Source organism: Ruminococcus sp. MSJ-25, from assembly GCF_018917825.1.
In the GTDB taxonomy this organism is placed as follows: Bacteria; Bacillota; Clostridia; order Oscillospirales; family Ruminococcaceae; genus Hominimerdicola; species Hominimerdicola aceti.
In genome coordinates, this window is sequence record NZ_JAHLPI010000005.1 from 1 (window position 1) to 57,671 (window position 57,671).

Genomic DNA, 57,671 nt, shown 5'->3' on the forward strand with positions numbered 1-57,671 from the left:
ATGAGAGATAGGCTTCCTTTCTGATTTGAATTTGGTGTGGTAACTTTATTTTATCAGATTTTTGTCTATCTCTCTTTTCTTTTTTCTTAATTTTGTCCAATATCTATTGTAGCACTACACTAAAATTTCACACTTTTTCTTGATGCTACTTGAAAAAAGGCTGTTTATGTGGTATAATGAATGATGAATGTAAATTTGCGTAAAGGACTATTTCTATATGAAAAAATGGAGAATAAACAGACCTGACCCTGTGAAAACTGCAGAGTTTATGAACAAGTGTGACTTGAAAAGCCTTACCCTAGACGTTATGACTTCAAGGGGGTTCACTGACTTTGACAGCCTTGCTGATTTTTTTAAAGGAGAAGAACTTAGTGATCCTTTTCTTATAAAGGATATGGCTATAGCCGCCGAGGTGATAAACAAGGCGGTTGATCAGTATGACCTTATTTGTATTTACGGTGACTATGACTGCGATGGAGTTACGTCCACCACTATACTTTACAACTATCTTGAAAGCATGGGCGCAAACATTATGTACTATATTCCTGAGCGTGAGGCTGGATATGGCATGAACATGGAAGCTATTGAAATGCTTGCAGAAAAGGGTGTTAAGCTTATCGTCACTGTGGATAACGGCATTTCCGCGGTTGAGGAAGCTGAGCGTATTGCTGAGCTTGATATGGAACTTGTTATCACAGATCACCACCAACCGCCTGAGAAGCTTCCGAGGGCAAGGGCTATCGTTAATCCGCATCGTGCAGATTGTCCTTCGTCATACAAAGACCTTGCAGGCGTTGGTGTAGCTTTCAAGCTTTGTGCTGCACTTGACGGCGGCAGTTATGACACTGTTATGGAACAGTATGCTGACATTTGTGCTATCGGTACAGTTGCGGACGTTGTGCCGCTCACAGGGGAAAACAGAACTATTGTCAAGCGTGGTCTTGAATATCTTGCAAACACCGAAATATTGGGATTAAACTATCTTATAGATAAAGCAAAGCTTGATAGAAATGCTCTTGACTCAACAGGCATTGCTTTTAGGATTGCCCCTGTTATAAACGCTTCGGGCAGATTTGGCTCACCACTTACAGCGGTAAAAACACTTCTCAGCGAAGACCCGGAGGACGCTGAAAATTATGTTGACACTCTTTTAAATCTTAACGCCCAGCGCAAGCAGACGGAAACAGAGATAATGACAGAAATAGTAAATCATATAAACGCTCACCCTGAAACTCTTGACCATAGAGTGCTTGTGCTTTCAGGCAAGGGCTGGCACCACGGAGTTATTGGCATTGTTTCTTCACGCATTTTGGAATTTTACGGAAAGCCGAATGTTATAATCTCCATTGATGACGATGGAAACGCACGAGGCTCTGCGAGAAGCGTAAAGGGCTTCAATATATTCAAGTGTTTTCAGCATTGCGGAGAGCTGCTTGATAAATTTGGTGGACATGAGTGTGCAGGAGGTCTGTCGCTGAAGGCTGAGAACATTGAAAAGTTCACTCAAATGGTGTATGAATACAGCGATCCTATGGAGAAATTCCCTAGCGTTGAGCTTATAGCGGATAAGCTTCTTATGCCGCAGGATATCAACCTTGATAATGTAAAGGGTCTTGCAGCAATGGAGCCTTTTGGTGCAGAGAATCCTGCTCCAGTTTTTGCAATGCTTGGAGTAAGAGTAGATAAGATAATACCGCTGTCGCAGGGCAAGCATACAAAGATCGAGTTTTCATACGGAAGCTATAGAGGACAGGCTCTTATTTTCTCCCTTGCACCTGAAAAAGCTTGTTTCGCAGTTGGCGATAAGCTTGATATGCTCGTGGAGCTTGGAATAAATGTGTTCAATAACCGTGAGTCCATATCCATAAGAGTTATCGACCATAGATTGAGTGGAGTAAAGCAGGAAAGATATTTTGCGGCAAAGGATTGTTATGAAAAGCTCATGCGCGGGGAACAGCTTCCTGCAAGTTTTATAAGAAAAATAATCCCGACAAGGCAGGAGCTTATCGGTGTATATAAATACATAAGTGCAGTTAAGAATATTACGTTGGATAATCTTTTCATGAAAATATCAGGCGACAGCATGAATTATTGCAAACTGCATATTTGTGTTGATATTTTCCGTGATAAGGGTCTTATCGAGTTCAGACCCGCAACTATGAAAATAAGCTATGTTGTGCCGAAACAGAAGGTAAATCTTGAGGACTCTGAAACTCTTGTTAAGCTGAATGAAATGCTTGGAAAGGCAGGTAACTAAAATGTCAGATAAAGAGAATATTTTGCTTGATCCTGCTGAAATGGATAAGATGGAAAATATACCAGAAATAAAAACTGTCAGTGAAGACAATCTTCCTGCCGAAGCCGAGGTTAAAGAGCAGTTTGAAGAAATGCCTGCTCCTACGGCTTCTCCTGACTATACCGACGCTGTGCCTGAAGCTTCAAAGCCTGAGCATATAGGTGAGAGGTCGGTGTGTTCCATTGATGCACTTATTCAGAAAATACTTGATGGCGAGAGGCAGTACGATCTGTCAAAAATCGTTTCCGCCTATGAACTTGCTGAAAAGTATCATCACAATCAGAAAAGAGAGTCTGGCGAGCCGTATATAACCCACCCGCTGTCTGTTGCATATATTCTTTTGGAGCTTGGCATGGATACTGATACTATTTGTGCAGCACTTCTTCATGATGTTGTTGAGGACACTCCATGCACTCTTGAAGAATTACAGAAGAATTTTGGCTCAGACGTTGCAATGCTTGTAAATGGCGTTACAAAGCTGAAAAAGGTGGAAACTTTCACCAAGGATGAGCAGAAAGCCGAGAATATCAGAAAAATACTTCTTGCAATGAGCGAGGATATTCGTGTTATTATCATAAAGCTTGCAGATAGACTTCACAATATGCGTACTCTTAATTATTGCAAAGATTCAAAACGCAGAACTATCGCCCATGAAACAATGAACATCTATGCACCGATAGCTCACCGCCTTGGAATACGCTCAATTAAAGATGAGTTTGAAGATCTTGCTTTTTACTATCTTGATCCATATGCTTATGCTGAGATAGACGAGCAAATGCAGCTCAGAAAGGGCAGCCGTGAACAGCTTGTTGAAAACATCAAGCACAAGATACATGACAGGCTTGAAAAGGATTTTGACCCTGTTCCCCTTATCGAGGGACGCGTTAAGAGCAATTACGGTATCTACAAAAAGGTATATCGTGACGGCAAGGAGATAGACCAGATATATGATCGCTATGCCGTAAGAATTATCGTCAATACAGTTACCGAGTGCTATAACGTACTTGGCATAATCCACGATATGTTCAGACCTATCCCAAACAGATTTAAGGACTATATTTCCACGCCTAAGGCTAATATGTATCAATCTCTTCACACAACTGTTATCGGCAGAGAGGGGATACCTTTCGAGGTTCAGATAAGAACATGGGAAATGCACAGAACGGCTGAATATGGTATCGCCGCCCACTGGAAATATAAAGAGGGCGTAAGGGGTAGTTCAAAGGACGATCAGCGCCTTGCATGGATAAGACAGATAATCGAGTCACAGCAGGAGTCAAACGACGTTGAGGAAATAGTAAGGGCTATAAAAAATGACCTTGCCCCTGAGGACGTCTTTGCTTTCACTCCAAAGGGCGATATGATAACACTGCCTGTCGGATCAACTGTTATCGACTTTGCTTACGCTATCCACACACAGGTGGGTCATAAGATGTGCGGCGCAAAGGTAGACAAGAAAATGGTGTCTTATGATTATCAGATAAAAACTGGCGAGATAATCGAGATACTTACTACCAACGTTGAAGGTCATGGTCCAAGCCGTTCATGGCTTAATATCTGCAAGACCAATGAAGCCAAATCCAAGATACGTTCATGGTTCAAAAAGGAAAGACGAGAGGAAAATATCTTTGAGGGAAGAAATGCTCTTGAAAGGGAGTTTCGCAGAAATAATATAAGAGTGCCTGAGGAAGAACTTGAGGACTTTCTCAAAATGGATATGCACAGACACAGTTGTGAAACTCTTGATGATTTCTTTGCAGCCATAGGTTACGGTGGTGTTCAGCTTTCAAAGGTGATGCAAAGGCTGAAATCTGAGTATAATAAGAAATATGGTGAAAAGGCTCAGCCTGATACTTCTGACCTTGAAAATAAGATAAAGACTTCCAAAAATTCCACTGGTGTTATCGTTGACGGCATCGACAACTGCGCTATCAAGTTTGCACAGTGCTGTAATCCGCTTCCAGGTGACGAAATAGTCGGCTTTATCACGAGAGGTCATGGCATATCCGTGCATAAAAAGGATTGCGTGAACTATCTTTCGCAGAAAGATGATCCTGAAAATGCCGCACGTTGGATAAATGTTAAGTGGGAAAGTTCTGAAAAGCATACTGGCTATTTCAAGTGTACTTTGGATATTGTAGCAGTTGACAGAATAGGTCTGCTGGCAGACGTTTCGTCAGCGCTTGCAATGATCAATATTTTTATCTATGAGTCAACCTCAAGGGAACTGAAAAACGGCAATGCAATGCTTTCCGTAACTGTCAGCATAGCAGGAATGGAACAGCTCAACAATGTTATAAACAAGCTTCAGAAAATAAAGAACGTTATTTCTGTTGAAAGAAGCGGTAAATAAGAAAGGACAGATAATGAAAATATATAGGCTCAAACCATTGAGTGTTTGTGAAACGAACAGCTATATTGTTGCAAGCGAAGAAAATAACTGCGTTCTTATCGATGCACCTGCCGACCCTGATTATATTCTCGGTGAGATAGAGAGTCACGGTCTTACGCTTAAAAAGATCTTTCTTACACACGGTCATTTTGACCATATCGGTGCTGTGGCTGACCTTGTAGACAGGACAGGCTGCGAGGTGTATATCCACATTATGGATAAGCCTAAGCTTACAGATGACGCAGGAATGCTTGCTAATCTTTTCAGAATAAGAGGACACAGAAATTACACAGGCAAGGTCAATGTGTTTACAGAGGACGATATACTAAAGCTTGACGAGCTTGAATTTGACGTGTTGGAAACGCCGGGACATACAAGCGGTTCTGTCTGTTTCATATGCGGCATGAATATGTTTTCGGGAGATACTCTATTTTCAAGAAGTGTTGGCAGAACTGATATGCCTGATGGAAGCAGCACAGCCCTTATGAAGTCGCTTATGAAAATAGCTGACCTTGGTGGAAATCTCACTGTTTACCCAGGGCACATGAATGTCACGACACTTGACGCTGAGAGAAAGTATAACCCATATCTCAGGCAGGCTGCGGAGGCTTTGAAATGACTCTGATATTCAGCGGCAACGATTATAAATATGAGCTTGAGGGAGTAATGAAGCTTTTTATCCCTGCAACGCTCTTTACCCACGTTTTTTCTGACAGCATAGATACAGAGGACGATTATGTGTTCGCTCAGAAAAAGGATAACGCTGACAATGTTTGTTTGAGCGTTAAGGTGAGATATGACGGCAAGACTTGCGAAAAAGAGGAGTTTGTGCATTTTGAAAGCGACATGGAACTTTCACTTTCAAGACTTCTTTTTAAGGCAATGAGCGAGATAACAGGCATTGTGCCGAAATGGGGCGTTATAACGGGAATAAGACCTGTGAAGCGTGTGAATGATATGCTCAGTGAGGGCATGAACAAGGCGGAGATATTTAAAGCCATGGAGAGCAGATATCTTTGCAGCGAAGAAAAGTGCGATATTGCATACAAAACTGCTATAACCCAGAAGCCTGTCCTCGATGAGCTTGAAAAGGACAGCTTTAGTCTTTATGTGTCAGTGCCGTTTTGTCCCACAAGATGCTCCTACTGTTCTTTCGTTTCGCAATCTATCGAGGGCTGTATGAAGCTTATCCCTGAGTATGTGAACAAGCTGTGTGAGGAGATAGTTTATACTGCGAAGATAACGGAAAAGCTTGGTTTGAAGCTTGACACCGTATATTTTGGCGGCGGCACTCCTACCACGCTCACTGCTGCTCAGCTTGACAGAGTTATGAAAGTCATTGCAAACAGCTTTGATATGTCAACTGTCCGTGAATACACTGTTGAAGCGGGAAGACCTGACACCATAACTGAAGAAAAGCTGAAGGTGCTTAAAGCAAACGGCTGTGGCAGAGTATCTATAAATCCACAGACTTTGAATGACAGCGTTCTTGAGGCTATTGGCAGAAAGCACACAACTGCACAGTTTTTTGACAGCTTTGACCTTGCAAGAAAAGTTGGTTTTGACTCTATAAATACTGATATAATTGCAGGTCTGCCAACAGACACAGTGGAGAGCTTTGAGAATACCATTGATAAGCTTATCGAGCTTGCTCCTGAGAATATCACTGTACACACACTTTCCATAAAGCGTGCGGCTAGGCTAAATCACAGCGGTGACAGGGAAGTGCTGAAAAATCCAGCCGATAAAATGGTAGAGTATGCCACAAAAAGACTTCTTGAAAGCGGCTATCTGCCTTATTATCTCTACAGACAGAAGAATATGCTTGAAAATCTTGAAAATATAGGCTGGACAAAGCGGGGTCACGAGAGTTTGTATAATATCTATATAATGGAAGAGGTTCAGACCATACTTGCAATGGGTGCAGGTGGCTCCACAAAGCTTGTTGACAAAGAGGGCGGACGTTTGGAGCGTGTGTTCAATTACAAATTTCCGCTGGAATACAATAAGCATTTTGAACTTATGCTTAAGCGAAAAAATGAGATAGAGGAATTTTATGCTAAAGAAAAATGAGATTATCAGGCTTGAAATAAGCGGTATGACAAATGAGGGCAACGGAGTAGGAAAGCACGAGGGCATTGCTGTTTTCGTGCCTTTTACTGTTATTGGCGACGTTATCGAATGCAGGATAGTCAAGGTCTGCAAAACGTATTGCTATGGCATTATCGAAAATATTGTAAGTGATTCGGTTGAAAGAACGAAGAACGATTGTCCTGTTTATTCAAGGTGTGGTGGTTGTTGTTTTCGTCACATGAGCTATGAGGAAGAATGCCGTGTAAAAGAGCAGTTCATAAAGGATTCATTTGAGCGTATTGGTAAGCTTTATCCTGAATATGACAGCTTTGAGGGTTGTAAACAGCTTGTTGGCTATCGCAACAAGGCGCAGTACCCTGTAGCAGAGCAGGACGGCAGGGCAGTTTGCGGATTCTATTCAAGGCGTTCTCATCGCGTATGCGATCACACCGATTGTGCATTACAGCCTGCCGTATTCAAGGCAATAGCCGATGAAATAATGGCATATGTGAATGAGCTTAAGATAAAGGCATACAACGAGGAAACGGGAAGCGGTCTGCTCAGGCATATTTATCTCAGGCGTGGCGAACACTCAGGTGAGATAATGGTCTGTCTTGTTATTACCGACCTTAAAAAGCGTGGCGTATTTGATGTGCTTGTGGGTGAGCTTTGCAAAAAATATGCTGATATAAAGAGTATAGTTTTCAATGAGAATAGCCGAAAGACTAACTGTATACTTGGACAGAAGCTTGTTACTGCGTATGGAAGCGACACGATACACGATACCATGTGTGGAAATGATATAGAGATATCACCGCTGTCATTTTATCAGGTAAATACAATTCAGGCGGAGCGGCTTTATGAAATTGCCGCAGATTATGCTCAGCTGACAGGAAAGGAAACTCTTCTTGATCTTTACTGCGGTGCAGGAACGATTGGTTTGTCAATGAGCCTAAAGGTGAAAAAGCTCATAGGTGTTGAGATAATAGAGTCTGCAATAGACAATGCAAAACGAAATGCCGCAACAAACAATGTCACAAATGCGGAATTTATATGTGGCGACGCAGGTAAGATAGCAGAGATACTTTACAGCCGTGGCGAACGACCAGATGTGATAATAGCTGACCCTGCAAGAAAGGGCTGCACTAGGGACGCACTGGAGTACATGGCAAAAATGTCCCCTGACAGGATAGTTATGATATCCTGCAATCACGCTACTGCTGCTAGGGACTGTGCTGTGCTGGAAGAGTTGGGGTATAAGACGGTCAAGGTCAAGGGCGTGGATCTGTTTGGGAGGACGGGGCATGTTGAGAGCGTAGTATTGCTGTCAAGAAAAGATAAATAAATGCCGAAAAGCGGCGTATTTCCGGCTTTTCGGTAGTTAGGAGGTAATGCCTGACTTCTGAAAAAGCTCGGTTTTCTTATATGGAAACATATCCACTGCAAAATATGTGTCAGCTTGTGACCTCGGATTAGATATCACAATTTGAGACAGTGGATTAGATGTCAGGCATTTTGGGATGATTTTTGGAAAATGAAAAAGGGTGACAACCAATCCTGCAGGATTGACTCCTATTGAAATCGGTCAGGGAGTAACCTATAAAGAGGCAAAATTAACATCTCTTTACAAAAAGTTGTATCAACATCAATTTTCCAAAGAGGATATTACAACTGAAGTTCAGGAGTATTATGCTTCCATGCCAAAAGTATATCCCGATTTCAATGGAGGCTGGCAACCACATATTGTTTTTGTAGATGAAATTATAGAGGTTAGGGATGAACGATAAACTGGGATTTAGAGGATGTGAATGAGCAGCATGAAGAAAATAAAAGAAGGAATTAATTTGAAAAAACTCCTTAGGCTGAAGAATACAGGCAGTATCTTTGTGATTGCGGGGCTTTTGACGATTTTTGTAATAGCGTTGTACACATTTATTCTGCAAAGTTCTTACACTAAGACCGCCCTTGAAACATAAATCACACGTGACACAGCAAGTGCAGATGCAGTACACAAACTAGTGGATGGAAGAATCGGCAAAGAAGATTTTGATCAAATCAAAGATCAATCTGATGAAAAGAAGCAATTATATAAGGATATTTCTTCATATTTCAATGAAATCAGAACACTGAATTCTACTCGATATATTTACACCGCTACAAAAAATGAAGAAGGAAAACTCGTTTATGTGGTAGACGGTTTGGATTCGGATGCGGATGATGTAAGACACCCTGGAGATTATATTGAGGAAGAAATGGTTCCGTATATTGATAGGGCTATTTCTGGGGAGAATGTGTACTCTCAGGATATCATTGATACAACATGGGGTCCGATTTTTACGGCTTGCTATCCTGTAAGAGCAAATCATGATGGGACAGGAGAAATCATTGGCGCATTTTGCATTGAAATGGATATGCAATCAGCTTATGGAATGGTTGAAGAGACGAATCATATTTCCATCATCTGTGGTTTAGTCGCAGGAGCTGTATTGCTTTTGATTTGTCTATATACCTATTATGTTTACCAGAAAAGCAAGGCAGAAGAGCAAAAACAAAAACAATTATTAATGACCGCCGCTGAGGAAGCAGATGCTGCCAACAAAGCAAAATCTGCGTTTTTGCTTAGTATTAGCCATGACATCAGGACGCCGATGAATGCCATTATTGGATTTACAAACATTGCGCTTCACCAGAACACGGTTTCAGATATTCATGATAGCTTGGAGAAAGTTCAAAAAAGTTCGAATCATCTTCTCTCTTTGTTGAATGACGTTCTGGATTTTACTCGCATTGAAAGTGGAAAAGTTACTATTTCGCCCGAACCGGTGGACATTACTCAATTGACTGATAACGTCCAGGCGATTATGAATGGACTTCTTTATAATCGAGATCTTAAGTTTGAAGTACATCGAGAAATCCCAAAGAACCCATATGTCCTTGCAGATGTTGCGCGTATCCGAGAAGTTTTGGTGAATCTTCTTGGCAATGCTGTGAAATTCACAAAGGACGGCGGAAAGATTACTTTGGATATCAGCAGTTACCCAGGAGCGGATGAGAAACATATCATAACTCGTTATGTTGTTCGAGATAACGGTATTGGCATGAGCGAAGAGTTCCAGAAAAAATTATTCGATCCGTTTTCACAAGAAGATGATGCTAATGCCAGAACTCAATATAAGGGAACCGGTCTTGGTATGGCCATCACAAAAAAATATGTGGATATGATGGGCGGTTCGATCGCTGTTGAGAGCAAAAAAGGTGTAGGTTCTACATTCACAGTGGAGATCCCACTGGAGTTGTCAGAACAGGTTATTCAATCAGAACAAAAACAACATCTACATAGAGATTTGACGGGTATTCATGTTCTTATGGCTGAGGATAATGATCTAAATGCTGAACTTGCTACGATGATGCTGGAAGATGCTGGTGTGACCGTAACACGCGCATCAGACGGAAAAGAAGTTGTGGATTTGTTTAAAAATCATCCACGAGGCACATACGATCTTATTTTAATGGATATTATGATGCCAAACATGGATGGACACCAAGCAGCAAAAGCCATTCGAGCCTTGGATATAGAGCGGTCCGATGCAGTTACGATTCCAATTATAGCTTTGTCTGCAAATGCTTTTATAGATGATATTCAGGAATCCCTGGATTCAGGCATGAATGACCATATTTCCAAGCCGATTAACATGGAGGAATTAATCGATACTATCACTAAATACATTAAACACTATTAGGAAAACAAAGAAGTTAATTCTGATTTTCCTGTACCTTTTCAAAATCTTCTCTGCTGATTATGGAAGATCTGGAACAAAATGCGTGCTACTGATCTTGAATATGCACTTGCGATGAAAAATGCCGACACGGCTAAGGTTTGGCAGTTTGAAAATCTCTTCGAGCTGCAGGCTGAGGAGATTGCAATTCAGACGTGTTTGGTAATGTAGCCATTCCTTATTTCTTATCAAAAATCAACAAAACTCGTTTGGTTTAGTTTTAGCCAAACGAGTTTTGTTTTTTACTCCCTGAGATTTTCTTTGAGTTTTACTTTTCGATATTCTTTTGGTGACATACCAATGTATTTATGAAACAGTCTGCTGAAATAAAGCGAATTGGTGTATCCAACCATATTTGCAATTTCAGTAATGGTATATTCCGTATTTTCTAACAAACTTTGTGCGTTGGAGATTCGCAGCTTTAAGATATATTGCTGCGGACTGGAACCTGTGATTTCTTTAAAGCACTGAATAAACCAACAGTTGCTAAGCTCTCTGGATTCGGAGTACTCCTCAATGCTGATTTCTGTGTTGTAATTCTTACGAAAATAGTGCATCGCAAAAGCAACTTCTTTTTCACTGGTGCTGCTGAATTTCTTTGCACTCATGATTGCACGGCTTATCAAAACAAAAATATTTCGCAGCTGCAAAGAAATCAATTCATCATACCGTGGTCTGCAAAGCTGCAATTCCTGGATCATCTGACCAAATAACCACTGATAATCGGGAGATGTTCCAATATAGAGAATATTATTTTTCAGGTTGATATTGTAATACTTTAAAATTTCTTCTACTTCATTTCCAGTAAAATGCACCCAATAAACATCGGTTTGATCTGCACGATAATAAACATATTCCTGTGGTTGATCCGGCAAATATATAATAATATTTCCGGCTGAAACCGTTTTTTCTTCTCCGTGAATGAAAAAATGTCCTTTTCCGGAGGCAATATATAAAAGCTGATAATCTTTTCTTCCCTTCGGACGATGTGTTACTACTTCAGAACGATTTTTCACACGATAATTTCCAATTCTGTATAATAAAACTTGACACATACAAAACAATCAAAGTATAATAAAAACAAAGGAGTGTGTCATCAATGGGAACAGGAAAACAATATGATGAAGAGTTTAAAAAGCAGGCAATAAAGCTCGCAAAGGAGATTGGCACCAAGGCAGCAGCAGATGAGCTGTGCATCCCCAAAGGGACGCTTGGGACGTGGGTGCAAAAGGCGCGGATCGGGGAAATAGACACAGGTGCAGGCTCACGTACACCGGGAGAGTCACTTACTATCGCACAGCAGCTCCAGGCAGCGAACAAACGGATAAAAGAACTTGAAAAGAAAAACCGAGAGCTTGAAGAGCTTAATGAATTTCTGGAGGAAGCATCTGCTTTTTTCGCCGCGAACCGTCGGAAGTCAGGAAAGAAGAACGGTTAAAGTTCATTTCCAAAAAGACTGATGACGGTAGGATCACAGGAAGGATCAGTTTTTACTGCAAGGCTTTGGAGGTTACAAGACAAGCATTTTACGATCATCTCAGCCATAAAAACGCCCCCTGGAAGTATCAGGCACTTGCGGATGAAATGATGAAGATCCACGAAGAAGACCAATATAATGACTGCTACGGCAGGGAGCGTATGTATCTTGCATTGCAGCAGAGAAAGACTGCCGGGAAAACTGACATTGACATTCCCTGTGAAGCTACTGTACGCAAGGTCATGGCGCAGATAGGATTGATACACAAGCCTCGCAGAAAGCCAAACGGGATAACCAAAGCGGATCGGCTTGCTCGAAAATCGGATGATCTTCTCAGACGTGATTTTTACGCAGACAGGCCTTTGAAAAAAGCTGTGACCGACATAAGCGAGGTGAAGGCAAAGGATGGAAAGCTCTATGTTTCAGTGATATTTGACTGCTTTGATCTGATGCCGCTGGGGATAGCTATTGAAGATAATATGAGAGCTTCGCTCTGCTGCCATACTCTTGAAAACGCAAACAAGTCATATCCTGATATAAAGGGCTGTATCATACATTCGGACAGAGGCAGTCAGTATACAAGCGAAGAGTACCGAGCTGCTGTAAAGAAATATGGGATCATTCAAAGCATGAACAGTGCCGGTGGAAGATGTCATGATAATGCACGCTGTGAAAGTATGTGGGCAAGAATGAAAGAAGAGCTATTCTACAGCCGTGGGGACAAATCGGAGAAATACACTATGAGAGAGTTGAAGACTATGATCTGGAGATATTATATGAGTTACTGGGCTAACAGAAGAATCTGCACCGCCAACGGTGGGCTGCCTTCGGCAGTTCGAAGAAAGCTCTACTATGATCATATCTTTCTCGCTGCATAATTCTTGTTCGAATAAAATGTGTCAAGTGATATTGACAAAACCAAAGCGTGCAGAGCTTATAACTCAGATAATACCTTTTGAAATAAATCAGCGTGACCTTGTAAATAAGCTGTATGCTTAGATAAAAAATGTATCGATAAATGAACGTTTCTATCAGCATACTCAAAAACTTTGATAATAGACAAGGATATGTTCGTTATCTGAATTTTGTTGACTTTTTATATTTGTATGCTATAATATAATTACTGCCTAATATAAAATGCACTGATGAGTAGTGTCATTATCTTAAATTTGAGGTTTGAGAGTAGTGTAATTTTTAGGGTAGTAAAACTTTCAGGACAGGATATTGTTCTTACACCAAAAACTGAAAATAGATTATTTTTTTGTGGATGAAAGATATGAGCAGTGATTTCCGTTGGATGAGAATGAATCGTTCTACATTGGAAAGTCGATAGCCGGATTAAAGTTGAATCAGTCGGCACAGAATCCGATTACATCACGATACAAGATACCATGGAGGAATATGATAATGTCGAAAGATGAGTATTTGATAACCGATACGCCCTTCAAAGCGTTGACGGTTTTTGCAATGCCAATGATTATTGGAAGTTTCTTTCAGCAAATATACAATATGGCCGACTCTGTTATTGTCGGTCAGTTTGTTGGTTCTTCCGCACTTGCAGCTGTCGGTGCATGTGCAGCATTGACCAATGTGTTCATTTGTGTGGCACTGGGAGCCGGTGTCGGAGCCGGTGTGCTTGTGAGCCGTTATTTCGGAGCCAGGGAGTATGGCAAAATGAAAACAATCGTGTCAATCTCCTTGATTAGCTTTTTGCTTCTAAGTATAGTCCTTGGTGTTTTTGGCTTTTTCTTCGCCAACTCGTTGATGAGTGGACTGCAAACCCCTGCCGACATACTGGATGATGCAGTACTGTATCTGCGGGTCTATTTTGTGGGCTTTCCGTTTCTGTTTATGTATAACATTCTTTCTACCATGTTCACCTCAATCGGCGAATCCAAAATTCCGCTAGGACTGCTGATTTTTTCGTCCATACTGAATATTTTAATGGATCTTTGGATGGTAGCCGGGCTAGGTCTCGGTGTGTTCGGTGCGGCTATTGCAACCCTGATTGCACAGGGAATTTCTGCCGTGTTTTCGTTTTTGATCTTTCTGTCTCGGATGCGGCAATACAAGAGCTCCTTTAGCAGGTTCGACCGGCAGGAGCTTTATTCTATGCTTCGCATTGCGGTACCATCGGTTTTGCAGCAGTCCACAGTGTCTATCGGTATGATGATCGTGCAGGCAGTGGTAAATCCTTTCGGCACACAGGCACTCGCCGGGTATGCAGCAACGATGAGGGTGGAAAATGTTTTTTCATTGATCTTTGTATCCATCGGCAATGCGGTTTCGCCGTATGTTTCCCAGAATCTTGGTGCAAAGAAAATTGATCGTATCAAAAAAGGCTACCATGTTGCACTGGTGCTGGATCTGTGCTTTGCGGTCATTGCGTTAGTGACCATTGAAGCGCTGCATACGCAGATCTCCTCACTGTTCTTAGGAAAAGACGGAACGGCATTTGCCTATCAGGTGTCTGGTGATTATATGAGGTGGCTTGGTTACTTTTTCATCTTCATGGGTATCAAGATGGCAACCGATGGAGTTCTTCGCGGTCTCGGAATTATGCGTCCGTTCCTCGTTGCAAACATAGTGAATCTTGTGATTCGTCTGTCCGTTGCCCTGATCTGTGCACCACGTTTCGGCATTGCCTTTGTCTGGCTTGCGATACCAGTTGGCTGGCTTGCAAACTTTTTAATCTCCTATGTGGCTCTTAGGAGATCATGGCCGACTAATAAAATGGCATCTATTAGTTAAATTCCAGTTTGTAGGGATGACATTAGAAATGAAGTTTAAGGAACAGAGCTTTACCCTGTTTGCCTATAACAAATTATAGAACAATTCAAGGTTATCACAGGCTCAAACCACTAGATTTTAAGGGAAAAGGTGCGTTCAACCATTTCCTCGTACAATAAGGGTTGAGTATGTTTTCGGTGTTTACAACTCTTTGATTGTTGCCGTATATAAGCCATCAGAGTGGTTTGTATGTAAAGAGGAAAAGGACAGACTTCCAAGACAGGATATTGTTCTTACACCGAAAACTGAAAATAGATTATTTTTTTTGTGGATGAAAGATATGAGCAGTGATTTCCGTTGGATGAGAATGAATCGTTCTACATTGGAAAGTCGATAGCCAGATTGAAGTTGAATCAGTCGGCACAGAATCCGATTACATATCTGTATCCACTGGAGAAAGATAAAATTCATATTTAATGAAATTGACAAATCGGAATTTACGGAGGAAAATAGTAATGGCACTGTTCCTACTGATTACATATATAGTAATTTTTATATTTCAAATAATATTATTTGTGATAACCATTCGCAAGAAAACAAAAAAACTTTGGCGGATATTGTTTTCGGCAGAACTAATTCCGCTGCTTATATCCATAGGACTGATGATTTACTATAATAATCTTCCTGGATATGGATTTATGCCAGGACTAACTTATTTAGGAGAAGTATTGTTTAGTTTTGGAGCGGTTGTTTTGTACTGTATAAGTTTCCTGATTTCTATATGCAGTTATATTGCAATTTCAAATAAACAAAGGAAACGCTGAATAAATCGTTTCTGCCGTTTTTTCACAGTCCTCTCAGTGACGTATTTTCGAGCGTTGCTCAAAACGGCGAAACGAATGCCTCGCATTAATCAGCTTTTTCTAAACTTAATTTGAGGTGTTCCACTTGTGTGTTTATTTGAGTTCCTTGAATGAGTTTAAATATTATGTTAATATTTTAAAGAAGTTGGCGTGTAGTTGATTAGAAAGATAAATCGGAATTTGAGGAGGTAGGATTAGTTGAAAGTTATAAAGCGAAAATCAATAGGAACACACTTTTCAATGTGTGTTCAGCCTGCTTTTATTATTGGTACAAACAATGAAGATGGAACGCATAACTTTGCTCCAATTACATGGGTTAGCATAACCAATGAGAAAGAGAATGACTATTTATTAATTATCAGTATGTTTGGTACTAAAAGGACCAAACAGAATGTAATTAGAACTGGTGTTTTAAGCGTTAATCTTGTTAGCACAGACATGATCGAACTTATGGATTATTTTGGCACACATCATGCGAAGGATGGGAAGAAGGATGAAATTTCATATGATGTTGGTAGGGGAGAGATTGTGGATGTTCCTGTTTTGGAGGCGAGTAGGTGGATATATGAATGTGAAGTAGTTCAATCAATTGAAATTGGAGAATCAACAACCTTTTTCTGCAGAATAAGGAATATTCAAATAGAAGAACAGATGGAATGTAGAGATACACTTGATGTGGATCTTACGAAATTAGAACCTGTAATTTATTCGGGAATGTATCATAGTATTGGAAAATTACTTGGCAAAATAGGTGATTTTTCAAAATAGACAAATTCCAGTTTGTAGGGATGACATTAAAAATGAAGTTTAAGGAACAGAGCTTTACCCTGTTTGCCTATACAAATTATAGGACAAATCAAGGTTATCACAGACTCGAACCACTAGATTTTAATGGAAAAGGTGCGTTCCACCATTCCCTTGTACAATAGGGGTTGAGTATGTTTTTCGTTGAACAACCGAGCCATATGGAGACTGTCTGCTTACTGTCGAAAAAAGTTTGGTTTTATGATAAAAATTAAACTTTCGCGGAAATATGTATCTCTGCTTTTGTTTAATTGAGAGGATGATTAGTTTGAATATTATATATAAAAAAGCAACGATAGACGATATAGTTCTGCTAACCAAAACAAGAATAGAAGTTTTGCGGGCAGCTAATAATCTAACGTCAGATATTGATATGGATGAAGTAGAAAGAAAAACTTACGAGTATTATAAAGAAGCCTTTCAGAATGATACTCACACAGCATATATGGTTTTTGAGGACAATAAATTTGTTGGTGCAGGTGGAGTTAGTTATTACCAGGTGATGCCTACCTATCACAATCCAAGTGGTAAGAAAGCATATATTATGAATATGTATACGAAGCCTTTATATCGCAGAAATGGTATCGCCAAAAGGACGCTGGCATTACTGGTAGAAGATGCAAAGAAAAGAGGTATTACTTCTATTTCTCTGGAAGCGACAGAAATGGGCAGACCTTTATATGAAAAGTTTGGATTTGTGCAAATGAAGAATGAAATGGAGTACATTTAAATTTAGCAAATAGGAAGAAAATATGAAAAAAACAGTAATAGGCATAATCGCCCACGTCGACTCAGGCAAGACAACGCTTTCGGAAGCAATGCTTTATTTGTCGGGCAAAATAAGAAAGGTCGGACGTGTAGACCACGGCGACGCTTTTCTTGACACGGATATGATTGAAAAAAACAGAGGTATAACTGTTTTCTCAAAACCCGCAGAATTTGAATATAAAAACACATCTTTCACCTTGCTTGACACACCAGGTCATGTCGATTTCTCAGCAGAAACTGAGCGTGCATTACAGGTGCTTGATCTTGCTGTGCTTGTTATAAGCGGAACTGACGGTGTGCAAAGCCATACCCAAACTCTTTGGAGGCTGTTAAAGCGTTATAACGTCCCAACCTTTGTTTTTGTGAACAAAATGGACTTGGACGGTGCTGATAAGACTTTTGTTATGAACAGCCTAGAGGGTCGCCTTGGCAGTGGATTTGTGGATTTCTGCCGTATGAAGTCCGAAGTCGCAGAGGATTGCGCCCTTTTTGATGAAAATATTATGAATGAGTTTCTTGAAACGGGATCAATGTCTGACAAGATACTGTCAGATTCCGTGGCTCATAGAAAAGTATTTCCATGCTTTTTCGGCTCAGCTTTAAAATCACAGGGCATAGAAAAATTTATGAACGCCCTTGCAGAGCTTGCACCGTGTGTATATGACAGCGGTACTTTTGGTGCAAAAGTGTATAAAATTTCAGAGGACGGTGGCTCACGTCTGACTTTTATGAAGATAACAGGGGGCTGTCTTAAGGTTAGAGATCTAGTAGATTACACATCGGCTGACGGTGAAAGCTTCTCAGAAAAGGTCAGCAGGATAAGAATATATTCAGGGGCAAAATATCGTAATGCGGATAACGCTGAAACTGGCGTTGTTTGCGCTGTTGAAGGGTTGACTAAAACTTATGCAGGGCAGGGATTTGGTTTTGAGCAGGATTCTGCAAAACCACTGCTGGAGCCTGTTCTTACCTATCGTGTCGAGCCTGTGTGTGATTTGGATATGCACACTCTGCTGTCGTATTTCCGTGTGCTTGAAAATGAAGATCCACAGCTTCACGTCGATTGGAATGAACAGCTTGGCGAGATTCATGTCAGTATAATGGGCGAGGTGCAGCTTGAAATACTGAAAAGCCTCTTCAAGCGGCGCTTTGATATCGACATTGATTTTGGCGAGGGAAGCATTGCATACAAAGAAACTATTGAGAAAACGGTTTACGGCTATGGTCACTATGAGCCGCTCAGGCATTATGCTGAGGTGCATTTGAAGCTTGAGCCGCTGGAGCGTGGCAAGGGTCTGCGTTTTGCAACCGAATGCAGTGAAGATACGCTGGACAAAAATTGGCAAAGACTTATTCTTACCCATTTGCAGGAGAAAAAGTATCTTGGCGTTCTCACAGGCTCTCCTATTACAGATATGAAAATAACGCTCGTTTCGGGAAGAGCGCACCTTAAACACACTGAGGGCGGCGACTTCCGTCAAGCAACATATCGTGCCGTCAGACAGGGACTTAGAAACGCAAAGTCCGTTCTTCTTGAGCCTTATTACAGCTTCACACTTGAAGTGCCACAGCAGAACGTGGGACGTGCTATAACAGATATACAGAACATGGGCGGAGTTTTCTCACAGCCGGAGGTATCGGGCGAATTTTCCGTTATAAAGGGAAGTGCACCGGTGGCGGAAATGCGTGGATATCAGTCGCAGGTCATAAGCTATACCAAGGGCGTTGGAAAGCTGATATGCACTTCTGACGGTTACCGTGAATGTCATAATACAGAAGTTGTGCTTGAAGAATATGGCTATGATCCTGACAGAGATCTTGAAAATACGGCAGATTCTGTATTTTGCTCTCATGGCGCAGGTTACAATGTCAAATGGAACGAAGTTCCTGATAAGCTTCACATACCTCCAGAGGACAAACGCAGGCAGGTTTCTCAGTCACAGACATACGCTCGTGCCGAAGATTTTGTAAGACGTGCAGCAAGTGATAAGGAGCTTATGGAGATATTTGAGCGCACTTACGGAAAGATAGAACGTGATAAGCACTATGCGATGCGCAGACCTGAAAAATCTGTAAAGTCAGCGTCAAAGCCGAAGCAGATATACTCAGGCGTGGAATATTTGCTGGTTGACGGCTATAACATAATTTTCTCTTGGGACGAGCTGAAAAAGGCTGCCAACGAGAGCCTTGACCTTGCACGAAGTATGCTTGTGAACAGGCTTTGCAACTATCAGGGATACAAGCAATGTGAGCTGATACTCGTCTTTGACGCATACAAGGTCAAAGAGCAGGAGCGTGTAGTGGAAAATTACCACAATATCAGTATAGTTTACACCAAAGAAGCCGAAACGGCTGACACTTATATCGAACGCACTGCCCACAAGCTCAGCCGAGAGCATAAGGTAAGGGTCGCCACATCTGACGGCATGGAGCAGGTCATAATCATGGGCAGCGGTGCTTTCAGAATGTCAGCTCAGGAGCTTCACGAGGACGTTATGCGTGTGGAAAAAGAGATAAGAGAATATATCGCCAATATGAAATAAAAAAACGATTTTCTGAAAATAATCAGAAAATCGTTTTTTGTTATTTCTTCCTTTTCTTGGACTTTATTTTTATCTCAGGTATTGCTAAGTTGTCGAATATTACGCCTGATTCACTATTATTTTCGTTTTCATCATTCTCAGTTTTTACATCTTCAACGTGAACTTCTGGAAAAGCAAGGTTATCTGTATAACAGTCAAGATGTTTGTTCTTTTTGTTCATATTCTTTTCCTCCGTTAATTAATAAAGTTGATAAATCCTGTTATAACAAGGCTGTTTATAAAATCGGCAAACATACTTCCAACAATAGGAACAAGCATATAAGCCTTTATTGAAGGGGCAAATTTTGCTGTTAAAGCCTGCATATTAGCCATAGCGTTTGGCGTTGCACCCATTCCGAAGCCGCAAGTTCCTGCCGCAAGCACTGCTGCATCATAGTTTCTGCCCATGACATTGTATACGATAAAGTAAGAGAACATCGCCATAAGAAGCACCTGTGCAACAAGCATGATTATCATAGGCAATGCAAGCTCGGCAAGCTGCCAGAGTTTCAATGTTATCATGGCTATTCCGAGAAAAAGAGAAAGACAAATACCACCGATATCATTTATTTCACCCATGTGTATGTGTATTTTACCGCTGTATTCACCGATGTTTCTCATAAATGCTGCAACGATCATTGATCCGATATACACAGGAAAAGTCATGCCTGAATATGAAAGCACCCATGATACAAACGTGCCTATTCCCATTGCTATCGCAAGCTGATAAGCTGCAGGTGCATACATGCTTACAGAACGGTGATGTTTTTGTTCGTCCTCGACAAGTATAGAGTCGTCCTCAGGAATAACAGTTTTCAGCAGATCGTGTTTGAGTATAAGCTTTCTGCCGATAGGTCCGCCCATTACAGAGCCTATAATCAATCCAAAAGTAGCCGCTGCTGTGCAGAGACTTGTTGCTCCTTGCTGACCAAGGTCCTCAAGCACTGTGCCAAAAGCACCTGACGTTCCGTGACCGCCTACCATTGGAATAGATCCTGTACACATACCTACCAGCGAGCTTACTCCCAATAGCTTTGAAAGTCCTACTGCAACCGCATTCTGCGCAAATATCAGCACTATCAGGCATAATAAAAATACAATTAGACTTTTACCTCCTGCTTTCAAAACTTTAATGTTTGCCTGAAAGCCAACAGAAGTGAAGAACATGACCATGCAAACTGTTTTTAGCGTTTCATCAAACTGAAATTCGACTATTCCTGCGACGTGAAGAATACATGATATGATAGCAAAAATAACTCCGCCGATGACAGGAGAGGGAATACAGAAGGTTTCAAGAAATCTGACTTTCTTTTTGAGAAATCCCCCTAAATACAAGACTCCTACTGCCACCGCAAGAGTTTGATACATATCCACATTTATTGTTTTCAAATTTTATCCTCCTCTGTTATAGCAGTTCCAATGCTGTTATAATATTCCACTGCCCCTTTATGAAAAGCACACGGTATATTATCTGTCGCAAATTTTGTGTCATTATTCGCAAATGAGATCCTTTTCTTTATCTGGTCATTTTCCTCAAAAAGCATTTTCGTGATATCCGCTACAGTGTCGCTGTCCATCTTTTGGCTTGCCACAAGAACAGCCTTTACGCCAACAGTTTTGACGTCCTCGTCAATGCCTTTATAAGTTCCTGCTTTTATTACAGTTTCATAGTATCCGTCATAAAGATTCGTCATATATGATATCGTTCTGTCATCAAGAGGCAATATTCTTATATCCATTTCCTCAGAAAGCTGTGTTATAACATCACATGGAGCACCAAGTACCACGAAAAATGCGTCGATAGAGCCGTTTTTAAGCGCCTCTGCTGACTTCTGATAGTCCATGTTACACACATCTATCATGGTATAGTCAAGACTTACAGAGTTTAAAATGTACTCGGCATTTTTTGCTACGCCGGAATCTTCTTCGCCCACAGAGACCTTTTTGCCTTTAAGATCAGCAGGAGTTTGAATGTCTGAGTCAGCCGGAACGATTATCTGAAAAGACTCCATGTAAAGAGCCGCAACTGCACGGACGTTGTTTATTTTGTTACCATTAAAATCTCCTGTGCCATTCACTGCTTCAGACAGAACATCGCTTTGGACTATTCCCATGTTGATAAAGCCGTCCTTTAAAAGCCTCATGTTAGCCTGAGAACCAGCCGTTCTTATATTTGTGATGTTTTCATCAATATCACCGAGAGTGTCAGCAAATTTATAATATATACCACCTTCGTTGCCGGATCCCAGTTTTATCTCAGAGCGTTTACAGCAAGAGCAGAACATTGTAAGTATAGCAACTGTAACAATAAATATTATTGTATTTTTTATTTTTCGCAATCCGATCATTCCTTTCTAAAATATTCAAAAAGTTATCCTACTGATAATATCATATCCATATTTGCATTAAACATATATTTCATATAAAAAAATCACCGATCAGCTTTTTGGTAATATCATTGAGGTTAAAAAAGCCACACTGAGCGTGGCTTTTTCTCTCTAATATAGACAGTAAACAAATTTTGCATTAAGAAGCTTAGCACCCGAAAGCTTTGGCAGGACGATCTTGTCCTTTATGATTTCAAAATAAGAAAGTGCAGTTTCAAGTTCCCCATCAGATATTACTGAGTTGCTCATTTCCGCTTTGACTGCAAGTTCTCCGATATATTTTATCATATGAGAGAAATCATTGATTTGCATTTCCTGGCATTTTTCTGTTAACCTGTCACAAAGCTGTAAGTCTGTAATATTTCTGCTGTCGGCGATGCCTATAAGCTTTAAATATTTGAGCATATAGCGATATACCGCCACAGTGCGTGATCTATTGTCCCCATTACTTAGTTCCAAACGCATTTTCTTTACCTTAACATCTCTATGGACTACAACACCGAAGGCTATAAGCAGAAGTCCGCCCAGAGTGATGAAAATTCCTACAAATGAGCCATGGCCGCTGTTGTTTTCTGTTATTCTTGATGAAACAGAAGTTTTCCCAGCGCCTGACATCACTCCGGCACCATGTCCGTTGCTTGCAGAATTTGTTTTCTTTGTTGTTGAAGCTTTTGAATTGTTTGCAGGCTTTTTAGTAACCACTGAAGTTGTGCCACCCTGGCCGCCATTTTGTGTGGTAGTCGTAGGCTTGCTTTCTGTGCTTTTAGTTGTTGTAACTTCCTTAGGGTCTTTCTCTTGTTGTGTAAGATTAGGATTATCATTATCATAACCTGGTGTGAATTCTGCAGGATACCAACCTGCATTGTCTATAAATACCTCAGCCCATGCGTGCGCACATTTGTCTTTTACACTTACCTCGTATGTTGAATCATCTTCAGGTTCACCGAGCTGTGAATTAAGCACCACATATCCCTCTACATATCTTGACGGATAGCCAAACATTCTTAAAAGCTCTGCACCCGCTGTTGCAAAATATGAACAATAGCCCTCCTTTTGTGTACCTAAAAAATAATCTATGAAATCTTCACCTTTTGGAGTAACACCCGGTTCAAGGGTATAAGTGAAGTTATCAGAGAAATAGTTTTTTATTGCAGTGCTTATTTCTTCATAAGTCCAATCACCTTTGTGGTAAATATCCACGCCAAGATATTCACTAAGTATCTCTTTATATGCCTTATCAAGCTCATCAGACTTTGAAACGTCCATATATTTCTGGTGAACAAACTCTGAGTAAGCGTCAACACCTCTGTCCTTATTAACAGACAATGCAGGCACTTCTGTGGCTATAGCCTCAGGGAGGGCTTCAAGCCTTTCTTCTATAAGAGAGGGGTCAAAATAGTAAAGAGAATACTTTGTTGAACTTAATTTGACATATGACTCAGTGGTAGGACGCATTTTTTTATCGTCTGTGTTTCCATCACTTGAATATAAAGAAGCGTATGGCGCATACACAAATTTCTTGCTTGCGCCGAGAACAGATACAGAAATTTGAGCAGGGGTCAGATCCGCATATTTTCGTTGGATAAGGTCATAATCCAGATCCTGCACCCATATCTTGCCTTGCTCAAAATCATCAGAGAAGGTGTCTTCATTGCCATTCACGTCAACAGGAGTCCAGCTATTGTCGTTATAAACGCCTGCTACATATCCACGGAGATATAGTGTATTAGAGAATTTTGGAGTGACCACTTTTAGTGCTGTTGAGCCGTTGAAGCTAATGCCTGCTGTCTTGCCAAGAACGCCTCCGTTTGTGCCACCAACTGTTTTTATACCAAACAGATCAAATCCGCCGTCATAATCTGAAAAAGCATTCCTCAGGTCAGTGAGAGAGAAATTTGACACTGCTGTAGAAATATCATGTCTGTATTTTGCAAATGACTCAGGACGTGTAAAGCCTGTTATTGATGAGAAAAGCATTATAACTACAAGTACAAACGAGCTTAAAATAGCCGTGAATTTCATGAATACGTTATAAAAACAAGCTTTTTGCTTTTCAGATGTAAAATAAAACGTGCGTTTTCGCTCATGCACCGCAAAGGTGTTTTTTCTTCCTGCCTTGTTAGTTGTGTGGTTTATTATGTGCAGTGCAAGCACTGTCACCCAGCATACAAACAGACCAATAACAGTCCACATTGACGGCTCCCAGCCCCAATACATTCCAAGCTCGAAAACAGGAAATGTAATGATAAACAGCAGTGGAAAATCTATCCTATAAAGGCAGGCTGCTGCCGTTCCAAGGCAAACAAGAGTTATAAAAAATACGAAAAAATTTGATGCAAGATATGGGTAGTCGATAGTAGAAATTCCACTAAGCTGAACGCCAAGAGTTGAGTTAGGTTGATTTGCCCTTGAAAGATATCTGTCTATAACAACGAACAAGCCGTATTTTATTGTAGATATCCTGCTCACAAGGTAAATTACATGAAGTATCAGCACACCAAGTGCAGAAAACTTAATTATCTTGTGTGACGATTTCATCAGACCAAACACAAGTGAAAGCATGGCGGAGTAATATATGATTGTGGTCTTGTATATTTCCATATCAAGGAATGATACTGCCATAAACGCTGTGCATATGGTCGCCACAAAGGTCAGAAGTATCTGAAACCATAGAAATGAGCCTGAATTATGCTCATGCTCGCAATTCATAAGGATATCTCCGTCAATGCAGATACCATTGCTGCTGATAAATCCTATATCTTTGTTTTTGCTTTTTATTCTTTTCTTTTTCATGTTGTCACCTTTATAGACATATTTCCTGTATGCTTTCGGCAACGTGTTTTGCAGTAATGTTCACGACCTCTGCAAACTCATCGTTTATAACGTCGTCTTTCTTTTTGTTTGTGATAAGCATATAGGAATAGCGGAACGCCAGATCGTTATCATTCATAACGCCGCTGAGATTGCTGTTATATGCGGGAGAAAAATACATCAAGTGACCGCATTTATATCTCTCAGGCTCATTGATGTAATTTATCATAGACAGGTCAGGCTCATCATAAACAGAAGCCTGCAACAGCAGACTAATAAGCAGCCTTGCACTTTCTTCGTCTGTAACATTTACTACTTCACTCAAATCTTTCTTTTTATCATACCACACTACCTTATGAGGTGTGTCATTTTCTATAAGATAATATGATATAGACGCTATAGCCTCTACAAGAGTATCATATACGAGCATATAATCGTCTGTATTTGTATCAAGGTGGAGATCCGCCATAAGCACGATAGAATTTGATATTGGCAGAGAGTAATCCTTGACCATGGTCTTATCCTGCTTTGCAGTAAGCTTCCAGTGTATCCTGTTTATTTTGTCGCCATCATGATATTCGTGTATATCAAAAATCTCAGAGGGATCATCGCCCTTTGATGTCTTGGAATAATCATCGGTTTCAAGACCCATTTCAGCATAATTCGCAATGTTGTTTTCGATAGGTAGATAGTCAGGAACTATAGTGAACGTACTTTCGCTAAAAAGTCTGGAAGCAGCATCGGTGCTTACTCTTATCTTGAAAAGCTTCAGCATATCCACAATGCGGCAGCGTTTTATGTTCATTCTGACAGTGCCATAATGTTTTGCGGAAACGTGCAAAGTAAGATACTGAACATCATCAGGATAAAGGGGAGTGTTTATCTTCATTGTATTTTTGTCGCCGTCAAGAGTGTTGTAATATTCTATCTCTATAATCATATTGGCAACAGGCAACTTTGAGCGGTTTTGCAATCTCAGCACAACAGGTATCTTTGACGATCTGCCTGCGGTTTTCTGAGTGTTCACAAAACCAACGCTTATTTTCTTTGACATTTTTTTGAGCATAACGAATAAGATTATAGGCATAACAAGTAAAAATGCAAAGAGATAAAAAGAGAAGCTACCCACATATAATATATAGAAGAAAATAGAGGCGATAAATAATATTATATATAAAACCAGCATTTGCTCCTCCGTTACTTGCTAACTCTAGGAACCTGAACTGAGGAAATAACTCCTTTGAGTATCTGTTCTCCTGTGAAGCCGTTTATCTTTGCCTTTGAGTTGAACACAAGTCTGTGAAGAACAACGTCCTTGAAGCTGTATATAACGTCATCGGGGATAACATAATCTCTGCCCTTAAGAAGCGCTGTCGCCTTTGTCATTCTGAGTAGTGCGATAGTTCCTCTAGGTGAAAGACCCAGCTTTATATATTCATTGTTTCTGGTTGCATTTGCAAGCATAACAATATACTGGAAAACCTGATCTGAAACATAAATATTTTCCACAACTTTCCTTGCCTGAAGGATATCCTCCGCAGAAACCACAGACCTTACATTATCCACAGGGACGAGATTTTGCTTGGATTTTAGCATTGCGACTTCGCTTTCAAGATTAGGATAACCCATTGTGAGCCTTACGATAAACCTGTCCATTTGCGACTCAGGGAGCATTTGCGTGCCTATAGAGCCAACCGGGTTTTGCGTTGCGATAACGATATAAGGGTCAGGCATTTTATGTGTGATACCGTCTACAGTTACCTTGCCCTCCTCCATTACTTCAAGAAGCGCAGACTGCGTCTTACTTGAGGTTCTGTTTATCTCGTCTGCAAGAAAAAGATTTGTGAGTGCCGCACCCTGCTTATATTCAAACTTGTGTGTTTCTTTATTTAGTATGGTAAAACCTGTCACGTCTGTTGGCAAAACATCAGGGGTGAATTGTAGTCTTTTATAGTCAAGTGAAAGCGCCTTTGATAGAGCCACGGCAAGAGTGGTTTTTCCCACTCCTGGAATATCCTCAATAAGGATATGACCGCCTGCAAGTATGGACAGCAGGACTTTTATGATTATCTCGTCCTTGCCGATAATGACCTTTCTTACCTCATTTATCACGCTTTGTGACATATTCAGTACTTTTACCTGTTCTTCAGTTAAGCTGTTGTTCATAATTTTCTCCTTTGTTTTGTATGTTTCTTTTATCTTCACAATATTTGTGCATATTGCATTAACATTATATCACAAATACAACAGTATTTCAAGCATTTTGCGTGATAATTAAATACAATAATGGATATCTGCGTATGTAGGAGAATACAAATATCTTGTACTAAAATGCAGGCTCACAGCATAGTTATTTCATAGGACAAGTTAAAAGGAGCGTGAAAAAATGATAAGAGAAGTCAGCAAGATAAAATACGTTTATGAACTGCTCACCCCTCGCATAAGAGGAGCAATTATGTCAGTGCCAGAAATAGAGCGTGACAGGATACAGGAAATAAGGCTTCGCAGAGGTAGACGGCTGTCTGTTACCATATTCTCGAAAGAGTATTTCGTTAATGATAACGGCAGGCTCATGAACAATATCGGAGATAGCGTTCAAGTTACCTCAGAGGATATTGAAACTATCTATCAGCGAGCATTTCAGAATTCTCTTCACAGCTTTCACCGTGAGATAGCAAGGGGTTACATAACAGTTGCAGGAGGGTGCAGAGTAGGCTTCTGCGGAACTGCCGTTCTTGATCCTGCGAGGAGTTATGCCGTGGAGTCTGTAAAAAATATATCTTCTCTTAATATAAGGATAGCTCGTGAAATGATAGGTAGTTCAGACGAGATATATGCAAAATGCTTTTCTGACAAACCAATGAGCCTGCTTATTGCTTCACCGCCCTCGGGAGGAAAAACTACAGTGCTTCGTGATCTTGCAAGAAAGCTTGGCGAACGCTGGCGTGTTGCGCTTATAGACGAGCGAAACGAGTTTGCCGCAACAGTGGCAGGTGAGCCGCAAAATCTTATAGGTGCAATGACGGACGTGTTCAATTCCTACAACAAATATGAGGGCATAATGACGGCTGTCAAGGTCATGTCACCGCAAATACTCATATGCGACGAGATAGGTTCTTCTGAGGACAACGAAGCTTTGCAGTATGCGCTCAACTCAGGAGTGAAGCTTATTGCTTCATGCCATGCTTCAAGCCTTGATGAGCTTAAAAAGCGGCGTTATATCTCAAAACTCATAAAAGACAAGGCTTTCGACGCACTTGCGGTACTAGGCACAGGAACAATGTGTGGCAGACTGGTATCATTTACAAAAACAGGAGCATGAAATGATAAAGCTAATAGGCTGTGTGCTGATCATATCTGCCTGCACACAAATGGGCTGTGCAATGGCGACGGACAAGATACGGCAAATGAAATATCTCAAGCTACTCAGACGGTTGATATTTGAAACAAGGGCAATGGTTGAGGGTGGAATGACTTTCGGGGAAATTATCTTAAAGCTTAGCTTGCAGAATGATTATTCTGACTTTACATTTTTGTCGCAAGATACCTCTTCGCCTGATGTCCGCAGAAGAATAACCGAGGATATATATAAGTCAAAGCTTTTTGACAATGAAATCAGGCAGACCGCCATAGATTTTTTTGAAAAACTCGGTACAACAGACACAAATGGACAGCTTGCATACATTTCCATGAGCCTTGCCGCACTTGACGAGCAGATAAGCAGACTTTCAGAGAATTTCACCTCACAGGTGCGGCTATGCAGGGCTTTGGGCGTTCTCAGCGGGGCTTTTATCGCTATTCTGCTAATATAGCCATAGCAAAGGATAACCATAATGAAGGGAACAAAATTATATGGACATAGATCTTATTTTCAAAATCGCTGCCATAGGAATTATCGTTGCCGTGTTAAATCTCTTGCTGAAACGAGCGGAGCGTGACGAGCAGGCAATGATGACAACTCTTGCAGGGCTTATTGTCGTTCTGCTTATGATAGTAAGGCAGATCGGAAATCTATTTGAAACGATAAAAGAAGTGTTTGGATTGTATTAATGAAAATATTTACAATAGCGTGCTTTTGTATTTTCTCAACCATAGTGTGCAAAGCCATTGAGAAAGACAGCCGTGAAATAAAATATGCGGCTGTGCTTGCGGCGGCGGCACTGGTGCTTTTTCATTCGGTGGCATTTGTGAAAGACCTTATCTCTGTATTTGAGGACCTTTTCACTCTGTCAGGAATCGACAATATGTATCTTATCATACTGTTTAAGTCACTTGGTATATGCTATATTGTACAGCTTGCTTCCGATTACTGCAAGGATTGCGGAGAAAACGCACTTGCGTCACAGGTCACTTTGGCAGGAAAGCTTGCAATGCTTTCGGTATCGCTGCCGCTTTTCAAAGCATTTGTAGAAATAGTAAAAGCATTGCTTATATAGGATTAACATATGAAAAAAATAATTGCCACTGTCATCATAGTCCTTGCGGTCATGTTTACACCACAGGGAGTATATGCAGACAGTGAGGAACAGAACAATGAATATTATGACAGGCTCATAAGCGAAATAAACGAGGGACTTTCTTTTGAGGGTGATGAAGATGTAAAAACTGTACTTGAAGATAATAACATAACTTTGAAAGATCCGTCCTCTGCCGCAAATATAAGTGCTTCTGATGTGATAAAGCATATATTTGAAAGCTTTACCGCTGCTTTGCGAAGCCCTCTTATAATGCTCGGGAAAATAACAGCCGCCACTATGCTCTGCGTATTGGTAAGGTCAATGTCAGCTGAGGGTACAGTGGACAAGGTATTCACGCTCATATGTGTTCTTACCACAGTGCTTGTTATAAGCGATACTGTCACCGACAGTCTTTATTCTGTAAAGACTTCCATGGAACAAATGAACAGCTTCATGATGTCCTACATACCCATATTTTCAAGCGTGGCGACAGCAGGCGGTAGTGCGGCGGCAGGAGCAGGCTATTACGGCGTTATGCTGATAATATGTGAAAGCGCAGGTATATTGGCAGATACGATACTTGTGCCGTTTTTGTCGGCAGTGCTTGCAGTGACCCTTGTTTCTGCAATAAACCCATCTCTTGACCTTGGAAGCCTTGCAGAGTCGGTGAAAAAGCTGGTCATATGGTTGCTTGGCATTGTGATGACCCTTTTTACAGGGCTGTTATCTATTCAAAGCTTTGCAGGAGCGGCGGCTGATAATCTCTCCGCAAGAGCCGTTAAATTTGCGGCTTCAAGCTTTATACCTGTCATAGGCGGCTCGGTCTCTGAAGCTTATTCAGCGGTAAAGGGAAGTATAGGCGTAATAAGAACAAGCGTCGGTGTGATAGGCGTTATAATAATGTCTGTGATAGTTGCGAAACCTTTGCTTACGCTTCTTGCAGTAAAACTTGCAGTGTGGATAGGTGCGATCATAAACGATATTTTTGGCATAAGCAACAGTGGTGGACTTCTTAAAAGCATAAACTCGGTTTTATCAATTGGTGTGAGCATCCTTGCGGCTTATTCTATAATGTTCGTTATTTCCACATCAGTTGTAATAATGACAGCCATGAACACAGGAGCTTAAAATGAATACAGTTAAATCAGTGATATTTATTGCCTGCATTATAGGCGTGATAACTTCTATGACGGATATTGCCACACCTGAGGGAACTTTGAAAAAACAACTTAGATCGGTGCTTGCTGTGATACTTTTGCTTGCGGTCATAACGCCTGTAATGGGACATGGCTTCAAAGTCACCCTAAGCGACTATACAGAGCTTGCAGATCTGCCTGAGTTTGACAGCGTTTCAACAGCGACGAAACTTTATTATCTGTCCGAATCCGAAAGCAGGCTTGAAGAATATTTTTTGGATAAGCTGAATAAGAATGGCATAGAAAACGTCAGAGTGGACATAACCACAGATATAAATGAATATAATGGAATAGAGATAACAGCGGTAAGGGTGTATCTGACTAAAACAAGCGACAGAGGGCTTGTTGAAAAGCTTATTGCAGAAGATCTGCCTGATACTCAAGTTATCATTCAGGAGGAATAAACATTGCTGAAAAGTAAAGTTGAGGGGAAAATAAAGGCTCTTAAAAAGCTTCCTATGAAAACGAAGATAGTGATAGCCGTAGGTCTTGCAGGGATATTGCTTATATTTGTTTCTGAGATGTTTCCTGCTAAAAATACGGCAGAGAGCAAGAGCATTCCCACGGAAAGCGTTGCCACTGATGATACAGACAGCTACAAAAAGCAGATAGAAAAAGAGCTTAAAGATGTTCTTTCTCAAGTCAGGGGAGTTGGCGAGTGCAAGGTAATGGTGACAGTTGAGGGAACTACCGAATATGTTTATGCCGAAAATCTTACCAAAAGCACAGACAATAATGGTGACAGAACAAGCGACAGGTATGAAAACGAGATAGTAATAACTGATAATGACGGCAAAAAGGAGGCATTGGTCAGAAAAATAATAAAACCGCAGATATGCGGCGTTGTCATTGTTTGCGAAGGAGGTGAAGATATAAAAGTAAACGAACGTGTGCTTAAAGCGGTTTCGACAGTACTAGGTATATCAAGCAGTAAGATCTGCGTTGAGGGCAGAAAATAACAGAAAGAGGTAATAAAGATGAAAAAACCGACCATGATAATAGGCAAAAAGCAGATAATCCTTGCAGGAATGACGCTGATACTCGGTCTTGCAGTATACATAAATTATGCGGTATCGACCTCAGACGGCAAGATAAAGGCGACGGACGTTGTGAAAAGTCAAAGCGTGAATTACGGCGACGCACAGCTCGTAAGCACTGACAGCACTTCAGATTATTTTGCACAGGCAAGAATAGACAGAATGAATTCAAGGGACGAGGCGGTAGAAACATTAAAGAATATAATGAACGGCGGCGATTCCACAGAGGAAGAAAAGAAAGTCGCTGAAGAAGAAGCTTCAGCCATGACAGGGCTCATGGAGTCGGAGAGCAAGGTAGAGACACTCGTGAAAGCAGCAGGCTTTGAGGACTGTGTTGTTTATCTTGACGGTGACAACGCAAATATCGTTGTAAAGACCGACAGCGACGGGCTTGTTGCAAGCGAAGCGGCACAGATAAAAGATATCCTCCTTAGCGAAGTTTCAGTTGCAAATGAAAACATCAGAATTTATGATGTAGAATAAAATTTGTCAGCAAATAAAAAAAGTCCTTCAAAATACTTGTAACCTATTGATTTTTATGATATAATGGTTGTAAGTATAGATTGAAGGATTTCTTTTTTATATCTAAAAAGGGAGGCTTGGATAAATATGAATGATGTTTCAAAGAAAGTAGAAAAAAGCCTGCACATAAGTCAGGACGTTATAGCGCAGATCGTTACAAACTCTGTTAATGAGATAGAGGGCGTTTATGGTATCGCTCCTGTTATGAAGACTCCACGTCAGCTCTGGTTTAGACAGGAAAATTTCGGCAATATCAGGATAGGCCTTGTTGACGATGTGCTGTCAGTGTCTATAGGTATAATACTTTGCCGTGGAGCTAAGGCGGTTTCCGTTGCCGAGGAGATACAGGATAAAGTAAAAAGTGCAGTTCAGAATATGCTTGGACTTACAGTTGCAAAGGTAAATGTGACCATATGCGGAGTTGACCTTTCGGAAAAGGAATAGGATTCAGACAAATATAAGATGAAGGAAGTGTTTTTGTGCCAATTAAAAGGCGTGAAATAAGAGAATCAGCATTTTTGCTGATATTTGAGAAAATGTTTAGACAGGACGAGGAGCTTGACGATATTTTCATGTCTGCCATGGAAGTGAACGAGATCATCGTAAATGATGAAGTTAAAAAGCTCGTGGAAAATGTTTGCGAAAAGCAGGACGAGATCGACAGCATAATCAGCAAGTTCAGCAACAAGAGAACTGTTGAAAGAATACCTAAGATAAATCTTGCAATACTCAGACTTGCTATTTACGAGGCAATATATGAGGAGAACGTTCCTGTGAACGTTGCCATAAGCGAGGCTGTGGCTCTTGCAGGAAAATATGCCCTCGAGCCTGACGTTTCATTTGTAAACGGTGTGCTTGGCTCATTTGCAAAGGAACAAGAGGAAAAGCAGTGAGTTTTGTACTCGGAATAGACACAAGCAATTATACCACTTCATGTGCACTGCTTGATACTGCGGATATGAGCGTCAGGTCATGCAAAAAACTTCTTCCTGTCAAGCAGGGAGAGCGAGGACTAAGACAATCCGACGCCGTGTTTCACCATACGAAACAGCTTCCAGAACTTATGAAACAGCTTTTTGATAGAAGGTATGACTTAAGTGCAGTTGGGTATTCTTATGCACCAAGGTGTGCAGAGGGGTCGTATATGCCTTGCTTCCTTGTTGGAGAAAATGTTGCACAAGCTGTGTCACTTGCCTGTGGGGCTGACCTTGAAAAGACTTCGCATCAGGTGGGACATATACTTGCGGCACTTTATTCCTGCGGAAAGCTGGATATGCTCAGTTCTGAAAAGCCTTTTGCGGCTTTTCACGTCAGTGGTGGCACTACAGATCTTCTTTTGTGCGAGCCTGACAAGGCTAAGCTGATAAATATAACTCAGATCGGCGGAAGCCGTGATCTTAAAGGCGGACAAGCCATAGACAGAACAGGCGTAAGGCTTGGGCTGTCTTTTCCATGTGGTAAAGAGCTTGAAAGGCTTGCGTCTGAAAGCGAACATAAAATAAAGCCAAAAGCATCAGTTGACGGACTTTATTGTTCACTTTCTGGAATAGAAAATCAGTGCATGAAGCTTATAGACGAGAGCTGTTCGGTGGCTGATGTTGCGGCATACTGTATTGATTGTGTGTGCCTTGCGGTGGAGAAAATGACAGTTAATCTTCGCCATGAGTATAAGGATATACCTATTGTATACGCAGGCGGTGTGATGTCTAATCGCTTTATAAAAAGCAAGCTTGAAAAGTACGGCAGCTTTGCTGAGCCTGAATTTTCAAGTGATAACGCAGTGGGCGTTGCGGTCTATGCTGCGATCAGGAAAGGGAAGATCAAAATATGAGTTCAGTTATCACTGTTTCTCAGCTAAACAGATATCTTGCTTCAAAACTGCGGTCTGACCTTAAGCTGAAAGGCATTGCCGTCAAGGGCGAGATATCCAATTTTAATATACATTACAAATCAGGTCATGCCTATTTTACAGTAAAGGACAGCAGTTCTGCACTTAAAGCTGTTATGTTTTCAAGCAGTGTTTCAAGGCTTAAATTCGTGCCCGAGGACGGCATGAGCGTGCTTGTTATGGGCAATATAGAGGTCTATGAGCGTGACGGAGTTTATCAGATAATAGCTACGGAGATAGCACCTCTTGGTGTGGGCGTTATGCACATTCAGCTTGAACAGACAAAGAAAAAACTTGAAAAAATGGGCGTATTTGATGTGAACAAAAAAAAGAAAATACCCCTTGTTCCAAAGAAGATAGCTGTTGTTACGTCACTTACTGCGGCGGCTTTGCAGGATATAATACACGTTACAGAAAGGCGTTATCCTGTGTGCAATATCGAAGTTTATCCTGCACAGGTACAAGGTGCGGCAGCAGCACAGACTATATGCAAAGCACTTTCAGCGGCTGATAAAAGCGGTGCAGATACCATAATTTTAGCTCGTGGCGGTGGCTCTAGCGAGGATCTTATGGTGTTCAATGACGAGGCGGTGGCGCTGGCTGTTTACGCCTGCAATACACCTGTGATATCGGCTGTAGGTCACGAAACTGACACCACCCTTGCAGACTATGCCGCAGATATGCGTGCGCCAACTCCGTCAGCGGCGGCTGAGATTGCTACCCCTGACAAAGCGGATATACTTAATGCTGTGAGGCTTTTAAGGCAAAAGCTTGACAAGGCTATGGAGATTAAACTTGATAAGGCTGTGTCACAGATAGAAAGCTGTGATAAGCTTTTGAAATTATATTCTCCTGAGAAGAGATTAGAGCAGAGCGAAAAAGCAGTGTGCGACCTTGAAAAAAGGCTGTCACAGATCATGGAACGCAGGCTTGAAAAGCTGTCAGTTAAGCTTGACGGCTATGTTTCTTCTCTGAATATGCTTAGTCCGTTCAATATTCTGGGCAGGGGATATGCTATCGTTCAGAAAGACGAAAGCGTTGTCGACAGTGTATCAATGCTGAACGTTGGCGACGAGGTAAACATAAAGCTGTCAGACGGCAGTGTATCTGCTAAAATAACATTTGTCAAATGAAAGGCTGTTTAAAATGACTTTTGAAGAAAATCTTACAAGACTTAATGATATAGTTGGTCAGCTTGAAAATGACAAGCTTCCTCTTGAGAAAGCTTTGGAACTTTATAAAGAGGGGATAGATCTGTCGGTCGATTGCAAAAAAAGCCTTGAAAGTGCAAAGCTTTCCGTAAAGGCTATGAACGGAGATAATAGCGATGAATGATATGAACAAAGCCACACTTGATTATTATGTTGAGCTTATAGATAATAAACTGCTGGAGCTTACCCGCTCAAAGCCTGAGCTTCAGGGTCAGGTAGTTGAGGCTATGGAGTATTCTTTGCAGGCAGGGGGCAAAAGGCTCAGACCTGTGCTTATGCTTGAATTTTGCCGTATGTGCGGTGAGCGTCAGCCTGAAAAGTATGCAGAGATAGCTTGTTCTATTGAACTTATACACACTTTTTCTCTTATACACGACGATCTGCCTTGTATGGACGATGATGATTACAGACGTGGAAAGCTCTCATGTCATAAAGCTTTTCCTGAGAATATCGCACTCCTTGCAGGCGACGCAATGAATACCCTTGCTTTTGAGGTCATAGCCAACAGTGCCATGAACGGCGTTATATCTGCCGACAAGGCTGTTATGCTTATCTCTGTTCTGGCAAGAGCAGTTGGCACTGACGGCATGATAGGCGGTCAGGTGATAGACCTTAAATATGAAAATAAAGAAATAGATGTTGATACACTGAATATTTTGCAGACCTGCAAAACAGGCGCACTTATTGAAGCCGCTTGTGTAATGGGCGTTATACTTGGAGATAAGCTTGAGGCTATCCCCTTTGCGGCAGACTATGCTCAGGCAATGGGCAGAGCATTTCAGATAGTTGACGATATCCTTGACGTAACAGGCACTTTTGAGGAGCTTGGCAAGCCTATCGGCAGTGACAGCGAACAGCATAAAAACACATATGTATCCCTCCTTGGACTTGACAAGTCAGAACAGATAGCAAAACAACTGACAGTTCAAGCACTGGGTCATCTTAAATATTTTGAGGACAGCGTTTTCCTCACAGAGCTTACATCTGATATGCTTACAAGAAGAAGTTGATAAAAAGATTGGAGATCTAGATATAATGTCGGAAATAAAAAAGCCTGATATTTATAAAATGAATTTGCCTGCCGACCTGAAAAAGCTTTCCACTGCACAGTGTGAGGAGCTTTGCGGTGATATAAGGAAAATTCTTATAGATACGGTTTCAAAAAACGGCGGTCATCTTGCGTCAAATCTTGGTACTGTGGAGCTTACAATGGCTATCCACAGAGTTTTTGAATCACCTAAAGATAAAATCGTCTGGGACGTTGGTCATCAGGCATATACACATAAAATACTTACTGGTAGACTCAAAGAGTTTAAAACTCTCAGACAGGAAAACGGTATTTCGGGTTTTTGCAGACCTGACGAGTCGGTGCATGATGCTTTTATAAGTGGCCACAGCTCTACGTCTGTTTCTGCGGCGCTTGGAATCGCCACAGCAATGAAGCTGAGTGGTGATAAAACTCACCACGCTATAGCTGTGGTCGGTGACGGTGCTTCAACAGGTGGCGAGCTTTACGAAGGACTTAACAATGCAGGCAAAAGTGATACAAATATCATTGTTATCCTCAACTACAATGAAATGTCTATCTCAAAAAATGTTGGCGGAATGGCAAAATATCTTTCCTCCATGCGTACAAAAGAGAGCTATCAGCGCACAAAGGGCAGAGTAGAGAGAATGCTTGATAAGACGCCTGTTATAGGTAAACCTGTGAAAAATGCCGTTCGTAACTCCAAAAATGCGGTCAAGAACATGATACTTCACAGCACCATGTTTGAAGATCTTGGCTTTCACTATATTGGACCTATTGACGGACACAATCTTGAAGAACTTGAACAGGGACTTATGGCTGCAAAGGCAGTAAACAAGCCTGTTTTTGTTCATGTGAATACTATAAAAGGCAAGGGCTATGCTCCTGCAGAAGCTAACCCTGGAGAGTTTCACGGGGTCGGCTCCTTTGAGATAAAAACGGGCAATCCCGATGTCGTACTTTCTGACAGCTTTTCTTCTATAATGGGAAAAGAGCTTTGTGAAATGGGAGAAAAGAATAAACGTCTTTGTGCAGTCACTGCGGCAATGAAATACGGCACGGGGCTTCAATATTTTGCGAAGCGTTTTCCTGAACGCTTCTTTGATGTAGGCATTGCCGAAGAACACGCAGTTACTTTCTGTGCTGGGCTTGCTTCTATGAACTATGTACCTGTTTTTGCGGTGTACTCATCGTTTTTGCAAAGGTCATACGATCAACTTATCCATGATATGGCAATAGGAGGCTGTCATGCAGTTATATGCGTTGACCGCGCAGGTATAGTCGGTGATGATGGTGAAACACATCAGGGAATTTTTGATGTTTCTTTTCTTACCTCTGTGCCAAATATGAGGATATACTCCCCGTCTAATTATGACGAACTCAGGCTGTGCCTGCATAAAGCTGTTGAGGACGACAGTGGCATTTGTGCTGTGAGATATCCAAGGGGCAGGGATCAATCGCTGTATGATACATCTGATCCTGTTTCAACTTACGTTTATCGTCATATAGAGGGCGCAAAGGTTCTGCTTGTTACATACGGCAGGCTTGCAAATGATCTTTTTACAGCTATAGAAATACTCAGAAATCGTGATATAAAGTGCGATGTTATTAAGCTCGTGAATATTTTCCCTATAGACAATGAGGTGGTTGATATAATGTCAGCCTACGATGCTGTGCTGTTCTTTGAGGAAGCTTATTACTGTGGAAGTATTTCAGAGAAGTATGCTTCTATCTGCCCAAATGTGGCACAGTTTGCTATTGACGGTTTCGTGAAGCACGGAAAATGTGATGTGCTACTTGACGAGCTTGGTTTTTCAGCAGAGAAAATGGCTGATACAGTTGAGGGCTTTTTAAAAGATGAGTGAAAGACTTGATGTGTATATAGTTACGAACTGCGGCGTAAAAAGCCGAGAACGTGCCAAGCAGCTTATAAAAAATGGATTTGTGTCGGTAAACGGCAAGGTCTGCGTCAAGCCTTCTATATTGGTTGATGAGAACGACGGGGTGAAATGTAGGCCTGACGATATGAAGTTTGTCGGCAGGGGCGGACTTAAGCTTGAACACGCCTGCGATGTTTTCGGACTTGACTTGACAGGTAAAGTTTGTGCAGATATCGGTGCTTCAACCGGGGGATTTACTCAGTGTATGCTTGAACATGGCGCAGAATTTGTCTATGCGGTGGACGTGGGTCACGGACAGCTTGATGAAAGTTTGTGCAATGACAGTAGGGTGAAAAACTGTGAGGGCGTGAATGCACGATATCTGACAGCGGATTTTTTTGACAGACCTGTGCAGTTCATAAGTGGTGACCTTTCGTTTATTTCTCTAAAACTTGTTATAAAATCCCTTTGCGATTGTCTTTGCGATGGCGGCGAAATGGTTCTTCTTATAAAACCTCAGTTTGAGGCTGGCAAGCAGGCTCTCAATAAAAAGGGTATCGTCAAAGATCGTAAAGACCATGTGAGAGTGATAACCGAGCTTCTTGGCTGTTTTCGAGCAGATGGGCTTGCGGCTGAAAAGATAACAGTTTCACCTGTTAAGGGCGGCGACGGCAATCTTGAATATCTTATTCTACTTAAAAACGCTGACATGACGGCTGACAAGCTTGGTCAGCTCAATATAAAAGAATTTGTGAACGAAGCTTTTGATAGCTTCAAAGACTAAACGCAAGAGTGGTAATATTATGAAAATTTATCTTTATCCAAATCTTGATAAAACTCATTGCTTTGAGTATACGACCGCAACATATGAAAGGCTGCGCAAAAATGGTGCAAAACTTTTTATGGATACATGCTATAAGCACGTTTTCGGAAAGCTCGATATCACTTTCTGTAGCGAAGACGAGTGTGTAAAGCAGTGTGATATGATTATTGCAATCGGTGGTGACGGAACGATACTTAAATGCTCTCTTAAGGGCTGTGAGTTTGAGAAGCCTATACTTGGCATAAACTGTGGCAGACTCGGTTTTATGGCCTCTCTTGAACATTCACAGCTTGAATTGCTGGACAAGCTTTTTTCTGGAGAATATACCCTCAGCCGCCGAATGATGTTAAATGTAAATGTCGAATGTGGCAGTGAAAATAAGTCATATACTGCGCTTAATGATGTCGCAGTAACAAAAGCTGACGATTGTAAGATAGCCGATTTTGAGGTGTCAAAAAACGGCAGACTTATTTCTTCACTTCGTGCAGACGGCGTTATACTTTCTACAGCCACAGGCTCAACAGCCTATTCAATGTCCGCAGGCGGACCCATAATCGAACCTGAAATGAAGTGTATAGAGTTCACACAGATATGTGCTCACTCGCTTTTTGCAAGATCTATGATACTTTCAGAGGACAGCGTTATGAAAGTCAAGTGTCACACTAACAGTGGTTCTCACGCAATCGTCAGCGTTGACGGTAATAATGTTTTCAGACTTTCGGCAGAGGACACTGTGATAGTATCAAAGTCGAAGTATTTTGTTGAAATCATAGATATAAGCGGCGGCAGCTTTTTCTCGTCAATAAACAAAAAGCTTATGCAGCCGTTGAAGGAATCAGCGGAGGACGGCATATGAAAAATCAGCGTCAGAATTTGATAATGCAGATTGTCAAAGACGAAAATATCGGCACTCAGGAGGAACTTCGTGAAGCGCTTAAAAGGCATGGCCTGAAAGTCACTCAGGCAACAGTTTCAAGGGATATAAAGGAGCTTTCCCTTGTAAAGACCATTGGTTCAGACGGCAATTATAAATACAGCCTGCCTGCACTCAAAAAAGATATTGCAGAGCAAAACAACGGTATTTTCGGCATAATTTCAGACGCCGTTGTGTCAGTGGATCATGCGCTTAACACTGTTGTGGTGAAATGTCATACGGGCATGGCACAGGCGGTGTGTGCAAAGCTTGACAAGCTTGGGCTTGACAATGTTGTGGGAACGCTTGCAGGTGACGACACGATATTCATACTTATGCGGACAGAAAAAGATGCGTCCCATATGGCAGAGGAACTGAGATCCTCTATTATTTCTTAAACAGCAGAGGAATGATCTAAAATGTTAAGTGAACTTTATATTGAAAATCTTGCCGTGATAGAAAAGGCAACTATAGATTTTTCTGATAAGCTTAATGTTTTCACAGGCGAAACGGGAGCAGGTAAGTCTATACTTATAAATGGAATAAATGCTATCCTCGGTCAGCGTGTCACTAAGGATATTGTGAGAACAGGCACGGACAAGGCTGTTATTTCAGCGTTGTTTACTGACATTGGGGACAATGTTTTGCAGGTACTAGACGAGCTTGGTATAAGCGCAGAAGACGGACAGCTTTTCCTTACCCGTGAGATACGTTCAGATGGTGGAAGCGTTGCAAGAGTCAACTCGAGAGCGGTGAACGTTTCCGTACTTAAAGCTATCGGAGAAACGCTTGTAACTATCCATGGACAGCACGACAATCAGATACTCATGGCTCCTGAACGTCATATAGAGATACTTGACAGCTATGCCGAATCGGAAGCTCTTATAGAAGATTATCACAGCTCTTTCAGAGAGCTTCAAAGCATTGCAAAGAAGATAAACAAGATAAAAACTGAGCAAAGCAAAAAAGAGTTTCGCATGGCTGAGCTTGCTGATATTGTCGAGGAGATAAATGCGCTAAACATTCATGAAGGCGAGGATAAAGAGATAGAAGCAGAGCTTAACATCTCTAAAAATGCTGTTGCAATCTCTGAGGCTCTTTATATGGCAAAACAACTTCTTTCGGGCGATGATGACACAGATGGTGCAGTGGAGATGACGCAGAGAGCTTCAAAATCGGTTGAGGAATATACTGATATAATGACTGAGATATCGCCTATATATGACAGACTTAGTTCTGCGGCTATTGAAATGGAGGATATTTCCGAGGAGATAGGCTCACTTCTTGACAGCCTCGATATCGACCCGAAACGTTATGATTACCTTAATCAGCGTTCTGATGAACTCAGGCGTATCATGAAGAAATATGGACCTGAACTTGATGATGTACTGACTACTCTTGAAAATTCACAGAATGAGCTTGATGAACTGAGCGGAGCAGAGCAGAGCTTAGACGAGCTTAATAAAGAAAAGGAAAGACTTCTTGCGGAAGTATCAAAGAAAGCCAAAGCACTTTCAGACCATAGAAAAAAAGCAGGAGAGCGGTTTGTTTCTCAGGTAACAGAGGAGCTTGAATTTCTCAATATGCCAAAGGTCAAGCTGGTGGTTCAGCAGAAAACAGGCAAGCTCACCATAAATGGCATGGATAGCATAGAGTTTCTTATTTCTGCAAACCTTGGCGAAGAGCCAAAGCCTATTGCGAAGATCGCTTCAGGCGGTGAGCTTTCAAGGATAATGCTTGCACTGAAAAACGTAATTGCTGAAAAGGACAGTATCGGCACGCTGATATTTGACGAGATAGACACAGGAGTAAGCGGCAGAGCGGCTCAGAAGATAGGTATAAAGCTGAAACAGATATCTCGCCTTAGGCAAGTTCTTTGCGTGACCCACCTTGCTCAAATGGCTGTTATGGCGGATAATCATTTGCTTATTGAGAAAAATATACAGGGCGACAGGACAGTTACAACTGTTAGAACTCTCGATCATGAGCAGAGAAAGTATGAGATAGCAAGGATAATGGGCGGTGAAAATATCACAGAGCTTATGCTTGAAAATGCTGAACAGTATCTTAAAGACGCTGACAATATGTAACACAAAGTCCCTGATGATTGCGGGGACTTTTTTTGTGAACGTACATTTATTATTTATTGTTGTAAAATTCATAGTAATGTGGTATAATAACAATTGGTAGGTGATTATTTGAAACTTGAACATATAAACGTCAAAGAAGCTGTGAGATATATGGGAATGGGCAATAACAAGCCAGACGAACGCACGGCTTTGCTGATAGATGAATGTGAAAAAGAGCTTTTGAAGGTCATTGAGCCTAAATTTGTGTACAGAGTGTTTGATGTCGCTCATAAAGAGAACGGTGTTGAGGTCATCGGTACTCCGTTGTTTCTTGGCGGCAATGATATATGCAGACACCTTGAGGGATGCAGTAAATGCGTGCTTTTTGCAGCGACTATTTCTTCGGGCGTTGATAGAAAGCTTCGTGCTTATGAAGCAGAGGATATGGCTAAAGCTATGATAGCGGATTGCCTTGCAAGTGCGGCTGTGGAGCAGGTATGCGATATAGTTGACAACACTGTGAAAGAAAAGCTCAGCGGATATAATCAGACATGGAGGTTTTCTCCTGGTTATGGCGATCTGCCTATCAGCGTGCAGAGAGTTTTTCTTGACGTACTCAATGCGCAGAAATTTATCGGGCTTAATGCAACTGAAAATAATATACTGACGCCGAGAAAGTCTGTTACGGCGATAATCGGATTGTCAGAAAATGAAATATCAAAGGGCAGACGTGGTTGTGCCTGCTGTAATATGAGGGAAGTCTGTCAATTCAGAAAAAGAGGAGATCATTGTGGATTTTAGAACATTACTTAAAACAAAAGAATTTGTCATACTTGACGGAGCAATGGGTACGATGCTTCAGGCAAAGGGACTTGAAATGGGTGGCACCCCTGAAGCCCTTAACATAGACAAGCCTGATTGGCTGGTGGACATACACCGCCAGTATATAAACGCAGGCTCAGACATTGTTTACGCCAACACTTTCGGTGCAAACAGACACAAGCTTGAAAAGTGCGGATATACTGTCCAGCAGGCTATCCCTGCGGCTATAAAAAATGCTAGAAAAGCCTGTGAGGGTACTGATACCCTTGTTGCTCTTGATATCGGACCTATCGGACAGCTTTTAGAGCCAACAGGAACGCTCACTTTTGAAGAAGCTTACGATATTTATAAGGAGCAGATACTTGCAGGAGCTGACGCAGACCTTATCGTTTTTGAAACAATGACAGATCTCTATGAACTTAAAGCGGCTGTTCTTGCGGCAAAGGAAAACAGCGATCTTCCTATAGTCTGCACAATGACTTTTGAGGAAAATATGCGTACATTTACTGGCGTTGCCATAAGCTCCATGGCTTTGACTTTGGAGGGTCTGGGCGTTGACGCAATCGGTGTGAACTGCTCATTAGGGCCAAAGGAGCTTTATCCTGTTGTGGAGGAGCTTTGCAAGTGGACAAATCTCCCTGTTGTAGTAAAGCCTAATGCAGGACTTCCTGACCCTGTTACAAATGAATATAACTGTTCACCTGAAGATTTTGCAGAGTTTGCAGAAAAGCTTATCCCATTGGGAGTTAAGGTGCTTGGAGGTTGTTGCGGAACTAATCCTGAGTATATCAAAAAGCTTGCTGAAATGCTCAAAGGCAAGAAGCACGTCAGCGTGCATAATGATATTCCTGCCGCTTGCTGTTCACCGACACATACTGTGGTTATAGACCAGCCAAGAATAATCGGCGAACGTATCAATCCTACTGGCAAGAAACGTTTTAAAGAAGCACTGCTTGCAAATGATATCGACTATATTCTTGGTCAGGCTATCGAGCAGATACACGCAGGTGCGGATATTCTTGATGTAAATGTTGGTCTGCCGGGCATTGACGAAAAGAGTATGATGGTCAAGGCTGTTAAGGCTTTGCAGGGCGTTGTCGATGTGCCTTTGCAGGTGGATTCAACTATACCTGAGGTGCTTGAAGCGGCTCTGAGGGCTTATAATGGCAAGCCTATCGTCAATTCTGTAAACGCTGAGGACAGCTCCATTGAAAATGTTCTTCCTCTTGTAAAGAGATATGGTGCGGCTGTGGTAGGTCTTACTCTCGATGAAAACGGCATACCAAAGAGTGCTGACAAGAGATTTGAGCTTGCTAAAAAGATACTTGACAAGGCGCTTGAATACGGTATTAGAAAAGAAGATGTGTATATAGATTGTCTTACTCTTACCGCTTCTGCGGAGCAGGAAAATGTTATGCAGACAGTAAATGCAGTGGAGCGAGTAAAGAACGAGCTTGGACTTAAAACAGTTCTCGGTGTATCGAATATCAGCTTTGGTCTGCCTAGCAGAGAGATAGTTAATCACAACTTTCTTATGATGGCGCTCACAAAGGGTCTTGACCTGCCGATAATGAATCCTAATATTGATTCTATGACGGCAACTGTTCGTGCCTACAAGCTTCTGACAAACATAGATAAAAACTCTGTTGACTTTATTTCTCACTACGGTGGCGAGAAAAAAACTGCTCCTGCCGCAACAGGCGCAAAAGCTGAGATAGACTTGCCGTATGCTATCGAAAATGGTTTGAAGAAAGAAGCAGCTGACCTTACTGCAAAGCTTTTGCAGGAAACAGAAGCCATGAACATTGTCAACGATATGCTTATCCCAGCACTTGATAAGGCTGGTGCAGAATTTGAAAAGGGCAAGCTTTTCCTGCCACAGCTTATCCAGACAGCTTGCACTGCACAGGCTTGCTTTGAGGTAATAAAAAATTACATTCTGTCAACGGGTGAAAAAAGCGTTTCTAAGGGCAAGATAATCCTTGCAACAGTAAAGGGCGATATCCACGATATCGGCAAGAACATTGTAAAGGTACTTCTTGAAAACTATGGTTATGACGTTATTGACCTTGGCAAGGACGTTGACTATCAGACAGTAGTTGATTGTGCAATAGAAAATGACGTACATCTTATCGGTCTTTCTGCGCTTATGACAACAACTCTTGTGAGCATGGAAAATACAGTTAAGCTTCTTCGTGAAAACAATGTTGACTGCAAGATAATAGTAGGCGGTGCGGTTGTAACGGCCGATTATGCAGAGCAGATAGGCGCTGACTATTATGCAAAAGACGCAAAAGAGTCGGTAGATATCGCAAGAAAATTTTTCGGAAACTGAATAAAATAATTATGACCTCCCATAATCTGAACAACAGATATTTATGGGAGGCCATTTTTAATGAAAAAGTTTGTTACAGCTATCATCATTTCATTTGTCGTTACGGTAAGCTCTGCAGGCATCAAAGCCGCTGCTTTTTCCTCATCAAACCTTGGGGCAGCATTCGTTTTGAGCAATGTTATGTCAGATGAAAAAAACGATAAAAATGGCAGTGGTATAACTGTCATAGACGGCAATAGGGAAGATATAAAGTTTTCTTTTAAAATAGCCGAGATAATTAAAAGTCTTTTTAGCTAAGTGTACATTTATTTGTACTTGTATCAAAAGTACGATTGACTTTTGAGCCTTGCCGTGTTATTATATAAATATCAATCATAACGGAGGCTCATTCAATGGTAACAGTTATAAGCGGTGGTTCTCACAGTGGACGTGACAAAGTTTTCATAGATAAGATCAAGTCTGCTGTAAAAAACGGCGAGCAGGTCATGGTCATAATACCAGATCAGTTTTCTTTTGAATATGATAAAAAACTGTATGAACACCTTGGTGCGGCAGATTTCAACGTCATACAGACTGCAGGCTTTAACCGTATCGCTGAGTTCACAGAGAAGCTTTATGGCGGTAGGGCAAAAGAAAATGCCGATGATAACGTCCGCACTATCCTTATGTATAAGGCTGTAAGACGTCTTAAGCAGACCAAGGATATCCGCTTTTATAAAAAGAGTCTTGAAAAGGGCAGTTTCTTAGCCGAACTTAACGAACTTGTGAGCCAGTTTCGTGAAAGCGGAATAACACCGCAGGATCTAGCTCTTGCTGCTGAGAAGCAGAGCGGCTCTCTTGCCATGAAACTTTTTGATATCTCAAGGCTTTATGATTTTTACATGGATGAGCTTGAAAAGGCAGGAATGCAGGACACACTGTCGGCAATGTCAAGAAGTGTGGATCAGGTGAAGGAAAACGGATATTTCCGTGGAATGACAGTTTTTGTTGACGCTTTCAACGATTTCTCTTTTGATGAACTTAAAATGCTTGACGCTTGTATCGCACAGTGCAAGAGTATAACGTTCTCTCTATGTATCGACAATGAAAGCATTAGAAGATATGCAAATCACCCTTTTGCTGATACTCTTAAAACGTTGCAGCAGATAACAGATATTTCCGCTGATCATAATTACAAGGTCAACACGGTAGAGTGTTGTAACAGCTCATTTAGAGTCCCTGAACTTGAATATGTGAGCAAAGAGATTTACAACACCTGTAAAAAGCCATACGTCGGAAAGTGCGAAAATGTTTCTGTTATATCAGCAACGGATATTTACGAAGAAAGTGAATTTGTCAGTGGAAAGATATGGGAGCTTGTCAGAGAAAAAGGCTATAAATTCAGTGATATAGCTTTGCTTGCAAGAAACCTTAAAGATTGTGCTTCCGTTTTTGAGGGTACGTTTGACAGATATGAGATACCATATTTTTCAGACTGCAGTGACAGTGTTTCTTCATCATCTCTGGTGAGGTATATGAACTCGCTTTTCAAGTGCTTGCTTTCAAGAAAGTATTCCACGGACAATATTTTGAAATACATAAAATCGCCGCTTTTTCCAATGCTGAATATCGAGATATCAAATCTGGAAGACTATTGCATACGTTGGAGCGTTGAGGGTGATATGTGGCTCAGTGATTTTACTGTTGCAGGTGATCTCAGCGAAAAACAGCTTGAAAAAATAAACTGCTCAAGACGAAAGATAATTGAGCCTTTTGAAGCATTTAAAAGCAAACTTGTTAAAGACATTACAGCAGGGGAATTGTGCCGTGGGCTTTATGATCTTCTTGGCAGCATTGAGCTTTCTCAGCAGACCTTTTCTGTAGTAAAAAAAGCAGGAACTTCGGATAACGAAACTCAGCTTGAAATGGCAAGAGGATTGAAACAACTTTGGAACTCTGTTCTTTCGGCTATCAAATCCGTCTATGACTGCATGAATGACGAAGTTATCTCCCTCAGACAGTTTTATGAGCTTTTCAAGCTCATGCTTTCGCAAATGAGTGTTTCACGTCCTCCACAGAAACTTGACTGCGTAAGGATATGCGACCCGAGCCATTCAAGGCTTGAGGGCGTAAAGGCTGTCTTTCTTGTTGAGGTGAACGACGGCATATTTCCTGCGTCTTTAAGCTCTGGTGGACTTATCACAGAAAATGAAAAAATGATATTAGAGGGAAGCGATATTCATATCTCACACAGCGCAAGAAAATCTTTTCAGACAGAGAAGCTTGTGTGCTACAACGCTTTTACCCTTGCAGACGAAAAGCTCTATGTGCTTTATTCAGAATCTGACCTTGTAGGAGAAACTCACCACCCATCTGCGCTTGTTTCCGAGCTTAACGGAATGTTCGGCAAAACAAATACCAAAGCTCAGGACATGGGGCTTGATTTTTACTGCACTTCTTTCAGGACAGCTTACTATAAATATATGGAACATTCCCGTGATAAAAACGCTACAACTTCTGCGATTAGGTCTGTGTTGGGGTTATCGCAGGAATATGCCGAGAAACTTATGCGAACAAAGAATCTTCATGAAAACGGTGACTATAAGCTTGACGAAAAGACAGCAGAAAAGCTTTTCATGTCAGAACAGCCTGCAAAGGTCTCGCCTACTCAGCTTGATACATATTATAAATGCCCGTTCAATTATTTCTGCAAGTATGGTCTTGATCTTAAAACTGTCAGAAAGGCAGATATCGACGGGCTTAACAGGGGACTTATCATTCATCAGCTTCTTGAAAAGATAATGCGTAAAGGTGATGACGGCACAGGCTTTGACAAAGCTTTCCTTACTCTCTCAGATGATGAGATAAAAGAGTATATCCACAAAAACGTTACCGAATATATAAAGGAAAGCCTTGGTGGAATGTTCGGAAAATCTCCGTCATTTGTATTTTTACAGGAGCGTATGGAAAGCAATATCCTGCATATTATTCGTTTTATGCAGAATGAGCTTCTTCACTCAAAATTCAGGCCTGCGCTTTTGGAATACAAAATAGACAAGTCCGAAGGAGAAGACAGACTTATCATAGACGTAAACGGCAGAGATAAGATAATCCTTACGGGAATTATCGACAGAGTTGACGTTTTCGAGGATGAGAACGGTGAAAAATATGTGAGAATAATCGACTATAAAACAGGCTCTATAGACCTTAAATATTCAATGCTCTACAATGGCCTTAATTTGCAGATGTTCGTGTATCTTACCGCTTTACTTGAAACCAAAAATCCAGTGAATATAGACGGTGGATTGAAGCAGGCTGGTATCGTATACTACACGCTAGGAAACAAGCCTAAAACATACGAGCAGACAGCCGACGCTGACGTAGAAGAAGCCGAGAGCAGATCACGGCTAAACGCTTTCAAGCCTATAGGAAAAGTCGTTGATATAAAGGCTGTCACCGAAGCTTTCAGCTCAGAAGAAAATTACGCCTATGCGCCTTTTAAATATTCTAAAACCAACGGCATTTCAGGCACTGTTCCAGACGGCTTTTTTACAAAGCTCAGAGAATTTGCTATAGGCAAAGTGGCGCAATTTGGTGAACAGCTTTGCCAGGGAAACATTCAGGCAAGACCTGTGGCGGAAGCCTGCAAGCACTGTGATTTTCACGATATCTGCGGCAGGATAAACCAAGAGGACGTTACAGACGTGAAAGACAGAGTTTATGAAGAAAAACTTATGGAAGAATTAACTGACAGAAAGGAGAAAAAATAATTGGCTGATACAAAATGGACCAAAGAGCAGGAAAGAGCCATTAGTGACCGTGGCAAGGGCATTATAGTTTCAGCGGCGGCAGGAAGCGGCAAAACCACAGTGCTTATAGAACGAATGATACAACTTCTTTCTGATGAAAAAAATAAAATACCTGCCGACAGACTTCTTGCAGTAACATTCACAAAAGAAGCCGCTTCAAGCATGAAAGAAAAACTCAGCCGTGCTTTTGACGAACAGCTTCGCCGTGACCCTGAAAATAAGTGGCTGCTTAGTCAGCAAAATCTTATCCAGCTTGCGAGGATATCTACAATAAATTCTTTCTGTCTTGACCTTGTGAAAAGTAATCTACATGAATTTGATTTTCAGGGAGGACTTGATATACTTGATGACAGTGTACAAAATCTTATTTTGCAGGAAGCTATCACGCAGGCTTATGAAAAGCTTTGTGAAGAAGATTATGAAAGCTACAAACTGCTGAAAAACGCTTTTGCGGATAAAACTCTCAATGAAATCACCGACAATCTTTATAAATTCATGCGTTCACTGCCGTTTCCTAAGCGTTGGATAGCAGAGGTACATAAAAACTTTACTGATGATAAGATTTTTGACAGCTTTATAAAAGATAATATATGTGTAGCTCAAACAAAGCTTAAAGAAGCATTTTCAATGTATGAGGTTTTTGAAGAATATGCCTGCCGTAAAGAGATAGAAGGCATACCATTTATAAAACATATCAAAATGAATGAAACTGCCGACAGTGACAGAGAACTTCTTCATAGGTTAAGAAAGCTTCTTGAAAGCGGTGATATAGATACTATTGCTAAGTCAGATTGGAAATTCAGCACCATAAAAAGATTTCCCACGAACAAGGCTTTCAATGCATCACTTGACGATGATATTCGCATTAGATTCAAGGACAATTATGCCTTCTGTGCATCATACAGAAACAAATATAAAGATATCGTAGCTAAAATTACCGATATGTTCAATAACACAAAACTAATCATGAAGGAAAATATGCTTGAATCTGACAGAATATTTACTGTTCTGTGCAGGGTATGCGAAGATATAGACAAGATCTCACAAGAAATGAAGCTTGAACGAAATGGCGTTACTTTTTCTGACGTTGAGATAATGGCGAGAGAATTGCTTGTAAAAGATACCGAGAATGGACCTGTTCGCACGGAGCTTTGCGAGGAAATTCGCAGAAACAGGCTATATGAGCTTATTTTCATAGACGAGTTTCAGGACGTGAATAATCTTCAGGAGCTTGTTTTCCGCTCGCTTTCTGATTCTGATAACTTGGATATCATGGGCAAAAATGTTTTTGTGGTTGGCGATATAAAGCAGGCTATATATCGTTTCAGACTCTCAAATCCTGAACTTTTCAGCAAAACGAGAAATGACGCTTCCGCACCTGAAAACAGCGAACAGCTCGAGGCTATCTTGCTAAGCAAGAATTTCAGAAGTCGTGAGTCTGTGGTCGATTTTGTAAATTTTCTGTTCCACTATCTTATGACACAGCACACAGGTCAGGTGGATTATGATAGAAATGAAGAACTTCGATACGGTGAACTTTATGATGAAAATAACAAGCCTACAGAAATAATGCTCATACCTTTTGATAAGGACTACAAAAAGACAAATGGCTATTCTGTGGAGAACAAAGTGATAGCGCAAAAGATAAAGCACATGCTTGAAAACGGTGAGGAAGTCAAAGATCATGGCTCTCTAAGACCATGCCGTGCAGGAGATTTTTGTATACTTGTTCAAAAGAATGATGAAATTACCCTTATGGCAAAAGCCCTTGAAGAGGTAGGTCTGAAAGCATATTCTGAGGATACAAACGGATACATGAAGTCAAGAGAGATAACACTTGTGCTGAATATGCTCAGGGTAATTGACAATCCTATGAACGATATTGCAATGACAGCTATCATGATGTCGCCTATCATGGGATTTACGCCTGATGAAATGGCGGCAGTAACAGAAAAGTCAAAGAAGCCTAACAGCAAACTGAAAGACCATATCTATCAGGTGGTAGCGGCGTCAGCTTCTGCTGAGGACAGCCACGAAAAGGAAGCTACTCATATAAGCTTTAATAATAAAACATTGCAGGATAAGTGCATAGAGCTTAATAAGCTTATTAATTCCCTGCGTTATCTTTCAATGAGCATGGGTCTTGAACGGCTCATAAGAAAAATATATGACATGACCGACCTTATGGGGATCGTTTCGCTGTATCTTGATTCTGATAAAAAGCGAGCAAACCTTCGTCTGCTTCTTGAATATGCTTCATCCTATGAGCAAAATAGTCAAGAGGGCGTAACTGGTTTTCTAAGATATATCGACTCTGTGTCCTCAAATGAAAAAGCCTTTAAGCAGGCAATGACAGTAACAGAGGGCTCAGATTCCGTTTACATAAAGACCTACCATGCTTCAAAAGGTCTTGAATATCCATTTGTATTTTTATGTCAGCTTGACATACCGCTTATAAAGAAAGACAAAGGTTACTGTTCACATAACAAGCTGGGCTTTGCTTTTAGTTTTATGGATAACAGTAAACTTATGAGAAAAACTTCACTTTACTATGATAAGCTTTCAAAGGAATCAAAAGCAGAGGAAAAAAGTGAAAAACTCCGCCTGCTTTATGTTGGATGTACGAGAGCGAAAGAAAGGCTTTTTATAAGTTATGCACCGATTATTTACAGCAATACCACATATGACAAAGTTATCGAAAGAAAAGCAGGAATAGTTGACAGGCTTAGAAACATATACTCAAAGCAGGGAGATTCTCTTGAAAATGTTGTGGCGGACGCTGAAACGATGCTTGATTGGATAACAATCACGCTTGCACTTCACTCCACGGGTGATCAACTCACATCTTGGCTTGGCAGTGATAATATAGCTGTCAGCGGGGACGAATACCCTGAGCCTGAGATAATATATAATGAATACGGCATTGAAAATACAGAGCAGACACAGGAAGAAGATACAACTATTAGCGAAATAGGAGCGGACAAAACAATACTTAGAAATCTTCTTGACAAATTTGCATTTGAGTATGACTGGTCAGGAGTATCAACACCAGCAAAGCTTACTGTTACGGAGATAACTGCGGCTGAAAAAGAGAAGCAGACAGAGAAAACCGAACCTGAGTTTTATCCTAGTCTTCCACGGCTTGATGATGAGTTTGATAAACTATCAGCAGCGGAAAAGGGAACTTTTACCCACAAATTTATGGAGTTATCGGACTATGATAAGGCACATGAAAGCGTAAAAACAGAGCTTGAACGTCTTGTGAATCAGGGGTACTTCAGCCAGAAAGAAGCTGACGGAGTTTATGTTGAAGCACTTGAAGCATTCTTTAGATCTGATTTTTATGAGCGTGTGAAAAATTCCGATAATGTGATGCGTGAAAAGAAGTTTCTTGTTTCAATGAGCGATCTTGACTTAAGTGAAAATCTTCCTGAATATAATGGTAACAGCGGTATGCTTCAAGGTATCGCCGATTGTATCTTCCACGAGCCTGACGGATATGTTATTGTTGATTATAAAACTGACAGATTTAATGATTTGTCACAGCTCATGGGCTATAAAACACAGCTTGCACTGTATAAAGCATCGTTTGAGATGATACTCGGAGAGAAAATAAAAAGCTGTTATATTTATTCATTTTGGCTGCGGAAAGGGGTTGAAATCAAGCTCTGAATGTGATATAATGACATATAGAGAGCTTTGATAATATTTTTTTGAAATAATTTGAGAAAAGGTATTGACAAGTGGGTAAAAGTGTAGTATAATATCATGGTAAACAAAGCAGAACAATGTCCGTTCTCACCTTAAGCGCAGTTCTCTGTAGTAAAAAGGTCAACATGAATTTGCATATCAATGTGATTTTATGCGGGTACGGATCAGTTCTGTGCCCGTTTTATTTTATTTTTGGAGGTGCTGCGTCATTAGCAACAGGGAACATCAGATCAACGAAGAGATCCGTGATAAAGAACTCAGGGTCATAGACGTTGACGGAAATCAGCTTGGTATTTTAAGTGCTGACGAGGCTCTTAAAATTGCATTTGAGAAAGATCTTGATCTTGTAAAGATCGCTCCTCAGGCAACTCCGCCTGTATGCCGTATCATGGATTATGGCAAGTTCTGTTTTGAACAGACAAAGCGCGCGAAGGAAGCAAAGAAAAATCAGAAAGTTATCGAGATCAAGGAAGTTAGAATGTCATCTACGATCGACACTCATGATTTTAATGTAAAGGTCAATCAGGCTGTTAAATTCCTTAACGGAGGAGATAAGATAAAGGTTTCTGTAAGGTTCAAGAAAAGAACTTTGGCTCATCCACAGTTCGGTGAAGAACTTCTTGCAAAATTCAAAGACGCTATCTCTGAAGCCGGCGTTGTTGACAAGCCATCAAAAATGGAGGGACGCAGTCTTGTGATGTTCGTTTCTCCGAAAGTAAACAAGTAAAATAATAAGGAGGATAAATACAATGCCAAAGATCAAAACACATTCTGGTGCTAAGAAGCGTTTCAGTGTTACCGGTAGCGGTAAGGTTAAGTTCCAGCACACAAACAAAAGACACAGACTTACTCAGAAGGATCACAAGCGTAAGAGAATCCTGCGTGGTGCAGCTTATGCAGATGATACCAACATCAAGAACGTAAAGGCTCTTATCCCTTACAAATAAACGAGTTGTAGGGAAAACAAATTTTAAAAATTTCAGGAGGTAATAACTATGGCTCGTGTAAAGGGAGCAATGATGACTCGTAAGAGAAGAAATAAGACTCTGAAGCTTGCTAAGGGATACTTTGGTGCCAAGAGCAAGCACTTCAAAATGGCTAAACAGGCTGTAATGAAGTCAGGTCAGTATGCATACATTGGAAGAAAGCAGAAGAAGAGAGACTTCAGAAAGCTTTGGATCACAAGAATTTCAGCAGCTGCTAAAATGAACGGTATGAATTATTCAACATTCATGAACGGCGTAAACAAGGCTGGTATCAATCTTAACAGAAAGATGCTCTCCGAAATAGCTATCAGCGATCCTGCTGGTTTCACAGCGATCGCAGAAAAGGCGAAGGCTGCTCTTTAATAGTCAAAAACACGCACGTTCTTGTAACCTGCGTGTTTTGTTGTATATTAAGGCAACACCATATATGACGCATTTGGCAACTAAATGATTAAATTTTCAGAATAAGAGGTGACGCAGTTTGCATATTAATAGTAAAGATAATCCTAGAGTGAAGCTTTTCAGAAAGCTTCTGTCATCAAAAAAAGCTAGGGAAGAACATGGATTGTTTGCTGTTGAAGGTGCAAGAAACTGCGTTGACACCGCTTATGAAGCTGTGTGCGGAAGAATAAAAGTCCATTCTGTTTTCTATACTCAAACGGCCTTGACTAAATATAAAAATACACTTAAAACTGATAGCCTTTTCTCGTGCACAAGACCTGAAGATGTTTTTGAAATATCTGATGAGCTTGCGAAAAAGATGACAGATGAGGGAAACTCTCAGGGCATTTATATGATCGTTTTTAAGGTCGATTTGCCTTTTGTGGCTGAGTATATTGACAAAAACGGGAAGTATCTTGTGCTTGATAATTTACAGGACCCAGGTAATTTGGGTACGCTTCTAAGAACTGCCGATGCCGTAGGCGTTAGTGGAGTAGTTATGACAGATAATTGCGTTGATCTGTATAACCCAAAGGTGGTTCGTTCCGCTATGGGAAGTACTACAAGACTTGATCTTTTTGTAGTGGATAATTTTCTGAACGTCGCAACGCTTTTTGATGAGCTTGGTATCGTTACAAATGCTGCAGTTGTCAGAAACGGTGAAAATATCACAGAATTTGATTTTGATAGACCGTGTGCTGTTGTAATAGGAAACGAGGGCAAAGGTTTACCTAAAGAACATTCAGACATTTGTAAAAATCGTGTGACTATTTCTATGCACGGCAACATAGAATCACTTAATGCTGCTTGCGCAGGCACAATCATTTTGTGGGAAATGTTTCGAGGTGGCAGTCATGGATAAAGAAAGACTTTTATTGTGGATAAGAGCGGTTCTGATTTTCACTCCATCGAGCAAACGTATATGGGAAGTTTCTGCAAATTATGATGATATAGTTGAGTTCATGACTGCACTCGATGATCATATGGTCAGCGGACTTAATGATAAAGAGCTTCAGAGGATAGGAAAATATAGTCTTAAAGACGCAGAAATCATAAAAAAACGCTGTGAAGAGCTTGGCATAAATATTTATTGTTACGAAAGTGAGGGCTATCCTGACAGACTTAAACGGATCGCAAATCCACCTGCTGTTCTGTATACTTATGGTAACCTTGACTTTTTAAACGATAAATGCGTTATTTCAGTAGTAGGCTCCCGTGAGCCGTCTGAATATTCTGTAAAGATAACGAAGCATATTTGCGCAGATCTTATAAGAAGAAACTGTCTGCTTGCTTCGGGGTTTGCAGGCGGTATAGATCAGATCGCTAACAGGGTAGCTATTGAAAATAATAGTAGACCTATAGCTGTGTGTGGCACAGCTCTTGATTGTGATTACCCTAAGGGAAGTAACGAGCTAAAAAAACAGATCGCTGAGAATGGAGTAGTAATATCAGAGTATTTTCCGGGTTATAAACCATTTGGAAATGCTTTTGTGAATCGCAATAGGATTCTTACAGGACTTTCAAATGCAGTGCTTTTTACTGAGTGTAGCAAGGAAAGTCATGGCCTTGATAATGTCAATCACGCCATATCTCAAGGAAAACAGGTATTTGTAGTACCACCACATGATATCTATGACAGTCGATATTTCGGACAACGTGATCTCATAAGAAATGAGTGTCAACCTGTGTTCGGCGCAGAGGATATAGTGTATTCGCTTGGCAATGAAAGGTATCAATCTCTTAGACTTGTGGAAAGCCTGGGAGAGTTCACGCTTCCTGCTGAGGATTCTGCTATACTTAACAATGGCGAGCCTAAGACAGTGAAGCACAGAAAAAGCAAAAGAAAAGTGCCTGACAGCAAGACTGTTTCTGAAACAGATGTGGTAAAGCCAACACCTGAGCCTGATCTGTCAGGGCTTGATGACACACAAAAGAGCATTTGCAAACTGTTAAAAAGCGGAAATATGCTTGTGGACGAGATAGCTGCAAAGCTTGGTATGGATATCTCTGATGTGCTTGCACAGCTAACGGAGCTTGAACTTTATGGCACTGTTAAGTCATATCCGGGCAAAATGTTTGGACTTTAATATATATTAAGAATGGAGAATAGATTTGTCTAATTTGATCATAGTTGAGTCACCAACGAAGATAAAAACAATTAAGCGTTATCTTAGCGATGATTATGAAGTCGTGGCTTCAAAGGGTCATGTCCGTGACCTGCCAAAATCAAAGCTGGGCGTCGATATAGATAATAATTTTGAACCTAAATATGTCAACATAAAAGACAAAGAGGGCGTTATAAAAGATATAAAAAAGCTTGCAAAGAAAAGCGACCATGTTTATCTTGCAGGAGACCCTGACCGAGAGGGAGAAGCCATTTCATGGCATCTTGCATTGCTTTTGGGTCTTGACCTGAATGATAAAAACCGAGTAACTTTCAACGAACTTACTGAAACCGGTATCAAAGCTGGAATGAGCCACCCACGTTCTATTGATATAAATCTTGTTAATGCACAGCAGGCAAGACGTATCCTTGACAGACTTGTGGGCTATAAGCTTTCACCTTTTCTTTGGAGAAAGATAAGAAAAGGACTTTCAGCGGGCAGAGTTCAGTCTGTCGCAGTAAAAATGATATGCGACAGAGAAAACGAGATAAGGGCATTTGTATCTCAGGAATATTGGTCCATTGACGGAAAATTTTCCGCAAACGGTGAAAGAAAGACCTTTGCCGCAAAGCTTAATACAGTTGACGGAGAAAAGCCGGAGTTGAAAAATAAAGAGCAGGCTGACGAGATACTGAAAAGACTTGAGGGTGCCGAGTTTGTTATCGACAAGGTAAAAAAGAGCGTTCACAGAAAATCTCCTGCCGCACCATTCACCACCTCGACTTTACAGCAGGAAGCGTCAAGACGTCTCAGTTTTCAGGCGAGAAGAACGATGAAAACCGCTCAGGAGCTTTATGAGGGTGTTGAGATAAACGATATGGGTCAGACAGGTCTTATCACCTATATGCGTACCGACAGCCTTAGAATTTCTGATGAAGCAAGAGCAGCGGCATATGATTTTATCAGAAAAAAATATGGCGATAAGTATATCCCTGATACACCGAAAAAATATAAAACTAAGGGCAACGCTCAGGACGCTCACGAAGCCATCCGACCAACACACCCAGAGGTAACACCTGATATGGTAAAGGCAAGCGGAGTGACGAATGACCAGTACAAGCTTTATAAACTCATTTGGGAGAGATTTATAGCTTCTCAGATGTCAAACTGCCTTATGGACACTGTTTCTGTTGATATCTCTGCAAACGGTTGTAACTTCAAGGCAACAGGCTATTCTGTAAAGTTCGACGGATTTACTGTTCTTTATGAAGAGGCTAAAGACGATGAGGGTGAAAAGAAAAACGTGCTTCCTCCAATAAAATCCGGTGACTCAATAAAGGTGCGTAACCTTGAGGGAAATCAGCATTTCACTCAGCCTCCTGCAAGATACACAGAAGCGACCCTCGTAAAGGCGTTTGAGGAAACAGGCATCGGCAGACCTTCGACTTATGTTCCAACTATTACAACCATAATAAACAGGAATTATGTTGAGCGTGACGGA

General features: G+C 41.1%; 51 protein-coding genes (1 of these 51 running past the window's edge). 44 read left to right on the forward strand and 7 right to left on the reverse strand.

The genetic code is table 11. The features are described 5' to 3' along the window. The first annotated feature begins 217 nt into the window (after nt 1-217). From recJ to KQH97_RS08720, 8 genes are all read left to right on the forward strand, one after another. Nucleotides 218-2,257 carry a single-stranded-DNA-specific exonuclease RecJ gene (gene recJ / locus KQH97_RS01190; protein ID WP_117958358.1) on the forward strand — a complete coding sequence of 680 codons (2,040 nt, stop codon included), beginning with the start codon at nt 218-220 and terminating at the stop codon, nt 2,255-2,257. 1 nt (nt 2,258) lies between these two features. Beyond that, nucleotides 2,259-4,649: a bifunctional (p)ppGpp synthetase/guanosine-3',5'-bis(diphosphate) 3'-pyrophosphohydrolase gene (locus KQH97_RS01195; protein WP_253286332.1), complete on the forward strand. Its 2,391-nt coding sequence runs from the start codon at nt 2,259-2,261 to the stop codon at nt 4,647-4,649. Between the two features lie 13 nt (nt 4,650-4,662). Beyond that, complete coding sequence (locus tag KQH97_RS01200; protein WP_038673231.1) at nt 4,663-5,307, forward strand: MBL fold metallo-hydrolase; 645 nt, start codon at nt 4,663-4,665, stop codon at nt 5,305-5,307. Then, a complete protein-coding gene (gene hemZ / locus KQH97_RS01205; protein ID WP_117958360.1) occupies nt 5,304-6,761 on the forward strand; it encodes a coproporphyrinogen dehydrogenase HemZ in 1,458 nt (485 codons plus the stop codon). The genes KQH97_RS01200 and hemZ overlap by 4 nt, the downstream gene beginning before the upstream one ends. After that, the gene (rlmD, locus tag KQH97_RS01210) at nt 6,745-8,106 is read left to right on the forward strand and encodes a 23S rRNA (uracil(1939)-C(5))-methyltransferase RlmD (protein WP_216552247.1); all 1,362 of its coding nucleotides are present in this window, start codon (nt 6,745-6,747) and stop codon (nt 8,104-8,106) included. Before hemZ ends, rlmD begins: the two co-directional genes overlap by 17 nt. Before the next feature lie 199 nt (nt 8,107-8,305). After that, nucleotides 8,306-8,548 (forward strand): hypothetical protein, encoded by a 243-nt coding sequence (locus KQH97_RS01215; RefSeq protein ID WP_216552249.1) that lies wholly within the window; start codon nt 8,306-8,308, stop codon nt 8,546-8,548. Nucleotides 8,549-8,779: 231 nt separating this feature from the next. After that, nucleotides 8,780-10,501: an ATP-binding protein gene (locus KQH97_RS08585; RefSeq protein WP_216552251.1), complete on the forward strand. Its 1,722-nt coding sequence runs from the start codon at nt 8,780-8,782 to the stop codon at nt 10,499-10,501. A 78-nt stretch (nt 10,502-10,579) separates the two neighbouring features. Then, nucleotides 10,580-10,708, forward strand: a complete 129-nt coding sequence (locus KQH97_RS08720; protein WP_278944994.1) for a hypothetical protein — start codon at nt 10,580-10,582, stop codon at nt 10,706-10,708. A 71-nt stretch (nt 10,709-10,779) separates the two neighbouring features. Here the strand turns inward: KQH97_RS08720 and KQH97_RS01225 are convergent, their stop codons facing one another. Continuing rightward, on the reverse strand, nt 10,780-11,553 hold the full coding sequence (locus KQH97_RS01225) for an AraC family transcriptional regulator (protein WP_367614646.1): 774 nt from the start codon (nt 11,551-11,553) through the stop codon (nt 10,780-10,782). An 83-nt stretch (nt 11,554-11,636) separates the two neighbouring features. Here KQH97_RS01225 and KQH97_RS01230 point away from each other — a divergent pair, with 83 nt between their 5' ends. The 6 genes from KQH97_RS01230 to KQH97_RS01255 all read left to right on the forward strand — a co-directional run bounded on the left by KQH97_RS01230 (nt 11,637) and on the right by KQH97_RS01255 (nt 19,722). After that, complete coding sequence (locus KQH97_RS01230) at nt 11,637-11,975, forward strand: transposase (protein WP_117563483.1); 339 nt, start codon at nt 11,637-11,639, stop codon at nt 11,973-11,975. A gap of 32 nt (nt 11,976-12,007) precedes the next feature. Further along, nucleotides 12,008-12,892 carry an IS3 family transposase gene (locus KQH97_RS01235; protein ID WP_367614648.1) on the forward strand — a complete coding sequence of 295 codons (885 nt, stop codon included), beginning with the start codon at nt 12,008-12,010 and terminating at the stop codon, nt 12,890-12,892. 529 nt (nt 12,893-13,421) lie between these two features. Continuing rightward, entirely contained in the window at nt 13,422-14,765 is a 1,344-nt protein-coding gene (locus KQH97_RS01240; protein ID WP_216552253.1) for an MATE family efflux transporter, read from the forward strand. A gap of 1,040 nt (nt 14,766-15,805) precedes the next feature. Continuing rightward, nucleotides 15,806-16,375, forward strand: a complete 570-nt coding sequence (locus tag KQH97_RS01245) for a flavin reductase family protein (protein WP_118124506.1) — start codon at nt 15,806-15,808, stop codon at nt 16,373-16,375. 304 nt (nt 16,376-16,679) lie between these two features. Further along, nucleotides 16,680-17,141: a GNAT family N-acetyltransferase gene (locus KQH97_RS01250; protein ID WP_367614647.1), complete on the forward strand. Its 462-nt coding sequence runs from the start codon at nt 16,680-16,682 to the stop codon at nt 17,139-17,141. A 22-nt stretch (nt 17,142-17,163) separates the two neighbouring features. Then, nucleotides 17,164-19,722: a translation factor GTPase family protein gene (locus KQH97_RS01255; RefSeq protein WP_216552257.1), complete on the forward strand. Its 2,559-nt coding sequence runs from the start codon at nt 17,164-17,166 to the stop codon at nt 19,720-19,722. Nucleotides 19,723-19,762: 40 nt separating this feature from the next. On the opposite strand, the gene KQH97_RS01260 is transcribed toward KQH97_RS01255, so the two are convergent. From KQH97_RS01260 to KQH97_RS01285, 6 genes are all read right to left on the reverse strand, one after another. Next, entirely contained in the window at nt 19,763-19,942 is a 180-nt protein-coding gene (locus KQH97_RS01260) for a hypothetical protein (RefSeq protein ID WP_117897284.1), read from the reverse strand. A 14-nt stretch (nt 19,943-19,956) separates the two neighbouring features. Beyond that, nucleotides 19,957-21,129 (reverse strand): sodium/glutamate symporter, encoded by a 1,173-nt coding sequence (gltS, locus tag KQH97_RS01265; RefSeq protein WP_117897291.1) that lies wholly within the window; start codon nt 21,127-21,129, stop codon nt 19,957-19,959. Nucleotides 21,130-21,146: 17 nt separating this feature from the next. Further along, nucleotides 21,147-22,100 carry a TAXI family TRAP transporter solute-binding subunit gene (locus KQH97_RS01270; RefSeq protein ID WP_216552259.1) on the reverse strand — a complete coding sequence of 318 codons (954 nt, stop codon included), beginning with the start codon at nt 22,098-22,100 and terminating at the stop codon, nt 21,147-21,149. 159 nt (nt 22,101-22,259) lie between these two features. Continuing rightward, nucleotides 22,260-24,941, reverse strand: coding sequence for a transglutaminase family protein (locus KQH97_RS01275; RefSeq protein WP_216552261.1), 2,682 nt, complete (start codon nt 24,939-24,941; stop codon nt 22,260-22,262). Between the two features lie 10 nt (nt 24,942-24,951). Further along, nucleotides 24,952-26,046, reverse strand: coding sequence for a DUF58 domain-containing protein (locus tag KQH97_RS01280; protein WP_253286334.1), 1,095 nt, complete (start codon nt 26,044-26,046; stop codon nt 24,952-24,954). A 110-nt stretch (nt 26,047-26,156) separates the two neighbouring features. Beyond that, on the reverse strand, nt 26,157-27,125 hold the full coding sequence (locus KQH97_RS01285; RefSeq protein WP_216552265.1) for a MoxR family ATPase: 969 nt from the start codon (nt 27,123-27,125) through the stop codon (nt 26,157-26,159). A 220-nt stretch (nt 27,126-27,345) separates the two neighbouring features. Here KQH97_RS01285 and KQH97_RS01290 point away from each other — a divergent pair, with 220 nt between their 5' ends. The 30 genes from KQH97_RS01290 to topA all read left to right on the forward strand — a co-directional run. Continuing rightward, nucleotides 27,346-28,281, forward strand: a complete 936-nt coding sequence (locus KQH97_RS01290; protein ID WP_216552267.1) for a stage III sporulation protein AA — start codon at nt 27,346-27,348, stop codon at nt 28,279-28,281. Between the two features lies 1 nt (nt 28,282). Further along, complete coding sequence (locus KQH97_RS01295) at nt 28,283-28,771, forward strand: stage III sporulation protein AB (protein WP_216552269.1); 489 nt, start codon at nt 28,283-28,285, stop codon at nt 28,769-28,771. Between the two features lie 40 nt (nt 28,772-28,811). After that, nucleotides 28,812-29,009: a stage III sporulation protein AC gene (spoIIIAC, locus tag KQH97_RS01300; protein ID WP_022286844.1), complete on the forward strand. Its 198-nt coding sequence runs from the start codon at nt 28,812-28,814 to the stop codon at nt 29,007-29,009. Beyond that, nucleotides 29,009-29,395, forward strand: a complete 387-nt coding sequence (locus KQH97_RS01305; RefSeq protein WP_216552271.1) for a stage III sporulation AC/AD family protein — start codon at nt 29,009-29,011, stop codon at nt 29,393-29,395. Before spoIIIAC ends, KQH97_RS01305 begins: the two co-directional genes overlap by 1 nt. Before the next feature lie 9 nt (nt 29,396-29,404). Then, nucleotides 29,405-30,544 (forward strand): stage III sporulation protein AE, encoded by a 1,140-nt coding sequence (locus KQH97_RS01310; RefSeq protein ID WP_216552273.1) that lies wholly within the window; start codon nt 29,405-29,407, stop codon nt 30,542-30,544. A 1-nt stretch (nt 30,545) separates the two neighbouring features. Beyond that, nucleotides 30,546-31,016: a stage III sporulation protein AF gene (locus KQH97_RS01315; RefSeq protein ID WP_216552275.1), complete on the forward strand. Its 471-nt coding sequence runs from the start codon at nt 30,546-30,548 to the stop codon at nt 31,014-31,016. A gap of 3 nt (nt 31,017-31,019) precedes the next feature. Then, nucleotides 31,020-31,571, forward strand: a complete 552-nt coding sequence (locus KQH97_RS01320) for a stage III sporulation protein AG (protein WP_253286335.1) — start codon at nt 31,020-31,022, stop codon at nt 31,569-31,571. Nucleotides 31,572-31,589: 18 nt separating this feature from the next. Continuing rightward, complete coding sequence (locus tag KQH97_RS01325) at nt 31,590-32,132, forward strand: SpoIIIAH-like family protein (RefSeq protein ID WP_038671921.1); 543 nt, start codon at nt 31,590-31,592, stop codon at nt 32,130-32,132. A 126-nt stretch (nt 32,133-32,258) separates the two neighbouring features. Beyond that, nucleotides 32,259-32,615, forward strand: coding sequence for an Asp23/Gls24 family envelope stress response protein (locus tag KQH97_RS01330; protein WP_022286850.1), 357 nt, complete (start codon nt 32,259-32,261; stop codon nt 32,613-32,615). Nucleotides 32,616-32,650: 35 nt separating this feature from the next. Continuing rightward, nucleotides 32,651-33,064, forward strand: a complete 414-nt coding sequence (gene nusB / locus KQH97_RS01335; RefSeq protein ID WP_242843630.1) for a transcription antitermination factor NusB — start codon at nt 32,651-32,653, stop codon at nt 33,062-33,064. Beyond that, nucleotides 33,061-34,002 (forward strand): peptidase M22, encoded by a 942-nt coding sequence (locus KQH97_RS01340; protein WP_216552277.1) that lies wholly within the window; start codon nt 33,061-33,063, stop codon nt 34,000-34,002. The genes nusB and KQH97_RS01340 overlap by 4 nt, the downstream gene beginning before the upstream one ends. After that, nucleotides 33,999-35,192 carry an exodeoxyribonuclease VII large subunit gene (gene xseA / locus KQH97_RS01345; protein WP_216552279.1) on the forward strand — a complete coding sequence of 398 codons (1,194 nt, stop codon included), beginning with the start codon at nt 33,999-34,001 and terminating at the stop codon, nt 35,190-35,192. The genes KQH97_RS01340 and xseA overlap by 4 nt, the downstream gene beginning before the upstream one ends. Nucleotides 35,193-35,205: 13 nt before the next feature. After that, nucleotides 35,206-35,394, forward strand: coding sequence for an exodeoxyribonuclease VII small subunit (xseB, locus tag KQH97_RS01350; protein WP_117857305.1), 189 nt, complete (start codon nt 35,206-35,208; stop codon nt 35,392-35,394). Next, nucleotides 35,387-36,280, forward strand: coding sequence for a polyprenyl synthetase family protein (locus KQH97_RS01355; RefSeq protein WP_216552281.1), 894 nt, complete (start codon nt 35,387-35,389; stop codon nt 36,278-36,280). The genes xseB and KQH97_RS01355 overlap by 8 nt, the downstream gene beginning before the upstream one ends. A 25-nt stretch (nt 36,281-36,305) precedes the next feature. Further along, on the forward strand, nt 36,306-38,162 hold the full coding sequence (gene dxs, locus KQH97_RS01360; RefSeq protein WP_195249289.1) for a 1-deoxy-D-xylulose-5-phosphate synthase: 1,857 nt from the start codon (nt 36,306-36,308) through the stop codon (nt 38,160-38,162). Continuing rightward, the gene (locus KQH97_RS01365) at nt 38,155-38,961 is read left to right on the forward strand and encodes a TlyA family RNA methyltransferase (protein WP_216552283.1); all 807 of its coding nucleotides are present in this window, start codon (nt 38,155-38,157) and stop codon (nt 38,959-38,961) included. The genes dxs and KQH97_RS01365 overlap by 8 nt, the downstream gene beginning before the upstream one ends. A 19-nt stretch (nt 38,962-38,980) precedes the next feature. Continuing rightward, entirely contained in the window at nt 38,981-39,856 is an 876-nt protein-coding gene (locus KQH97_RS01370) for an NAD(+)/NADH kinase (protein WP_118157064.1), read from the forward strand. Beyond that, complete coding sequence (gene argR / locus KQH97_RS01375) at nt 39,853-40,311, forward strand: arginine repressor (protein WP_022286859.1); 459 nt, start codon at nt 39,853-39,855, stop codon at nt 40,309-40,311. Before KQH97_RS01370 ends, argR begins: the two co-directional genes overlap by 4 nt. A gap of 21 nt (nt 40,312-40,332) precedes the next feature. Beyond that, nucleotides 40,333-42,003 carry a DNA repair protein RecN gene (gene recN / locus KQH97_RS01380; RefSeq protein ID WP_117897271.1) on the forward strand — a complete coding sequence of 557 codons (1,671 nt, stop codon included), beginning with the start codon at nt 40,333-40,335 and terminating at the stop codon, nt 42,001-42,003. A 108-nt stretch (nt 42,004-42,111) separates the two neighbouring features. After that, entirely contained in the window at nt 42,112-42,783 is a 672-nt protein-coding gene (locus KQH97_RS01385) for a vitamin B12 dependent-methionine synthase activation domain-containing protein (protein WP_046439282.1), read from the forward strand. Beyond that, a complete protein-coding gene (locus KQH97_RS01390; protein WP_216552285.1) occupies nt 42,773-45,139 on the forward strand; it encodes a homocysteine S-methyltransferase family protein in 2,367 nt (788 codons plus the stop codon). Before KQH97_RS01385 ends, KQH97_RS01390 begins: the two co-directional genes overlap by 11 nt. Nucleotides 45,140-45,199: 60 nt before the next feature. Continuing rightward, the gene (locus KQH97_RS01395; RefSeq protein WP_117905343.1) at nt 45,200-45,436 is read left to right on the forward strand and encodes a hypothetical protein; all 237 of its coding nucleotides are present in this window, start codon (nt 45,200-45,202) and stop codon (nt 45,434-45,436) included. Between the two features lie 95 nt (nt 45,437-45,531). Then, the gene (locus tag KQH97_RS01400) at nt 45,532-48,888 is read left to right on the forward strand and encodes a PD-(D/E)XK nuclease family protein (protein WP_216552287.1); all 3,357 of its coding nucleotides are present in this window, start codon (nt 45,532-45,534) and stop codon (nt 48,886-48,888) included. After that, nucleotides 48,889-52,599 (forward strand): UvrD-helicase domain-containing protein, encoded by a 3,711-nt coding sequence (locus KQH97_RS01405; protein ID WP_216552289.1) that lies wholly within the window; start codon nt 48,889-48,891, stop codon nt 52,597-52,599. Nucleotides 52,600-52,810: 211 nt separating this feature from the next. Next, nucleotides 52,811-53,365, forward strand: coding sequence for a translation initiation factor IF-3 (gene infC / locus KQH97_RS01410; protein ID WP_022286866.1), 555 nt, complete (start codon nt 52,811-52,813; stop codon nt 53,363-53,365). 22 nt (nt 53,366-53,387) lie between these two features. Further along, the gene (rpmI, locus tag KQH97_RS01415; RefSeq protein WP_022286867.1) at nt 53,388-53,585 is read left to right on the forward strand and encodes a 50S ribosomal protein L35; all 198 of its coding nucleotides are present in this window, start codon (nt 53,388-53,390) and stop codon (nt 53,583-53,585) included. A 48-nt stretch (nt 53,586-53,633) separates the two neighbouring features. Beyond that, nucleotides 53,634-53,987 carry a 50S ribosomal protein L20 gene (rplT, locus tag KQH97_RS01420; RefSeq protein ID WP_022286868.1) on the forward strand — a complete coding sequence of 118 codons (354 nt, stop codon included), beginning with the start codon at nt 53,634-53,636 and terminating at the stop codon, nt 53,985-53,987. Nucleotides 53,988-54,105: 118 nt separating this feature from the next. Next, on the forward strand, nt 54,106-54,927 hold the full coding sequence (locus KQH97_RS01425; RefSeq protein ID WP_117923678.1) for an RNA methyltransferase: 822 nt from the start codon (nt 54,106-54,108) through the stop codon (nt 54,925-54,927). Beyond that, nucleotides 54,920-56,152 carry a DNA-processing protein DprA gene (locus KQH97_RS01430; protein ID WP_181984396.1) on the forward strand — a complete coding sequence of 411 codons (1,233 nt, stop codon included), beginning with the start codon at nt 54,920-54,922 and terminating at the stop codon, nt 56,150-56,152. The genes KQH97_RS01425 and KQH97_RS01430 overlap by 8 nt, the downstream gene beginning before the upstream one ends. A 25-nt stretch (nt 56,153-56,177) precedes the next feature. Beyond that, nucleotides 56,178-57,671 carry the 5' portion of a type I DNA topoisomerase gene (gene topA / locus KQH97_RS01435; RefSeq protein WP_117927576.1) on the forward strand. Its footprint extends 597 nt past the window's final position, so the window shows 1,494 of its 2,091 coding nt (coding positions 1-1,494); it begins with the start codon at nt 56,178-56,180; its stop codon lies off the right edge, out of view.

What these genes read in the sequence shown, in the direction of transcription:
- recJ (WP_117958358.1), top strand. Translation starts at nt 218, where the DNA reads ATGAAAAAATGGAGAATAAACAGACCTGACCCTGTGAAAACTGCAGAG.
- KQH97_RS01400 (WP_216552287.1), top strand. Translation starts at nt 45,532, where the DNA reads ATGGTAACAGTTATAAGCGGTGGTTCTCACAGTGGACGTGACAAAGTT.
- KQH97_RS01315 (WP_216552275.1), top strand. Translation starts at nt 30,546, where the DNA reads ATGAATACAGTTAAATCAGTGATATTTATTGCCTGCATTATAGGCGTG.
- gltS (WP_117897291.1), bottom strand. Translation starts at nt 21,129, where the DNA reads ATGTATCAAACTCTTGCGGTGGCAGTAGGAGTCTTGTATTTAGGGGGA.
- KQH97_RS01195 (WP_253286332.1), top strand. Translation starts at nt 2,259, where the DNA reads ATGTCAGATAAAGAGAATATTTTGCTTGATCCTGCTGAAATGGATAAG.
- KQH97_RS01275 (WP_216552261.1), bottom strand. Translation starts at nt 24,941, where the DNA reads ATGAAAAAGAAAAGAATAAAAAGCAAAAACAAAGATATAGGATTTATC.
- KQH97_RS08720 (WP_278944994.1), top strand. Translation starts at nt 10,580, where the DNA reads ATGCGTGCTACTGATCTTGAATATGCACTTGCGATGAAAAATGCCGAC.
- rlmD (WP_216552247.1), top strand. Translation starts at nt 6,745, where the DNA reads ATGCTAAAGAAAAATGAGATTATCAGGCTTGAAATAAGCGGTATGACA.
- KQH97_RS01290 (WP_216552267.1), top strand. Translation starts at nt 27,346, where the DNA reads ATGATAAGAGAAGTCAGCAAGATAAAATACGTTTATGAACTGCTCACC.
- KQH97_RS01395 (WP_117905343.1), top strand. Translation starts at nt 45,200, where the DNA reads ATGAAAAAGTTTGTTACAGCTATCATCATTTCATTTGTCGTTACGGTA.
- KQH97_RS01285 (WP_216552265.1), bottom strand. Translation starts at nt 27,125, where the DNA reads ATGAACAACAGCTTAACTGAAGAACAGGTAAAAGTACTGAATATGTCA.
- KQH97_RS01200 (WP_038673231.1), top strand. Translation starts at nt 4,663, where the DNA reads ATGAAAATATATAGGCTCAAACCATTGAGTGTTTGTGAAACGAACAGC.
- KQH97_RS01310 (WP_216552273.1), top strand. Translation starts at nt 29,405, where the DNA reads ATGAAAAAAATAATTGCCACTGTCATCATAGTCCTTGCGGTCATGTTT.
- rplT (WP_022286868.1), top strand. Translation starts at nt 53,634, where the DNA reads ATGGCTCGTGTAAAGGGAGCAATGATGACTCGTAAGAGAAGAAATAAG.
- KQH97_RS01430 (WP_181984396.1), top strand. Translation starts at nt 54,920, where the DNA reads ATGGATAAAGAAAGACTTTTATTGTGGATAAGAGCGGTTCTGATTTTC.
- KQH97_RS01260 (WP_117897284.1), bottom strand. Translation starts at nt 19,942, where the DNA reads ATGAACAAAAAGAACAAACATCTTGACTGTTATACAGATAACCTTGCT.
- KQH97_RS01240 (WP_216552253.1), top strand. Translation starts at nt 13,422, where the DNA reads ATGTCGAAAGATGAGTATTTGATAACCGATACGCCCTTCAAAGCGTTG.
- hemZ (WP_117958360.1), top strand. Translation starts at nt 5,304, where the DNA reads ATGACTCTGATATTCAGCGGCAACGATTATAAATATGAGCTTGAGGGA.
- KQH97_RS01365 (WP_216552283.1), top strand. Translation starts at nt 38,155, where the DNA reads ATGAGTGAAAGACTTGATGTGTATATAGTTACGAACTGCGGCGTAAAA.
- KQH97_RS01355 (WP_216552281.1), top strand. Translation starts at nt 35,387, where the DNA reads ATGAATGATATGAACAAAGCCACACTTGATTATTATGTTGAGCTTATA.
- xseA (WP_216552279.1), top strand. Translation starts at nt 33,999, where the DNA reads ATGAGTTCAGTTATCACTGTTTCTCAGCTAAACAGATATCTTGCTTCA.
- KQH97_RS01230 (WP_117563483.1), top strand. Translation starts at nt 11,637, where the DNA reads ATGGGAACAGGAAAACAATATGATGAAGAGTTTAAAAAGCAGGCAATA.
- KQH97_RS01255 (WP_216552257.1), top strand. Translation starts at nt 17,164, where the DNA reads ATGAAAAAAACAGTAATAGGCATAATCGCCCACGTCGACTCAGGCAAG.
- KQH97_RS01330 (WP_022286850.1), top strand. Translation starts at nt 32,259, where the DNA reads ATGAATGATGTTTCAAAGAAAGTAGAAAAAAGCCTGCACATAAGTCAG.
- KQH97_RS01305 (WP_216552271.1), top strand. Translation starts at nt 29,009, where the DNA reads ATGAAAATATTTACAATAGCGTGCTTTTGTATTTTCTCAACCATAGTG.
- spoIIIAC (WP_022286844.1), top strand. Translation starts at nt 28,812, where the DNA reads ATGGACATAGATCTTATTTTCAAAATCGCTGCCATAGGAATTATCGTT.
- rpmI (WP_022286867.1), top strand. Translation starts at nt 53,388, where the DNA reads ATGCCAAAGATCAAAACACATTCTGGTGCTAAGAAGCGTTTCAGTGTT.
- argR (WP_022286859.1), top strand. Translation starts at nt 39,853, where the DNA reads ATGAAAAATCAGCGTCAGAATTTGATAATGCAGATTGTCAAAGACGAA.
- xseB (WP_117857305.1), top strand. Translation starts at nt 35,206, where the DNA reads ATGACTTTTGAAGAAAATCTTACAAGACTTAATGATATAGTTGGTCAG.
- KQH97_RS01295 (WP_216552269.1), top strand. Translation starts at nt 28,283, where the DNA reads ATGATAAAGCTAATAGGCTGTGTGCTGATCATATCTGCCTGCACACAA.
- KQH97_RS01325 (WP_038671921.1), top strand. Translation starts at nt 31,590, where the DNA reads ATGAAAAAACCGACCATGATAATAGGCAAAAAGCAGATAATCCTTGCA.
- recN (WP_117897271.1), top strand. Translation starts at nt 40,333, where the DNA reads ATGTTAAGTGAACTTTATATTGAAAATCTTGCCGTGATAGAAAAGGCA.
- KQH97_RS01280 (WP_253286334.1), bottom strand. Translation starts at nt 26,046, where the DNA reads ATGCCTATAATCTTATTCGTTATGCTCAAAAAAATGTCAAAGAAAATA.
- KQH97_RS01370 (WP_118157064.1), top strand. Translation starts at nt 38,981, where the DNA reads ATGAAAATTTATCTTTATCCAAATCTTGATAAAACTCATTGCTTTGAG.
- dxs (WP_195249289.1), top strand. Translation starts at nt 36,306, where the DNA reads ATGTCGGAAATAAAAAAGCCTGATATTTATAAAATGAATTTGCCTGCC.